The 57,671-nt window shown below is 57.3% G+C and carries 37 protein-coding genes (2 of these 37 cut by a window edge); 27 read left to right on the top strand and 10 right to left on the bottom strand.

The window, feature by feature from the left end; genetic code table 11:
• Positions 1–1,299 carry the 5' portion of an alpha-L-fucosidase gene (locus HDF15_RS00650; RefSeq protein WP_221314216.1) on the bottom strand. The gene continues 99 nt to the left of window position 1, outside the view, so 1,299 of the gene's 1,398 nt are visible here — the first part of the coding sequence; the start codon lies at positions 1,297–1,299; its stop codon lies beyond the left edge, outside the window.
• Positions 1,300–1,399: 100 nt separating this feature from the next.
• On the bottom strand, positions 1,400–3,283 hold the full coding sequence (locus HDF15_RS00645; protein ID WP_184252354.1) for a beta-galactosidase family protein: 1,884 nt from the start codon (positions 3,281–3,283) through the stop codon (positions 1,400–1,402).
• A 215-nt stretch (positions 3,284–3,498) separates the two neighbouring features.
• On the opposite strand from HDF15_RS00645, the gene HDF15_RS00640 reads away from it, so the two are divergent.
• On the top strand, positions 3,499–7,131 hold the full coding sequence (locus HDF15_RS00640) for a carboxypeptidase regulatory-like domain-containing protein (RefSeq protein WP_184252353.1): 3,633 nt from the start codon (positions 3,499–3,501) through the stop codon (positions 7,129–7,131).
• A gap of 65 nt (positions 7,132–7,196) precedes the next feature.
• Here HDF15_RS00640 and HDF15_RS00635 read toward each other — a convergent pair whose 3' ends face one another.
• The 3 genes from HDF15_RS00635 to HDF15_RS00625 form a co-directional block, all read right to left on the bottom strand.
• A complete protein-coding gene (locus HDF15_RS00635; protein WP_184252352.1) occupies positions 7,197–8,408 on the bottom strand; it encodes a hypothetical protein in 1,212 nt (403 codons plus the stop codon).
• Positions 8,405–9,574, bottom strand: a complete 1,170-nt coding sequence (locus HDF15_RS00630; RefSeq protein ID WP_184252351.1) for a hypothetical protein — start codon at positions 9,572–9,574, stop codon at positions 8,405–8,407. The genes HDF15_RS00635 and HDF15_RS00630 overlap by 4 nt, the downstream gene beginning before the upstream one ends.
• 65 nt (positions 9,575–9,639) lie before the next feature.
• Positions 9,640–10,602 (bottom strand): AraC family transcriptional regulator, encoded by a 963-nt coding sequence (locus tag HDF15_RS00625; protein ID WP_184252350.1) that lies wholly within the window; start codon positions 10,600–10,602, stop codon positions 9,640–9,642.
• A gap of 248 nt (positions 10,603–10,850) precedes the next feature.
• On the opposite strand from HDF15_RS00625, the gene HDF15_RS00620 reads away from it, so the two are divergent.
• The 4 genes from HDF15_RS00620 to HDF15_RS00605 all read left to right on the top strand — a co-directional run bounded on the left by HDF15_RS00620 (position 10,851) and on the right by HDF15_RS00605 (position 14,863).
• The gene (locus HDF15_RS00620) at positions 10,851–11,441 is read left to right on the top strand and encodes a TetR/AcrR family transcriptional regulator (protein ID WP_184252349.1); all 591 of its coding nucleotides are present in this window, start codon (positions 10,851–10,853) and stop codon (positions 11,439–11,441) included.
• Between the two features lie 418 nt (positions 11,442–11,859).
• A complete protein-coding gene (locus HDF15_RS00615; protein ID WP_184252348.1) occupies positions 11,860–12,600 on the top strand; it encodes an SDR family oxidoreductase in 741 nt (246 codons plus the stop codon).
• 196 nt (positions 12,601–12,796) lie between these two features.
• Positions 12,797–13,294, top strand: a complete 498-nt coding sequence (locus HDF15_RS00610; RefSeq protein WP_184252347.1) for a DUF302 domain-containing protein — start codon at positions 12,797–12,799, stop codon at positions 13,292–13,294.
• A gap of 264 nt (positions 13,295–13,558) precedes the next feature.
• Positions 13,559–14,863, top strand: coding sequence for a glycosyltransferase (locus HDF15_RS00605; protein ID WP_184252346.1), 1,305 nt, complete (start codon positions 13,559–13,561; stop codon positions 14,861–14,863).
• 215 nt (positions 14,864–15,078) lie between these two features.
• Here the strand turns inward: HDF15_RS00605 and HDF15_RS00600 are convergent, their stop codons facing one another.
• Positions 15,079–15,966, bottom strand: a complete 888-nt coding sequence (locus HDF15_RS00600) for a LysR family transcriptional regulator (protein ID WP_184252345.1) — start codon at positions 15,964–15,966, stop codon at positions 15,079–15,081.
• Positions 15,967–16,072: 106 nt separating this feature from the next.
• On the opposite strand from HDF15_RS00600, the gene mdcA reads away from it, so the two are divergent.
• Genes mdcA through mdcH form a run of 8 tightly spaced genes read left to right on the top strand, consistent with a single transcriptional unit; the run spans position 16,073 to position 23,155 of the window.
• Positions 16,073–17,728, top strand: coding sequence for a malonate decarboxylase subunit alpha (gene mdcA, locus HDF15_RS00595; RefSeq protein ID WP_184252344.1), 1,656 nt, complete (start codon positions 16,073–16,075; stop codon positions 17,726–17,728).
• Positions 17,728–18,636, top strand: a complete 909-nt coding sequence (locus tag HDF15_RS00590) for a triphosphoribosyl-dephospho-CoA synthase (protein ID WP_184252343.1) — start codon at positions 17,728–17,730, stop codon at positions 18,634–18,636. Before mdcA ends, HDF15_RS00590 begins: the two co-directional genes overlap by 1 nt.
• Complete coding sequence (locus HDF15_RS00585; RefSeq protein ID WP_184252342.1) at positions 18,623–18,919, top strand: malonate decarboxylase subunit delta; 297 nt, start codon at positions 18,623–18,625, stop codon at positions 18,917–18,919. The genes HDF15_RS00590 and HDF15_RS00585 overlap by 14 nt, the downstream gene beginning before the upstream one ends.
• On the top strand, positions 18,916–19,791 hold the full coding sequence (locus HDF15_RS00580) for a biotin-independent malonate decarboxylase subunit beta (RefSeq protein ID WP_184252341.1): 876 nt from the start codon (positions 18,916–18,918) through the stop codon (positions 19,789–19,791). The genes HDF15_RS00585 and HDF15_RS00580 overlap by 4 nt, the downstream gene beginning before the upstream one ends.
• Entirely contained in the window at positions 19,788–20,621 is an 834-nt protein-coding gene (mdcE, locus tag HDF15_RS00575) for a biotin-independent malonate decarboxylase subunit gamma (protein ID WP_184252340.1), read from the top strand. Before HDF15_RS00580 ends, mdcE begins: the two co-directional genes overlap by 4 nt.
• A gap of 9 nt (positions 20,622–20,630) precedes the next feature.
• Positions 20,631–21,578, top strand: coding sequence for an AEC family transporter (locus tag HDF15_RS00570; RefSeq protein WP_184252339.1), 948 nt, complete (start codon positions 20,631–20,633; stop codon positions 21,576–21,578).
• 6 nt (positions 21,579–21,584) lie between these two features.
• Entirely contained in the window at positions 21,585–22,220 is a 636-nt protein-coding gene (locus HDF15_RS00565; RefSeq protein ID WP_184252338.1) for a malonate decarboxylase holo-ACP synthase, read from the top strand.
• 17 nt (positions 22,221–22,237) lie between these two features.
• A complete protein-coding gene (gene mdcH, locus HDF15_RS00560; RefSeq protein WP_184252337.1) occupies positions 22,238–23,155 on the top strand; it encodes a malonate decarboxylase subunit epsilon in 918 nt (305 codons plus the stop codon).
• Positions 23,156–23,326: 171 nt separating this feature from the next.
• Here mdcH and katG read toward each other — a convergent pair whose 3' ends face one another.
• On the bottom strand, positions 23,327–25,594 hold the full coding sequence (gene katG / locus HDF15_RS00555) for a catalase/peroxidase HPI (RefSeq protein ID WP_184252336.1): 2,268 nt from the start codon (positions 25,592–25,594) through the stop codon (positions 23,327–23,329).
• Positions 25,595–25,900: 306 nt separating this feature from the next.
• Between katG and HDF15_RS00550 the strand changes: the two genes are divergently transcribed.
• The 4 genes from HDF15_RS00550 (at position 25,901) to HDF15_RS00535 (ending at position 33,539) form a co-directional block, all read left to right on the top strand.
• The gene (locus HDF15_RS00550; RefSeq protein ID WP_184252335.1) at positions 25,901–26,785 is read left to right on the top strand and encodes a LysR family transcriptional regulator; all 885 of its coding nucleotides are present in this window, start codon (positions 25,901–25,903) and stop codon (positions 26,783–26,785) included.
• Positions 26,786–27,115: 330 nt separating this feature from the next.
• Positions 27,116–28,513, top strand: coding sequence for a metallophosphoesterase (locus HDF15_RS00545; RefSeq protein WP_184252334.1), 1,398 nt, complete (start codon positions 27,116–27,118; stop codon positions 28,511–28,513).
• On the top strand, positions 28,482–29,912 hold the full coding sequence (locus HDF15_RS00540; RefSeq protein WP_311733003.1) for a multicopper oxidase domain-containing protein: 1,431 nt from the start codon (positions 28,482–28,484) through the stop codon (positions 29,910–29,912). The genes HDF15_RS00545 and HDF15_RS00540 overlap by 32 nt, the downstream gene beginning before the upstream one ends.
• Positions 29,913–29,969: 57 nt before the next feature.
• On the top strand, positions 29,970–33,539 hold the full coding sequence (locus HDF15_RS00535; protein WP_184252332.1) for a glycoside hydrolase family 38 C-terminal domain-containing protein: 3,570 nt from the start codon (positions 29,970–29,972) through the stop codon (positions 33,537–33,539).
• A gap of 92 nt (positions 33,540–33,631) precedes the next feature.
• Here the strand turns inward: HDF15_RS00535 and HDF15_RS00530 are convergent, their stop codons facing one another.
• Complete coding sequence (locus HDF15_RS00530) at positions 33,632–34,324, bottom strand: alpha/beta hydrolase (protein WP_184252331.1); 693 nt, start codon at positions 34,322–34,324, stop codon at positions 33,632–33,634.
• A 504-nt stretch (positions 34,325–34,828) separates the two neighbouring features.
• Between HDF15_RS00530 and HDF15_RS00525 the strand changes: the two genes are divergently transcribed.
• The 6 genes from HDF15_RS00525 (at position 34,829) to HDF15_RS00500 (ending at position 46,619) form a co-directional block, all read left to right on the top strand.
• Positions 34,829–36,037, top strand: a complete 1,209-nt coding sequence (locus HDF15_RS00525; protein ID WP_409254852.1) for a glycoside hydrolase family 105 protein — start codon at positions 34,829–34,831, stop codon at positions 36,035–36,037.
• Positions 36,038–36,141: 104 nt separating this feature from the next.
• The gene (locus tag HDF15_RS00520; protein ID WP_184252329.1) at positions 36,142–38,325 is read left to right on the top strand and encodes a DUF5703 domain-containing protein; all 2,184 of its coding nucleotides are present in this window, start codon (positions 36,142–36,144) and stop codon (positions 38,323–38,325) included.
• Between the two features lie 291 nt (positions 38,326–38,616).
• Entirely contained in the window at positions 38,617–38,835 is a 219-nt protein-coding gene (locus HDF15_RS00515; RefSeq protein ID WP_184252328.1) for a hypothetical protein, read from the top strand.
• 52 nt (positions 38,836–38,887) lie between these two features.
• Positions 38,888–42,154: a TonB-dependent receptor gene (locus HDF15_RS00510; protein ID WP_184252327.1), complete on the top strand. Its 3,267-nt coding sequence runs from the start codon at positions 38,888–38,890 to the stop codon at positions 42,152–42,154.
• A 365-nt stretch (positions 42,155–42,519) separates the two neighbouring features.
• The gene (locus tag HDF15_RS00505) at positions 42,520–45,708 is read left to right on the top strand and encodes a hypothetical protein (protein ID WP_184252326.1); all 3,189 of its coding nucleotides are present in this window, start codon (positions 42,520–42,522) and stop codon (positions 45,706–45,708) included.
• Between the two features lie 20 nt (positions 45,709–45,728).
• The gene (locus tag HDF15_RS00500) at positions 45,729–46,619 is read left to right on the top strand and encodes an SMP-30/gluconolactonase/LRE family protein (protein ID WP_184252325.1); all 891 of its coding nucleotides are present in this window, start codon (positions 45,729–45,731) and stop codon (positions 46,617–46,619) included.
• On the opposite strand, the gene HDF15_RS00495 is transcribed toward HDF15_RS00500, so the two are convergent.
• Both HDF15_RS00495 and uxuA read right to left on the bottom strand, forming a co-directional pair.
• Positions 46,614–47,369 (bottom strand): SDR family NAD(P)-dependent oxidoreductase, encoded by a 756-nt coding sequence (locus HDF15_RS00495; protein WP_184252324.1) that lies wholly within the window; start codon positions 47,367–47,369, stop codon positions 46,614–46,616. The two genes, HDF15_RS00500 and HDF15_RS00495, sit on opposite strands and share 6 nt — an antisense overlap.
• Entirely contained in the window at positions 47,350–48,576 is a 1,227-nt protein-coding gene (gene uxuA, locus HDF15_RS00490) for a mannonate dehydratase (RefSeq protein ID WP_184252323.1), read from the bottom strand. The genes HDF15_RS00495 and uxuA overlap by 20 nt, the downstream gene beginning before the upstream one ends.
• 230 nt (positions 48,577–48,806) lie before the next feature.
• On the opposite strand from uxuA, the gene HDF15_RS00485 reads away from it, so the two are divergent.
• From HDF15_RS00485 to HDF15_RS00470, 4 genes are all read left to right on the top strand, one after another.
• The gene (locus tag HDF15_RS00485) at positions 48,807–49,961 is read left to right on the top strand and encodes a substrate-binding domain-containing protein (RefSeq protein WP_184252322.1); all 1,155 of its coding nucleotides are present in this window, start codon (positions 48,807–48,809) and stop codon (positions 49,959–49,961) included.
• A 337-nt stretch (positions 49,962–50,298) separates the two neighbouring features.
• Entirely contained in the window at positions 50,299–54,144 is a 3,846-nt protein-coding gene (locus tag HDF15_RS00480; RefSeq protein WP_184252321.1) for a carboxypeptidase regulatory-like domain-containing protein, read from the top strand.
• A 160-nt stretch (positions 54,145–54,304) separates the two neighbouring features.
• Positions 54,305–56,578 (top strand): GH92 family glycosyl hydrolase, encoded by a 2,274-nt coding sequence (locus HDF15_RS00475; RefSeq protein ID WP_221314215.1) that lies wholly within the window; start codon positions 54,305–54,307, stop codon positions 56,576–56,578.
• Positions 56,575–57,671: the start of a glycoside hydrolase family 2 TIM barrel-domain containing protein gene (locus HDF15_RS00470; RefSeq protein ID WP_184252319.1), read on the top strand. 1,228 nt of this gene lie beyond the right edge of the window; the window shows 1,097 of its 2,325 coding nt (coding positions 1–1,097); it begins with the start codon at positions 56,575–56,577; the stop codon falls past the right edge of the window. Before HDF15_RS00475 ends, HDF15_RS00470 begins: the two co-directional genes overlap by 4 nt.

The raw sequence follows: 57,671 nt of genomic DNA, 5'->3' as shown, positions 1-57,671 counted from the left end.
CTGCGCCTTGACCGGGGCAAAGTGATCGATCTTCTTATGCCCAATCGCATAGCTAGAAACTACCGTCTTCCATGCGCCATCTACGAAGGCATCGATGCTGTACTGCTGCACCTGCTGGCCTTCCACGAGCCACTCCATGGTGAGTGCGTGGTCAAACGTCACAGCATGCGGCAACTGCACTTCAAGCGTTGCTGAATGCGAGTCAGCCGGTGCGCTCCAGAAGGTAGACGCGTCGTCGTCGAGGGCCTTGGCTGTGTTTGCATCCGTGGTCATCTGCGGGTGAAGCAGTCCATGGCCGTACCGCGAGGTGATGGCTTCGCCGAGTTCGTGGAGCCGGGCAACATCGACATCCGGCAGCAGACCGCGATTGTCAGGAGCAACGCCCAACATCCACTGGCCGCCGTGGCCAACCGAGTTTTCGTAACTGTCGATCAACTCGTCCACACTCTTCAGCGAGGCTTCATCATTCGGATGCCAGAACCAGTGGAACTTGCGCAGCGGTGTATCTACTTCCACGGGACGCCAGCGAAGATACCCATGGCGATCGATGACGTTCCAGTTCTGATACTCGATCTTGCCTGACTCATCGCCAGCCCAGCGTGCATCGCCGTACTCAAACAGTGAAGTATCTGCAAACACAATTGTGTTCGGCTGATACGTGCGCAGGGTCTCGATGATGCGTGGGAAGTTGTAGGTTCTGCCGGTGCTGCCTGCACCATCCAGCCAGAACTCGGCCAGGTCACCATAGTTCGTGACCAACTCTTCAAGCTCCGCGTTGTAATACTTGTCGTACGCTACCGGATCCTTGTACTTCGGCTCGTGGCGATCCCATGGCGAAAGGTAGATGCCGAACTTTAGACCGTTGGCCCGTGCAGCGTTTGCCACCTCGCGCACAACGTCTCCCTTTCCATCCTTCCAGGGGCTTTGCTTGATGCTGTAGTCGGTTTGTCCCGTGGGCCAAAGGGCGAAACCATCGTGATGCTTGGCTACCATCACTACATACTTCGCACCTGAAGCTTTGATGGCCTTCATCCACTGGTCGGGATTGAAGTTCGTCGGGTTGAAGACCTTCGGGCTCGCTGTTCCATCGCCCCACTCCTGGTTGAGGAAGGTGTTCGTGTCGAAGTGCAGGATGACGCCAATCTCCATATCCTGCCACTCGGTCTGCTGCGGGGTCGGCTTGAGGTCAACCGCGTTCTGCGCCAATAGCGCCGGGCACGGAATAGAGATCAACAGCAAGGCACTGGCAACCCTTACCAGGCTTCCACTAACAGCCTTCTTGGTCCACGAACGATTCATAATGCTCCTGTCAAAAAAAGAATATTGTCTTGCCGCGGTTGAGCACCAGCGCGAGCACACCAGCTCGCCTCGTAGCGTATGCCTTGGCCTGAAAGTCTAGCTAGGGTTTGGGAGCAGTGTTAACCGGGGTGACGGATTCAGGTTTTGGCTCAAAGTAGGTAGCGTGATCCTGGCCTTCGACCTGTAGACCGCTTCCTCCGTTGAGATCGAATACCGTAAGCTCGTTTTTCCCTTGATGGAGCCATACCCCCGGAACGTACAGAGCGCCGGCCGGCCCAATATCCCAGAACCTGCCGAGGAGATGTCCGTTCACCCACACCACGCCCTTAACAAGCTGCTCGGTATTGAGGAATGTGTCCCCCGGATTCGGGGTGGAGAACTCCGCATGGTAGAAGCAGGGGCCCGTACAAACATTCTTTTTGTAGCCCTTTTCCGGCGGTGGAGCAAAGGGCAGGGGATAGATGCTCCAGTGGTTGAGCGCTGCTCCCTGGAAAGAGATCTGGCCGAGAGCGCCGGCGCGCTCGGTGCGGATGATCGGTTTGAAGTTGATGCGCCCAGAGTTCTCCACCAGGATGTCGAGGCGATGGGATCCGGTTATCTGCAGCGGAAGGCTCTTCTGCCCGAGGCGGCGGTCTAGCACGCCTGCGAGCTTTCCATCCACGTAAATTCTTGCATAGCTGTGTAACTCGTTGAAGGTAAGCTGACCGGTACCCGAACCGTTGATCTTTGTGCGGTAGAGGATGTAGCCATAGTTCTGGTCTACATCCTCCATGGACAACGGAACCTCTGACTCAATCGCCTTCGGTAGCGTGCTCCACAGTGACTGAGCCTCGTCCAGATGGATCGCTGGAACGGTGATGAGTGGAGGAGAGTCGGGCACCGGAATCGGCGTCTGGTTCGTGATTTCGTTGATGATGTTGCGCAGTCGAAAGTACTTGGGCCGGGGCCGGCCGGACTCGTCGAGAGGCGCGTCGTAATCGTAGCTGGAGACATCGGGTTGATAGCCGTCGTGATCGTTGTTGGCGCCGTTCATCCAGCCGAAGCTTGTGCCGCCATGCACCATGTACAAGCTGATGGAGTCCCCTTGTTCCAGCATGGAACGGATCTCGGTCTCTTGCTTGGCAGCATCCGTGAGCTGGTGCTTTTCGCCCCAGTGGTCGAACCATCCGTCCCAGTATTCGGCGACATAAACAGGTGTGTTTGGCTGGAATGCCTGGTACAGCTTGATGGAGCGCGCGGCGTCCCCTGTACCGAAATCGATGCCTGCGAAGACTCCGGGCAATGTCCCCTGTTTGAGGACATCAGCTCCGTCGCCGGTATAGAGCAGTGAGCCGCCGAATCCTGCCTGGAGCACAAGCTCATGCACCCACTTCATGTATGCGTGATCGTCGCCGAAAGAACCGTACTCGTTCTCGACCTGCACGGCGAGGATCGGGCCGCCTCGGCTTGCCTGTAAGGGAGCCAGCTCCTGGCCCAGACGAAGCATCCAGCGCGTTGCCGCTGCCTTGAACTGCGGCTGCAGACTGCGGAGCTTCATCTCGTGATCCTTCAACAGCCATGCGGGGTAGCCGCCTAAATCCCACTCCGCGCAAACGTACGGCCCTGGTCGCAGGATGACGTACAGGCCCTCTTGCTGCGCTTCACGGACAAACTCCGCCACGTCGTTCTGCCCGGAGAAGTCGTAGACACCCGGGGTCGGCTCATGGATGTTCCAGAAAACATAGATGGTGATTGCATTCAGGCCCATGGCATGGGTCTTTCGCAGCCGGTCGCGCCAGTACGGTCGCGGGATTCGGGCGTACTCCAGCTCGCCCGAGACGATACGGAAGGGTTTGTCCTTGAGAAGAAACCCGCTTGTGCCCACGGTAAGGGGGGCTGTTGAGACTGTTGCGACCTGGCCTCTCACGGCACCTGAAAGAAGGGGGAGAAGCGTGATGGCGAGGAACTTATGAAAATATTTTTTTGCAGGGGAAAAATTTTTCATTACGGCTATTCTTGCACTAATACCCCAATAATTGAACAGAATAGAGAAAAATCAATTGCTTTTTGAACAATCAGATCGCCTGAAACACGATTGACTTTGTATGCGCAGTTGCCGTAGTTGTTTCTAATACGCAACAAAGTTGGGAATGGAAGACGAATTAGCCCGGCTTGGCCATACGTCTCTTCCAGCTAAATCTATTTGTGAGGTCCCAGGGAATGCGCTTTTGTAAATCAGCACTCCTCTTTATTTCGTCTCTCGTGGTAATTGGGGGCACGGCAACTGTTCAAGCGCAGGTCGATCAGGGGTCTGTCACCGGAATTGTCCGCGATGCGGACAAGGCGGTAATTCCTGGAGCGACCGTCACACTCATCAACAAGGACAACAACCTGACGCTGACTCGCGAGTCCGACAGGTCGGGTGCCTACAACTTCGTTCCGGTCAAGATCGGCAACTATAAGCTCACGGTCGCCGCTCCGGGTTTCAACTCCCAGGTGCAGGACAACATTCATGTCGATGTGAGCCAGACGGTCGGCCTGAACATTACGCTCAAACCGGGCGCAGTCAGCGATACCGTTACCGTGAACGCGGAGACCAACCTGCAGACAGAAGAAGCATCGACAGGCCAGGTGTTTTCCGCTGCCGTGCTCAACGACTTGCCGCTCGATGGCCGCAACTACGTATTCGCTGCGCAGCTCACCACCGGTGTTGCCGCTCCCAATCAAGGTTTCACGCAGGTTGCCGGTGCAGGCGATTTCACCTCCAACGGCAATCGCGTTTCGCAGAACAACTTCGTGCTGGATGGCGTGGACAACAACTCCAACATGCAGGACTTCCTGAACGGCGCTACTTACGCCGTACGTCCTCCGCCCGACGCCCTCGCCGAGTTCAAGGTCGAGAGCAGCGACTACAGCGCGGAACTGGGCCGCGGCACCGGAGCTGCCATCAACGCTTCCATCAAGAGCGGATCGAACACGATCCACGGCAGTCTCTGGGAGTACTACAGCAGCGATCGCATGAACGCGCAGGATTACTTTACGGCTCCCAATTCCAAGACGGCGTACCACCTGAACGAGTTTGGCGCGACCCTTGGCGGGCCGATCTGGAAGGACAAGATCTTCATCTTTGCTGATGCGGAAGGGACTCGCATCTCGAGCTTCAACCCTCCTCAGGCGAACTATACGGTGCCGACAGCCCTTGAACGCACTGGCGATTTCAGCGAACTGCTGGATCCCAATAACACCAATGGCGTTGGCGCGGTCGACCTGTTTCTTCCGGGCGGCAATGCTACGACGTCCATCGGTGGCACTATGCCGACTCCCGGCTCCACTCCGCGGTATCTGACCTGCAATGGAGCGCAGAACGTCATTTGCCCCGCGCAGTTGGATACTGCAGCGCTGAAGGTTCTCAGCCTGTATCCGTTGCCCAACCAAGGCGGAGCGCACCAGGCGTTCAAGAACTACACGGTACCAGCCACTGCGATCACCAGCAACACAACGCAATACGATGTTCGACTGGACTACAACTTCTCGTCCAAGGATCAGATGTTTGGGCGCTACAGTTATTCCAACAGCCCCAAGAATATTGCACCGCCTCTTGGCCAGCTTGATGGCGGCGGCTTCGGCAGCACCGGTCAGGAATCGAACTATTCCAAGAGTGGTGTGTTCTCCGAAACCCATTTCTTCAGCTCCACTTTGTCCAACGAATTTCGGGTAGGTTACAACTGGTTGTTTGCTGCCTACCTGGGACCGGATGCAGCCAATACCGACTTCGCCTCATCGCTTGGCCTCGGTGGTATTCCCACCGGGATCGCGAATCTGGGCGGTCTGCCGCAGACCAACTTCGGCGACTCGCACAGTGGTAACGACGCAGCCAGCCAGATCGGCACTGCCGGCTACCTCCCTTCCAGCGAACTCCAGAATGTCTTGCAGATCATCGATAACGTAAACAAGCAACTCGGAAGGCACACGCTGAAGGCCGGCATTAACTTCCAGCACATCCGTTTTTACGGCCTGCAGCCGCCCAATGGTCTCGGCTATCAGAACTTCACGGGAGCCTATACCGAAAACCCTGCTGATCTGAATGCGCACTACACCGGTTCGGGTCTTGCGGACTACCTGCTCGACGATATGAATAACTCGGGCCTGAGCACGGTAGCTCCCTTTACCGATCTGCGGTGGTACTACTCCGCCTTCGTGCAGGACGACTGGAAAGTAACTCCCAAATTCACGCTCAATCTTGGCATTCGATGGGAATACACCCAGCCGATTCGCGAGCTGCATAACGAGCAGGCGAACTTTGTCGGCAACTATGCGGGGATGAATCAGGGCACGGGTACGCTCTTGGTTCCGTCCTCGCAGCAAAGCTTTCCTTTCTCGCCGACGTTGATCAATACGCTGGCGGCGAACAACATTGCGATTCAGTACACCTCGAATGACTACCTTGTGAATCCTCGCAGGTATAACTTCGCTCCCCGTATCGGTCTTTCCTATCTGCTCGATCCGAAGACGGTGCTCCGCGCAGGCGGAGGTATCTTCTATGGAGGTCTCGAGAATATCGGTCTTGGAGTGAACCTCGCGTACAACGCTCCATTCTTCGTCAACGCCAGCTTCATTCCATCGCCTAACCAGTGCTACAACCTCAATGATGCCGTTACTTGCCCGACGAACGGACAGACCCTGGAAACTGGCTTCGGCAATGCCGCAAGCAGCCCTGCGGCTCTTGCCAACGCGTCAGGCATCGGAACGATCTACTCTCAGGATCAGAATGCCAAGAGCGCCTATACCACGGCCTATAACCTGACCCTGCAGCACTCTTTCACTGATACGCTGACGTTCACGATTGGCTATCAGGGGAATGAGAGCAAGCACCTTCGCGCCACCTTTGACGCCAACACCTATCCGGGGTATGTGCCAGTCGGCGCGAATAGCCAACTCTATCAACCGTTCCACGACTTCAGCATGGTAGACGTGACGTCCGAGGGCATCGGCCGGTATGACTCCATGCAGGCCAAGCTTGAAAAACATGCCGGTCACGGACTGTACTTCCTGGCGGGCTACACCTGGGCTCACTGTCTTGACGATGCCTTCGGTCCTATTGGACAGAGCGCCGCAGGCGGTTACCGTAACCCCAATCTTCTGGGCATCCGCTACGACTACGGCGATTGCACCCAGGACGTTCACAATCGCGTCACATTGAACGGTCAGTACGATCTGCCCTTCGGTCGCGGTAAGCAGTTCATGAATCAGAGCCGGGTGGCCGATGAAGTAATTGGCGGATGGAAGACCAGTCTTATCTTCCAGGCGCAGAGCGGTAACCCGGTCTTCCTGACCTCAAGCAACCAGGGTTCGAGCTATCCCTACAAGATTGCCGATCCATTCACTCCGGGCGCACCTTACGGCTACAGCCCAACGGCTGCCGGTTCTTCGGCCAGCCCGCAGCAGGCGCAGTTCCAATGCGCTACCAAGACGCGCACGTTGCAGCAGTGGTTCAACCCCTGCTCCTACGTCAATCCGCCTGAGGTTGTTTCCTCAGAAGCAACTTTGGCGACCAACACCATCAACGCAGCTCAGGCTGGTCTCATTCCCTCTGGCCCTCGCGGCCGTGTGGGACTCTTTGGACCCGGCTTCAACCGTGTGGATGTCTCACTCTTCAAGACGTTCGCTCTGCCTTTCCACAACGCAGCGTTCCAGCTTCGCGCGGATGGGTTCAACGTCCTGAACACTCCTTCGTTCGGCAACCCTGGAACCGGTCTTTCGGGTGGTTCCAGCCAGCAGATTACGAACACACGCTTCTCGGGAATCATCACGGATGCCCGTTCCATCCAGGTGGCAGGCCGTCTCACCTTCTAACCCTGTAACGGAAAGGCTCCCCCGCAGAACATCGTGGGGGAGCCTTTTTCTTTCCTCAAAGTTCTTTACCCAAAGTTTTGCAGGGCTTCGGCGATGCTCATCGGTGTGGCGCAGATCGTTCCTGCCGGTGCGCCGGCTCCTGCGATTACCGCAAAAGGTTTGTTCTCCACCCATGCCATGAACGTGAGCTTTCCAGGCGCAGCGATTCTGCTCATCTCGATCCAGTTGTAATAGGCTCCCATCTCAGCATCCCGGAAGGAGCCCTGTGGATCGAAGGACGAGGGTGTCGCGGAGGCGAACATCTCGCGCATGTCACGGTGGCTCTGGCGCGGCGTGTAGCGCAACAGCAGCGTTTGCGGCTGTGCTCTGCGAATGAGTTCCCGGCCGGTCCACTGCACAAAGCTTGTACTGAAGATCTGCGGCCCTGAGCTTTCTGTGAAGAGCTCCGTATAGAAGCGTTGCAGCACCGGGTCGCTGGTGATCTCAGAGGCGCCTACGTCACGCCATGATGTATTGGTGAGCCGGGTATGTATCTGTTCGGCTCCTCCGCTGCTGCTGGTAAGAGTTACAGCTCCCTGCATCCTCTCCAGCACGCGCTCGCGCAGCTTGGACAGGCCTGTATAACTGACTGCAGTTGTATTTGAGAGCTTGCCCGCTATTTCATCAGAGATCACTCCGCCATCCACGTACCAATTCGCATACGGAGCGCTGGCTTTGGAGGCATGCGACTCTATGGCCTGGCGGATATCCTGTAGAGCCGTAGCGGTCTTCAGAGAACTGAAGAAGACTCCTTGTTTACTTAGCTTCCGAAGAACCTTTCCACTCTCGACCTGGGCGCCCTGCCCAAGCATCACGAACACGAGCCGATGCGTTGTGTCTTCGCGGCTGGGGACGGATGCAAAGAGCGCGCTTGCCCCAAGCCGGAACTGGTTAATCTGTCCGCTGGACCATAGATAGGCGGTAAGTTCGGGAATAAAGCTTGCGGGCGACTGCACCCAGTCTAGAGACTGAAGCGAGGGGGAAACTGAAAGTGCCGCGAGAGGGCTGGCCAGCGCGGAGTATCTCTCCGGCGCAAGCTTTTGCAGGGCATCGCATTGCCACCGCAGCGATTCCTTCTCGGCTGGAAAGCTGGTATCCAGGTTCTGAATCTGCTGTAGAAACGAGGGACACACCACCAGCGGAAGCCGCTGCAGCAGCGAGAGATGCTCCACCGCGAACCGGCGTGCGGCGGCAGGGTATCCGTTAAACGATGAGGCGACCAGCTGATCCGGTGTCATAGAAGCTCCCGAATGACTTTGCCGGTGGAGGCTGTTTCAAAGCCGAGATAGCTGCCGATGGTAGGAACCAGGTCGATCGACTCGATCGGGTGGTCCACAATCGTGTTTTGACGCAGATGCGGTCCCAGCGCCAGCATCCACGTAGTACGTGCCATCGCGCCGCCTGTTCGATGATGCTGGAAGCCGTTACCCGCCGGGTCGTTATCGGCGTCGCGGCCAAAGTCGGGCATGATGTAGAGCGTGGTGCGGTCCTTGTACTCCGGGTCCGTCTGCACCATGTTCCACAGCTCCGCGCAGAGTCGGTCGGCCCGCTGAATCGCATCTACATACAGCGAGTAGGAGCCGGAGTGCGCGATGTCCATATCGTGCAGCGTCAGCATCATCAAAGAAGGAGCCTGCTGTTTCATGAGCTGCCGCGTGATGTAGATCGAGAGCTCATCGGCGCTGTCGAGGCTGCGAGCCTTCTGCACGAAGTCCTGCACGGAGAGCCGCAGCGACGACTCCAGCATGTCGAGGTGCAGCTCGCGGTCCATCCCCGATTGCAGTGGCTGGTACTCCGGCATCTCGTAGCTGTCCTGTAGCAGATGGGAGAGCGCCTCACCGTCCGTCGCCTTGTTATCGTGCAGTGCGGCTGCCAGCAGTCGCTTGGGAAGAATCACTCCGGCACCATACTCCGGTCCAAAGTTTTTGTGGCTGCTGCTGCCAATGCGCTGAAAGCCGTTGCTCGGAGCAATCACCCACGTATCGGTCGCTGGACGGCGCAGACCTTTTCTGTAGTACTCGAAGAGTGTCGGGTTGGGCGGAGCCTGCGCAATGAAGTTGTCGAATCGCTCGTAGCTTCCAGTCACGATGCTTGCCGTCGCAACGTAGTGGCCGAGAATGCCGGCGTTGATGACCTGGCTGAAGAAGGTCCCCTGTGGAAGCAGGGTATGCAGAAGGTTCGGGATATTTTCCTGGCCTTCCTCGGCGAAGGTCTCTTCGTCGCGCGCTCCGCCTCCAAAGGTCACCAGGATCGTCTTCTGTGCCGTCCGTAATAGGGATGTCTGAGCTGTCAAGCTGCGCGGCATCGAGGCCATCGAGAGGGCGCCAATGGTTCCGCGCAGAAAATCGCGGCGCGTTGCCGAGATCGCTCTTGGGGAACTTAGGTGGCCCAGGGAGTGAGGCATCGATTTACCTCCGGAGAAAGTCTTGGAACGACTGTAAATGAACGATTGGGTGGCAAGCCAGTTCCTTACATATAGAAGTGATCGCCATTGTTTGAATTGTATGACTCTCTGCTATTGCCAGTGGTTCTCCGTCGCCATATCCCCGGACTTATCCCTTGTATTCGTTTGAAGGAGCGGGTGAGTGCAGATTGATCCGCAAATCCACACAGAGGCGCGATGTCGGCTAGTGGCAGGTGCGAGTTGATCATAAAATGCTTTGCCCTCTCTACACGCCGTTCGATCAACCACCTGTAAGGCGGCTTGCGAAAGCTCTTTGCGAAGGCTCGCGCGAAATGGCCTAAGGATAAGCCGCAGGCCTCCGCAACCTCTCGAAGGGCAATATTTCCATCGATATGAGTGTCCAGCAACTCGGTGGCTCTTCGCATCTGCCAGGGCGCGAGTCCACCACGAAGGGGTGGGATCGATTTTGCAGCAGCGTTGTAAGAACATACAAAATGGCAGTTCAAGGCGTGCAGGACGTGGTCTAAAAAGAGCTTCGACGTGTGAGTGGGGTGATCCAGCGAAGAGAGGAGAGATTGCCCGAGATGATGAACAACGGGATCAACTGTTCCGTGGGGCCAGGTCAACTGCTCCACCCAGGGGAGCTGATGGTCATAGGCAATCTCATCCAGAGCCGTTTGCATGACATACAGCACTAACGCGTCGAAGGGATTGGGGAGGAAACATGCAGGTTCATTTTGCAGGTCGATGGCACTGACCGCTCCAACGGGGTAAGAGCCACTCGACACTCTCTTTCCGCCCAGGAATTGTTCGATGAAAGGTATCGTCTTGAGTTGCAGCACAACAATGTAGCCGCGCTCCCCAACGAGCGGTTGTGCGATTTCCACGAGACCTTCGCTGCTTTGCAATCTGCCAAACGAGAATGAAGCAAGTTCGGATAGCCTGACGTTTGCCGTCGGCGAATCCTTCAAATACATGGCTTCGGCAAGTCCATTCCAGACGGTTGGGATGTTAGTGGAGAGATCCATATTTGTGGCTGCCTTTTAGGGTTGTCCGGCCTTAACTGGAGCGGGCAGACAAGACTCTTTGCGCTTCTTTTCAGTACGCTCTAAAAGCTCAGGTATAGGAGGCCGTGCTGGCATGGGTAATTCGAACCCATGGATGGATGAGGCGCTGCCACGAGCGAGAGCGGTTGCTACGTCGCAGTTTGGGGTCAATTCACCGTCTACTATTAGTGTTGCATGCAAAACGATGAGGTGGGCACAGTAGATCACATATGAGCAAAGGAACGGAAACGCGGAACCGGATTATCGTGAAAGCGGCACCCCTTTTTAATCGAAAAGGCTTCGATGGCTGTTCCATGCAGGATATCGTCGAGGCGGTCGGTCTGGAAAAAGGCAGCCTGTATGGCCACTTTCCCAATAAAGAGGCCCTCTCCATTGCCGCCTTCGAATATGCCTGGAAGGAGACAAGCAGCGCCCGGCTCGCCAGGATGGATACCGTCGCAAATGCGATTGAAAAGCTGAAGCTACACGTCGACCATCTGGTATCGCTCCCCCAGTTTTCGGGCGGCTGTCCTCTGATTAACACCATTGTCGACAGCGATGACGGCAACCCGGCGCTCAAGAAGCTGGCGCGGAATGCTCTCAAACAATGGCGTCTCTACCTTCAGAACACTGTGGCGGAAGGACAGGCCCGTAAGGAGATCCGGGCAGGCGTCGAACCGGAAGACGTGGCAGCCCTCTTGATATCGCTCTTTGAAGGAGCCATGGTCCTGGATCGGCTCGATAAGAAGTCAGGTTTCCTCGAAAGAGCTGGAAAGCATATGAACGCGTATCTAGATACCCTGACCGACAGAAAAACTTAGTCTCTCGCCAGCGCCTTGACAGCGGGAACGCTGATCGCGGTTGTCACTACATTTCGAACAAACTTGAATGCTGGCATGATCTTTCTCTTGGATGCGACCAGATTCGAGAGCCGTCTGTGCGCTCCTGTGCCCATACGGACTGAGCAATCGTGCTCCATCCCGCGCCACATCGACACTCGCGGTCCTGTTCCATTCTGAAGCTAGTCTCGGATGAGGCGACAATCTTGGCGAAAAACAACATGATTTGGCTATTCCTGATGCTTTTTCGAGAGCGATCATGGTGAGGAGATCGCTTAGCGCAACGGGAAAGTTACTATGAAGAATCTGGATGGTATTCTCTTGTAAATACTTCCGACTGGTCGATTTTAAGAATCACCTTCAGAAGATCTCCATCCAATTCACTCAGGAGGGCAGATAGATGCCTAGCGATAAGAAAGTAGCACTCGTTACTGGAGCAACTCGTGGAATTGGCCTTGAAACGGCACGTCAGTTAGGGCATAAGGGAATTGCGGTCATTGTCGGCGGCAGGACGGCGCAGGCTGCGCAAGAGGCCGCGGATAAACTGGTGGCGGAGAACATCGAAGCCTATCCCGTAGGCCTGGATATCACCAAGGATGCGGACCGAAAGGCGGCTGCCAGCTTTGTGGCCGAGAAGTTCGGCAAACTCGACATCCTTGTTAACAACGCCGGTGTCGGGGGTGAGGGGGGACTGTTGAATGCCCATACCATCGAGACGACAGAAGAAGAGCTGCAGTCGGTCTTCAATGCAAACCTCTTCTCCGTTGTTGCCATCACGCGCGAGTTTCTTCCTCTGCTGAAGAAGAGCCCTGCAGGCCGAATCGTAAATCTAGGGAGCATCGTGGGTTCACTTACGCTGCAATCAATGCCTGGAAGCCCCATCTTGCCATTCAAGGCCTTCGCCTATAACGCGTCGAAGACTGCGCTGAATCAATTCACGGTTCACCTGGCTGCCGAACTGCAGTCCACCAACATCAAGGTGAATTCGGCTCATCCGGGATGGGTGAAGACCGAATTGGGCACGCAGCACGCCCAGATGGAGATCGTCGACGGAGCCAAGACCAGCGTCGAACTTGCCTTGATCGGTGAGGACGGCCCCAACGGAAAGTTCATTCATCTTGGCAAAGAACTGCCCTGGTAAATGCTCTTGAGTCCTCCGCAACGGGTTTGGGATAACGCAGTCCCAAGCCCGTTGTGAACGGTGACCCTAGAGAATGTGCCCGTTTCTGATGAATGCTGACAGGAGGCGATAGTGCTATCGTTGGCCGAGCGGAGTTAGCCTTTATGCCGTGCCATTAGCTGCGTGATGCAACGCTTCTGTACGTTCAGGAGAAAAAATGACTATCACTGTAGTGCCGGTAGATCGGGTCTCAATGGAATCGTCGAGAAGCTTCGAAGAGGTCCTTGCGAGGCTCAATGAAGGGATTGGCCGTCCAGAGATGGGCGATCTGAGACGCAGAATGGATGACTCGCCTTCGTTCGCGGAGTTTCAGACTCTGATTAATGAAGTCGTTGGATCAGCAGGGTTAATGGAGTTTCTTAGGCTGGATCTGGGCGCTGCCATGCAGCGCGATCCGTCAGTGCAGCAGTCGCACCGCATGGTGCGGATCATCGCGGGAAATCCTCTAATCATGAATGATATGGCTCGCCATATTCTTGAAGCTGGTTCGTACGCCCCTATAACGATCCTTGTCTTTGAACGGAATGGGCTCGTACACCTTCGCTATGACACCATGCGAAGTCATCTTGCGCCTTATTGCAATGCAGAAGCTCTTGCGGTCGCGGAGGCATTGGACTCCAAGGTAATCAAGCTTATGGTCGATGCTACCGGCTAATTCCGCATGGCATGATTGGCTTTCCCTGTGAAGTGATGACTTGATTCTTTCCCGCAATAGCACACCCATTTAAAGGCTGGATGGCTGTTTCTAAAATTTATCAATATACCGACTGGTCGGAAATAACTCTAAGATCAGGAATAAACTTCCTTTCTCCGTGTTTTTCTTAGTACGCGGAAACGCGTTCGCGGCGCCTTTTGAGCCGCACCGCAGTTGCTTCTGACGGACGCGAGACACCACAAGAAAGATAGAGAGAGTCTTCAAATGAAAATTGGCTTTATTAGTATGCCGCTCACCGGCCACCTCAATCCAATGATCGCGCTGGCCCGCAAATTGCAGTCTCGGGGGCACGAGATCGTCTTCATTGGAATTCCTGATGTCGGGCCCTACGCCCACGCCGCTGGACTGAACTTCGTCTCCTACTGCGAAGAGGAACTTCCTGCAGGATCATCCGCGAGCATCCTCGCCCCGGCTGCAAAGCTCCACGGCATGGAGACAACCCGCTGGACCATTCAGGGGGCAGGCAGGGCCATGTTTCAGTTGGCGTCGCAGCACCTGCCGCGTGTAATCGCTGAAACCGGTGTTCAGGCGTTGGTGTTCGACACGATCCACATGTATCTCGAAGTCGTTCCTGTGAGTCTGGGTATCCCGTATGCGCATGTATGGGCCATCTTGAACATCGATTTTTCAGGTGCCACGCTTCCTTCTGTTGTGTCGGGGCGGTACGAGGACACCCCCGAGGCGCGTGCGCGTAATACCGAGGATCTCAAAAAGAGCGACAACGCATTTTTCGGTATCGTGCAACCTCTCGCGGAAGAATACGCGGAGCGGGCCGGCTTGAAGCTGGACTGGAGTGATCCCGCTGCAACGGTCTCCAGGCACGCGGTAGCCGTCGTGTCGCAAACGCCCCAAGAGTTCGACTTGCCCGGCATTCCCTGGCCTCCACAGTTCCACTACGCCGGACCCTTCTTCGACGATGCAGGCCGCGAGCCCATCCCGTTTCCCTGGGAGAAGCTGGATGGCAGGCCCCTCGTCTATGCCTCTCTGGGAACCCTCGTCAACGGCCTCGACAGCATCTATAAAACCATTCTGCCCGCAGTAGGACGGATGCCCGAAATCCAGGTCGTTCTCGCGAAGGGGACCAATATTGATCTCACCGATCTTGGCCCCATCCCGTCCAACGTGATCGTCGTCGACAAAGCGCCTCAGCTCGAACTTCTCAAGCGTTCAGTGCTTTGTATTACGCATGCTGGTCTCAATACGGCGCTTGAATCGCTCGCACTGGGCGTGCCGATGGTGGCGATCCCCATCGGCTATGACCAGTTCGGTGTAGCTATCCGCCTTGCCCACCACGGAGTCGGCGAGGCTCTTCAGGTCGACGACCTCACCATCGACGGCCTTCACGAGTTGATTCAGAAAGTTCTGCACACTCCCGCTTATAGCGAGAAGGCGCAGTACTTCAGAGACGTGATTGCGAAGCGCCGTGGACTTGACGTCGCTGCCGAAGCTATCGAGCGTGCTTTCGAGCAGGCCCTCGAAAATCGTCCTCTGGAGCTCTCGCGCGCGTAAGACCGCTGTCAGAGTACGACACACATAAACGACGGCTGGGAGTAATCCCAGCCGTCGTTTTTACAGCCACTTAATTTTCATTTTGGCAAAAACCGCCATGACTTGGCTATTCCTGCTGAATTTTCGAATGCGATGGCGCTGGGAAGATCGGTTGCGACAACGGGCAAGCTAGTATGAGAAATCTAGCTTCTCCTTAACTCCGCTGGACACTGTTCTTAGATGTGGAAGAGAGTTCTAGCAAGATCACAGAAGTTTTCGATGGCCGGAACGTTAGCTTGTTTCGCAAAGATCATTCCGATTTCAGACTGGGGAATTTTGTCGACGATCGAGCAGATGGCAATCTTCGCAATGCGTTGCTTCACAGCAGAAGCAGGTAGAACTGCAATACCCAGTCCGGAGTCCACTAGCGAGACAAGTGTCGACATTTCGCTCGCCGTTTGGGAGACATCCGGAACCACTCCGGCACGGTTGAGTATGCCGGCCAGAAAGTCATGGAATCCTGGAGCGAAATTCCGTTCGTACATGACGAACTTCTCTCCTCGAAGCTCGCGCAGGCGTATCTCTTTTCCGGAGGCAAGCCGATGATTCGACGGCAGGACAGCAACGAGGGATTCCCGATGCACGGTAGCCACCTCGATTCCTTTTGCTTCTTCGATAGGCAAACGCAGAAACCCTACATCCAGGGTGCGATTTTGAATCATACCGACTTGATCGCTGGTGAGGATATTCCGAAGAGAGAATTCGACGTCGGGGTAGAGTGTGCGAAATCGTCGTATAAGAGTCGGCACGATCTCTTGTCCGGCCGTGGAGATGAACCCGATGCGGATACGACCGAGCCTGCCCGAAGCGGTCCATTGAGCCCTTTGGCTCGCGGTTTCCAACTGTTCCAGGGCAATGGCAGCGTTCTCTCGGAAGATTCGTCCAGCCTCGGTGAGGGAAGTGCCCTGACGGTTCCGATTCAGGAGCGTTACTTTGAGTTCATCCTCCAGAGCCTTGATCTGCAGGCTGAGTGCGGGCTGGCTCAGGTAAAGGAGCTTTGCGCTACGGCCGAAATGGAGCGTGTCTGCAACGGACAAAAACGCGCGAATCTGACGGATTTCCATGACCACTCCTGATTAGCAAAATTCATCACACTCATAGAAACATACAACTATCCTAATCACGAAAACAAGACTCTAATTGTAAGTGAAAGGCAGAAGGAGTAGCCGAATGAGCGAACATATACTGCAGCAACGAAAGTCCTGGACGACCCGGCGTGACGAGAAGGCGCGGCGTATGCGAGCCGTACAAGCCTGGATGAGCGGCCCCGTCCTGCATCGAGAGAAGACAATCGAGGCCTTGGAGTCAGTCATCGTGAGTGGCGACCGCATCGTGATGGAGGGAGACAATCAGAAGCAGGCGGACTTCCTCTCCCGCTCCCTGGTACAGGTCGATGCGAAGAAGATTCACGATCTCCATCTCATCATCTCCAGCATCAGCCGTCCCGAGCACCTCACACTCTTTGAACTAGGCATCGCAAAGAAGGTGGACTTTGCCTTCGCGGGGCCCCAGAGTCTTCGTGTGGCGCAGCTTCTCGAAGATGGAGTACTCGAGATTGGAGCGATTCATACCTATGTCGAGCTGTATGCGCGGCTGCTGGTCGACCTCGTTCCGAATGTGGTTCTTGTATGTGCCGAGCAGGCCGACCAGGAAGGCAATCTCTTTACGGGTCCGAACACTGAAGATACTCCGGTCATCGTTGAAGCCGCGGCTTTTCATGACGCTATCGTGATCGTGCAGGTCAACAAGATCGTCGATAAACTTCCCCGGGTAGATATCCCGGCGTCCTGGATCGACATCGTGATTGAGGCGGATAAGCCGTTCGCCGTGGAGCCGCTGTTCACGCGTGATCCGCGACACATCAACGATCTCCAGATCCTGACAGGCATGATGGTCATTCGTGGCGTCTACGAGAGGCATCAGGTTCAGTCGTTGAACCATGGCATCGGCTTTGATACAGCGGCCATCGAGCTTCTGCTCCCAACCTACGCCGAGTCATTGGGGCTGCGCGGGAAGATCTGCAAACACTGGGCCCTCAACCCGCATCCAACGTTGATTCCGGCCATCGAGAGCGGTTGGGTCGAGAGCGTGCACTCCTTCGGCAGCGAAGTGGGAATGGATGAGTACATCCGCGCTCGTCCTGACATCTTCTTCACTGGCCGTGACGGCAGCCTCCGCTCCAACCGTGTTCTCTGCCAACTGGCAGGACAGTACGCCGTAGATGCCTTTGTCGGAGCTACTCTTCAGATGGATGGCGATGCCAACTCTTCCACCGTAACGACGGGACGTTTAGCTGGTTTCGGCGGTGCGCCGAATATGGGAAGCGATCCCCACGGACGCAGGCACTCAAGTCCCGCGTGGCTCGACCTCAAAACAGATCCTGCTCCGACCGCACGAGGACGGAAGCTCGTGGTTCAGACGCTTGAAACCTTTGCCAAAGGCGGTGTTCCTGCTTTCGTTGAAACGCTGGATGCGGTCGAGGTCGGCAAGCAGGCAGGGATGCCCATCGCGCCGATCATGATCTATGGAGACGACGTAAGCCACGTGGTGACGGAAGAGGGCATTGCCTATCTGTATAAGACAGAGGGTATCGAAGAGCGCCGCCGTGCACTGGCAGCAGTCGCAGGTGTAAGCCCGGTCGGCCTGAAGGCAAAGCCTGAGGAGACCGCTGAGCTGCGGCGCAAGGGAATCGTAGCGTATCCCGAAGACATCGGTGTCCATCGTCTTCAGGCCAACCGTTCTCTGCTTGCAGCACGAAGCATGGAAGACCTGGTCGCGTGGTCCGGCGGCCTCTACCAAGCACCCGCGAAGTTCAGGAACTGGTAATGGCAAACATGATTCTCATGACGAAGACGATTCCGGCGTTGCTCAAGGCGGATCAGTTGGCGGAGTTGGCCCAGCAGGCGCTGGTTGCCGAAGCCGAACTCACTCCCAAGCCTGGCCTGGTTGACCGGCGAGGATCCGGGGCGCATTCGGATCTGTCGCTGGATATCATGCGACGATCCGCGGGGGCTATTGCTCCGTACTTCGCGGCCATGGCTGCCGCATCGTGCACCGCCCCGATGGACCGGTCCTTACGAGCAGAGGTTGCCGCCATCGGCCGTGAAGCAGAAGCTGCAATGCTGCGCAAAACCGGCGGAAGCAATGCTCACAAAGGAGCTATCTGGGTGTTGGGGCTCCTGGTCACGGCGACGGCACACAGTGACAGTCTCTGCCCTGAAGCCATCGCGGAAGACGCAGGTCTCCTCGCTCGACTTCCTGACTCTGCCAGGCCGCAACTCGTCTCTCATGGTGACCTGGTTCGGAGCCGTTATGGAGCAACAGGGGCGCGGGGAGAGGCTTATGCCGGCTTTCCTCACGTTGTGGCGGTTGGTCTTCCTGCTCTGCGCGCTGCTCGTGAGCGTGGAGTGTCGGAGACAAACAGCAGGCTCTCCGCTCTCCTTGCCATTATGGCGAGTCTGGAAGACACCTGTGTCCTCTATCGCGGCGGAGACGAGGGGCTACAGACGGTCAAACGGGGTGCGAGAGCGGTGCTCTCCTCAGGAGGCCCTGGCTCTGCTGCCGGAGACGCGGCGTTGCGTCGCCTTGATCGTGAACTTTTTGCCAGAAACATCTCTCCGGGAGGAAGCGCGGATCTGCTTGCGGCCACGCTCTTTCTGGACGCAGTAGAACGAGGTTTGTACGACGTGGAAAGGGACAACAGTCTTTTGGAGGAATCACATGGAACAGATTGAGTTCGATTATCCGGCGGCGAAACGTCGCATTACGAAGAAGGCTTATGTCGGCGTAGTGGGGTCTGGAGATATGGAAGTCCTCATGGAGCCGGCTGGCGGCGACGGGGCACACGTCTCGATTACCACCAGCGTGAATGGCTTTCAGGACTCGTGGAAGGCGGTCTTTGACCGGTTCTTCTCGAAGTTCGATGGAGCCGTAAAGATCCAGATCAACGATGCAGGCGCAACTCCAGGGAGCGTGCTGCTGCGGTTGGAACAGGCAGTGGAGGTGATTGAGCAATGAGCACATCAGAGATCTTTCCCGCATTCGTAAACCGCAAGAGCTTCATCGAACTGGATGGCCGGGCACGCGCCCAGAGCCTGTTCGATGAGGGGACTGCGAAAGAGTTGGTCGGTCCGTTTGATCGAGTCGAATCCCCCTGGTTGGCCATTCAGGGAGTCACGCCACAAGCCGACGACGGTTGCATTGTGATCAAAGGTAAGATTGGCGGCCTGTCGGCGGTTGTCGTCTCTCTCGAAGGAGCATTTCAGGGAGGCAGCATCGGGGAAGTGTCCGGCGCCAAGATGACAGCGGCTCTGGATCTTGCAACGAAAGACTCAGAAGCCGGAAAGAAGACGGCTGCTGTGCTCCTTCTTGAGACCGGTGGTGTGCGGTTGCAGGAAGCGAACCTTGGACTCGCTGCGATTGCCGAGGTGATCTCATCAATCCTCGCCTTGCGTCAGCACGCCCCGGTGATCACTGTGGTTGCCGGTACCGTGGGCTGTTTCGGCGGCATGTCACTGGCGGCTGGAGTATCAAGCTATGTCGTCATGACCAAAGAGGCTCGCCTTGGACTCAACGGCCCTGAGGTCATCGAACAAGAGTCCGGCATTGACGAGTTCGATGCGTCAGACCGGGCTCTGATCTGGGCGATTCATGGTGGCGAACAGCGAGTCGGCATGGGAGAGGCAGATGCGCTCGTCGAAGACGATGCCGACAAGATCGCTTCTGCGATTCGCGGATATGTTCAGGCCGGTCCGCCGTCCGAGCATAGAAGCGAACAGGTCAAGCTCTATCGCGATCGTATTGCTGCACTGGATACGTCCAAACAGATCGATCCGATAAGCCTGCGACAGAAATGGAATGGCAACGACACCACGGGAGGTGCGCGATGAGCGAACGCGTAGGATTGCGCGGAAGAGCCTGGTTTCAGACTCTGACCGGAAAGAATAAACCGCTGACAGGGGATCCAGGTTCTGTGCTCGTCTCGAACAATCTATTGGGTAACGAGACCAGCTTATTTCTTTGTGTTGTGCCGAACCCGGAGAGCCGGTTCCCCTGTGTGCGGGACGGGCAGGTAGGTCTGGAAGAGGCTTATACGCTGGCCACGCGAGTGCGTGAAGCGATCGCCGAAGACCGCGACAAGCCGAAGGCAGAAAAGCGTCCGATCATTGCGATCGTCGACGTTAAAAGCCAGGCCTACGGTCGTCGTGAAGAGACAGCAGGAATCTTCCTGGCAGCCGCAACCGCGGCAGATGCCTATGCCTCCGCGAGGATGGCGGGTCATCCAGTCATCAGCCTGGTTGCGGGACATGCCTTCTCTGGCGGCTTTCTCACTCATGGCTATCAAGCGAACCGTATCCTCGCCTTCGACGATGCAGGCATCGTCATTCACGCCATGCACAAAGAGGCAGCAGCGAGAATCACACGACGGTCCGTAGCGGAGCTCGAGCGGCTCGGACATGAGATTGCTCCCATGTCGTATGACGTCAAGGACTACGCCAAGCTTGGCCTGCTCTACAAGCTGCTCCACGTAGAGAATCCTCTGCAGCCCACAGCGTCCGAAGTCGAAACCGTGAAGCAGTCACTGATGGAAGCGATTCAAGACGCACGTGCTGGATCGACCGACCTCGGTAATCGTCTCGAATCCGACGCCGCAAAGCAGACGCGCAAGGCCAGTATTGCGGTCCGCGCCCTGCTCGAAGCACAGTGGCAGAACGCCTAAGGGATAGCCATGACCACCGTTCTTCTCGACGCACTGGTTCCAATCTTCGTCGGCCTGCTGTTGGGGTACCTGGCAGGCCGGCGAGGCCTCATGGATAACGTGAATGTCCGCAACCTGATCGTGCTGGTCATGAACTTCGCGATCCCCTGTGCCTTGTTTTCAATCATCCTCCGAACATCGAGAGCAGATCTGGAGCAACACATTCCAACGGCTCTGATGATCACGCTTGTATTCACTGCGCTTTATGCGGCGAGTTATCTATGGGCGCGGCGATCGCTTAAGTTGTCGGTCTCCGATTCTTCGGTGTTGGCTCTTACGGTCGGATTTCCGAACTCGGCCGCTGTCGCGCTGCCTCTGTTTGCCGCATCGTACGGTCCAGCATCCTCTGTCACGGCAGCGCTGTCCATTGCTGTTGGCGCCATTACGATCTCCCCACTGACAGTGGCGCTTCTTGAAGCGGATAAGCAGTCGCAGGGAACCGGGATCAGCCTTGGAAATGTGCTGCGGAGTTTTGTCCGAGCTCTCGCCCGCCCGGTCGTCTGGGCTCCAGCCCTGGCGCTGGTGGGCGCCTACTTCGGTGTGCATCTGCCGAGCTACGCGAACCGTACCCTCATGACTCTCGGAAGTGCGGCAACGGGTTCCGCGCTCATTCTTACGGGTGTGGTCGTTTCAGCGCAACGGTTTCGTTTCAACAGGGCCGTGCTTTGGACAACCGTAGCCATTCTCTTGGCCCAACCGCTCTTTGCTCTCGGTATGACTCTTCTCTTCCATATGAGCCGCGATCATGTTCGAGACATCACGATTATCAGCGCCATTCCAGGTGGCTTCTTTGGTTTGGTCTTCGGGAAAAGTTTTGATGCGACACCTGAGACCGCCAGTTCCGGATTGATTGCCTCCTATGGCGCGGGATGGCTTACGCTAGCGGTATGGATGCTGGTCATGGCGAAGTACTTTTGAGGTTTTATGGCAGGCGCAATCGATGATGCACCGCAAGTACACGACCTTCTGCTGCTGAGCTTAGGAAGGGTTCATCCCGCGTGTATAGCTGAACCCGCGTGGGTACAGACGGCAATGAAGCGCAGCCCGTGGGTTGTTGTGCGGAGGGTAAACGCACCGGTTGGCAAGGTGGCTGTCGGAGTTCGAGGGACTGACAGGAGTCAACGATGGGGCGGTTTCATGGACATGGCAGATGTGGCCTTGATCAAGCGTCCCGCCCAACTGCGCGTCTCTCTTGCCCATGACTCTCGCAAGTCGGTTCCGGCACTCAAGACTCTTGCTCTTGTTGAGAGGGAACTGACGGACCTTGATTTAAGTTGGGGACCGGTCGGTAGTGTTGGTTTTGAGCTAGCCACCGGCGATCGTGTGATTAGCGAAGCCAGTGACCTCGACCTTGCGCTCTTCGCTCCGCAGAGGATAGATCATGCCATCGCTCGCGATCTATGGGGCACCTTGAGTTCCTTACCGGCGAAGGTTGATGTACGTATCGAAACACCATATTGCGGATTTTCGCTTGAGGAGTATGCCCTTCGGCGATCGGCAAAGATTCTGATTCGCACTCCTGACGGGCAGCAGCTCGTTGAAGACCCTTGGGATATATAGGATGAAGGTCGTTTGAGATGAATACAGGATTGCTCTTCCCAGGCCAGGGATCGCAAAGGCCGCAGATGCTTCACGATCTCGTTCAGCATCCAGTTGTCGACGAAACCCTGGCCGAGATAAGCGAGGTCCTGGGGCGTGACATTCGGACTTTGGATTCCACGGAGGCTCTGCGCTCTCCTGTTTCAGTCCAACTGGCTATCTTTGCAGCAGGCGTGTCTACTGCGCGAGCCCTGCAGCGGAGCGGTGTGCGGCCACTCGCCGTGGCGGGGCTCTCCATCGGTGCTTTCTCAGCCGCCGTCGTGTCTGAGGCGATTGAACTCTCGGATGCAGTACTCCTGGTGCGCTCGCGAGCTGAACAAATGGAACACCTGTATCCGACCGGATATGGATTGGCGGCCATTGTTGGGCTCAACGAGGCGCAGGTGATCAAGCTGGTTGCCGCAGAGAGTACAACGGCGCATCCCGTATTCGTGGGAAACATCAATGCTCCTAGACAGGTTGTGATTGCCGGTTCCATTGAAGGGATGAAAGCTGTGTTGGAGAAAGCCCTATCACAAGGGGCTAGGAAGGCAGAACTGCTGGATGTGCCGGTACCATCCCACTGCCCGCTCTTGCAGCCCATCGCCGACTCACTCCACGCACAACTGGAGGCGATCCCGGTCCAGGATCCGAAGGTGATCTATATCGCAAATGTGAGTGCACGGGCTGTGCGCACCGCAAAGGGCATAGCCAAAGATCTGGCCGACAATATCGCCCATGGAGTGCGCTGGCATGACGCTACTAGCGTCGCGCAGGAACTCGGCTGTGAACTGTTTCTCCAGTTGCCGCCCGGTCACACCTTGAGGGATCTGGCCCAGGAGAACCTTCCTAATATCAAAGCGAATGCGATCACACCGGATAACTTCGACAAGTTGTTGCATCTTGCCCTGAGTTGATGGCTCAGGAGATAACGCCGCCGGCAGAAAGACCCTGGCGCTATCGCTTCAAGGGCACAGAGAATTGCCATTCCATAAACAGAAAAAGCTCGACCCTCGACCTGGTCCGGACGAATCCGGTGTCAGGTTGAGGGTCGAGTGTTGTAAGAGCCTAAGGGCTACCTTGCAGGCTTACGCAAGGTTGAAACGATCAAGGTTCATCACCTTGTTCCAGGCTGCTACGAAGTCGTGGACAAACTTCTCCTGCGCGTCCGAACTTCCGTAGACCTCGGACAGAGCCCGAAGCTGGGCGTTCGAACCGAAGGTAAGATCGACACGAGTGCCGGTCCACTTGACTTCCCCTGTCTTACGATCGCGTCCTTCAAACACATCCTGTGCGGCTGAGATTGCCTTCCACTCCGTCCCCATATCGAGCAGGTTGAGGAAGAAATCGTTGGTCAGTGTCTCCGGACGCTTGGTGAAGACGCCATGCTTTGTCTGTCCGAAGTTGGCGTTCAGAACACGCAGGCCACCAATCAGCACTGTCAGTTCAGGAGCGGTCAACGTCAGTAGCTGAGCCTTGTCGATCAGCAGCTTCTCTGCCGGCACGGTGTACTTGCCTTTGAGATAGTTGCGGAAGCCGTCGGCGATCGGTTCGAGCACGGCGAAAGACTCCACATCGGTCTGCTCCTGCGAGGCATCCGCGCGTCCCGGTGTAAAGGGAACCGTGACACTGTGGCCGGCATTCTTCGCTGCCTGCTCCACACCCACGACACCGGCCAGGACGATCAGGTCGGCGAGCGAGATTTTCTTGCCGCCGGTCTGCTTGCCGTTGAAGTCGCTCTGGATACCTTCGAGCGTCTTCAGCGTCTTCTCCAGTTGGTCCGGCTCGTTCACTGCCCAATCCTTCTGCGGAGTCAGACGGAGACGCGCGCCGTTCGCACCGCCACGCTTGTCGGAGCCACGGAAGGTGGATGCCGACGCCCACGCGGTCGAAACCAGTTGTGAGACCGGCAGACCCGAAGCCAGGATCGTGCTCTTGAGAGCGGCGATGTCCTGCGCATCCACCAGTGTGTGGTCGACTGCGGGGATGGGGTCTTGCCAGATGAGCTCTTCGGCAGGAACCTCCGGACCGAGATAGCGTTCACGCGGACCCATATCACGGTGCGTTAGCTTGAACCACGCACGAGCGAATGCGTCGGCGAACTGGTCAGGATTCTCAAGGAAGCGCCGCGAGATCTTCTCATAAGCTGGATCGAAGCGCAGGGCCAGATCGGTGGTCAGCATGGACGGCGTACGGCGCTTGGTGGAGTCATGCGGATCCGGCACAGTGCCGGCGCCTGAGTCACCCTTCGGCTTCCACTGGTTCGCACCAGCCGGGCTCTTCGTCAGCTCCCATTCGTAGGCGAACAGGTGTTCAAAGAACTCGTTGCTCCATGTCGTCGGCTTGGTCGTCCAGATGACTTCCAGGCCGCTGGTGATCGCATCGCCGCCCTTGCCGGTGCCGAAGCTGCTCTTCCAACCCAGGCCCTGCTCCTCAAGCCCTGCGGCTTCGGGCTCAGGTCCCACATGGGACGAAGGGCCTGCGCCGTGAGTCTTGCCGAAGGTGTGGCCGCCAGCGATCAGCGCGACGGTCTCCTCATCGTTCATGGCCATGCGCGCAAAGGTCTCGCGGATATCGTGGGCCGAAGCGACAGGATCCGGGTTGCCATCCGGGCCTTCCGGGTTCACATAGATCAGGCCCATCTGCACCGCAGCGAGCGGGTTCTCGAGATTGCGCTCATTGGAGCCAGCGCCGGTACGATCCTTCTCGGTGCCATGCAGTGCCGCATCGGCCACGAGCACGCCCTCGTCAGCGGGCTTTCCCTTGCCGTAGCGATGATCGCCGCCCAGCCAGGTGGTCTCGGTCCCCCAATAGATGTCTTCGTCCGGCTCCCAGACGTCCGCGCGCCCACCTGCGAAACCGAAGGTCTTGAAGCCCATCGACTCCAGCGCGACGTTGCCGGTGAGAACGATCAGGTCAGCCCAGGAGATTTTGTTGCCGTACTTTTGCTTGACCGGCCAGATCAGGCGGCGTGCCTTGTCGAGGCTGACGTTATCGGGCCAGCTGTTGAGAGGAGCGAAGCGCTGCTGGCCCGATCCTGCGCCGCCGCGACCGTCGCCGGTACGGTAGGTGCCGGCGCTGTGCCAGGCCATGCGAATGAAAAAAGGTCCGTAGTGACCGAAGTCTGCCGGCCACCATTCCTGCGAGGTCGTCATCACCGCGAGGAGGTCCTTCTTTACGGCTGCCAGATCGAGGCTCTTGAACGCCTCGGCATAGTTGAAGTCCTTGTCCAGGGGGTCGGACTGGGAGGTGTGCTGGTGCAGAATTCTCAGATTTAACTGGCTCGGCCACCAATCACGGTTCGTTGTGCCTCCACCGGCAGTGTGATTGAACGGGCATTTCGCTTCAGTTGACATATATTTTCTCCCTCTAACTGTTGGGCCCAACTACTGGGCCTGGAACCCAGGTAATAGATCAGGGCGTGTTCGCACTGATGGCATCTTTAATGGATTGTCGGTTGTATACATGCAGCGGCCCACCTCCGCCGCCAGTAGCTACACTCCTCATCCACTGTCATTCTCACCAGCTCCCCGGCAAAACATGTGCCATGCCGGTGCCGTGCGTCGTGACCACGTTTCCGTTTGTCTCGACCCAACGAATGTAGCATTATGGAGATCGATAGCTCCAATACATAATGAGCATCCGGAGTATAGGTACAAACTATGGAGATTCATCAGCTGCGTTACGTCTGTGCCATCGCGGAAACGGGCAGTTTCAGCCGTGCTGCCGAGCGCTGTCAGGTCGCGCAGCCCTCGCTCTCGCAACAGGTTCTCAAGCTTGAGGAAGACCTGGGCTCAAAGCTCTTCGACCGCCTGGGCCGCAGCATCCGCCTCACCGAGGCCGGTCGCGCCTTTCTGCCCCATGCCCGCTCGATTCTGACCCAGATGGAGACGGCGCGATCCAGTGTGACCGACAAGTGCGCGGACGTTCGCGGCAGCGTCTCCGTAGGAGTGATTCCGACCATTGCACCCTACCTGATGCCGCATTACACCAAGGCCTTTACGAGAAAGCATCCTGAAGCCAAACTGCGCATCGTGGAAGAGACAACGCCGATCCTGCTGGAAAGTCTGCGAAACCTGTCGATCGATCTTGCGATTCTTGCCCTTCCTCTGCGCTACAAGGACCTGGAGCTGTTTCCTCTTTGCACCGAACCGCTCTTCGCGGTGCTGCCGAAGGAGCACCCGCTCGCCGGCAGCGAATCGCTTGCTCTCAAAGATCTCCGTGGAGAGCCCTTTGTGATGCTGCGAGACGGCCATTGCTTCCGCGACCTCAGCATCGCCGCCTGTACCCGCGCCCGTGTCGCACCGCGGATTGCATTTGAGAGCGGCCAGTTCAGCAGCCTCTTTGGAATGGTCGCCGCTGGCGTCGGCATCTCGCTCGTCCCTGAAATGGCCATAGACCGGAACGCTGGCTGCCGCTATGTGCGCCTCAGCGACACGCGCGCAACGCGCACCATCGTCGCCGCCACTCTGCGCGGGCGCAGCTTCAACCGTGTCCAGCAAGCCTTTTTGTCGGGAATCCAAAAAGCGGAACAGCGGATCAGTTAGCGCTGGCTCATTTGCCGGTTGCTCAATCAATCTCACTTCAGACGGTTTTGTTTATTTTTAACATAAAATGGCAGCCTCTCGCCTTCTTCTGTCTGAGAGTCCTCGTGACCGTAGTGTTCAGCTTAGCTGGGGTTAGTGCGAATGGCGGCTATTTGTATGAATTTGTAGGAATATTTCGTTCCCTGCGGATCTTGAGGTCCCTGAGGGAACATCGCCAAGTGTTGATCATTCAGGACATTATTCGCGGTAATGTTGTGAAAATTTATCATTAAGTAACAACCGTTCACTATGTTCGAGGTGTTCACGCCGTTGTCTGGAGGAGCGCCAATCTTGCTGCAATTGCCGTCACATCGTCCTGTTCTCCTATTGATCTTTGCGGCTTCTCTGATGCCACTGCAGCTAGCTGCTCAGGTGCAGTCCAAGCCTCCAGCTGTGCCCTTGTCTGAATCGATCCTGGCGCGTATCCCGGCTGACTACCGCGCTGAGGTAGCGGCGAAGGTCAAGCAGCCGGAAGAAAATCAGCAGCAGGCTGAGAAGATGCCAGATGCCGAACTTGTCGCGACGGTACTTCACGTTCTCGGCGATATGCCCTCGGAGTCCGCGTTCCTGCTCGACCGGCTTGCAAAAGAATCCTCCGCGACGCTTCGCATCGACCTCATCCAGGCGCTCGAAAGGCATTGGCACGAGGGCCAGGATCTGTCGGCTCTGGAGAGCCATGCGTCCTCGGACCCTGATGTGTCGGTCTCCCTCGCCGCTGTAGAGATGCTGAAGACGGTCCGTATCGACTCCCTGAGCCGCCTGCTGAACACCAGGCTAGGAACGGCGGTGGCCGCCGGTGATATCCACAGCGCAGGCCTGGTGCTGGACGAGCAAAAGCTTCTGCAGCAGACCCGCTACGGTATCGCCTTTCCCGCGTTCATGCGCGTTCCGCCGCCGCTCTTCGCCGTGGCCCCGGCAGGCAAGCCGATTCGCGTGCTGGCATTCGGCGACTTTGGAACCGGTTCAGCGGCGCAGAAGCAGACTGCGGCGGCGATGGTCGCGTATCACAAGATCCATCCCTTCGATTTCGGTTTGACCCTCGGCGACAACTTCTACCCGCGCGGCATGACGAGCCCCGATGATCCTCGCTGGCAGACGCAGTGGGAGCAGCTCTACGGCCCGATGCACCTTCCGTTCTACGCCGTGCTCGGCAATCATGACTGGAGCGGGGCCGACAGCCCGGCGGCGGAGATCATGTATTCCGCCAAGAGCCAGAACTGGCATATGCCTGCGCCGTATTACACGTTCACTGCGGGCTCCGTACAGTTCTTCGCTTTCGATACTCCGGCGGTCGATGAAGCGGAGTTGAAGTGGCTCGATGAGGAGCTTACCAAGAGCACGGCGCAGTGGAAGGTAGTTTTTGGCCACTATCACATCTATTCGGCGACGCGCGGCGACAACAAAGAGCTCATCGCGCGGCTTCTGCCCATCCTCAAGAAGGACCATGTCGATGTGTATCTGAACGGCCACGACCACAACCTGCAGGAGCTGAAGCCGGAGGGAACGGTTCACTTCTTCGTCAGTGGCGGAGGCGGCGCCGGTCTCTACGAGATGAATCCGTATGACCGCTCCATCTTTCGGCAAAAGGTCAACGGCTTCACAGTTCTTGAGGCCGACAGCAAGACCCTGGCCATCTCTTTTATAGGTACGGATGGAAGTGAACTGTATCGTCGAAGCCTCACCAAATAATGGACAGCTGACACGTCGCGGCTTTCTCTCGGGAGCCGCGGCGACTGTCGCCGGACTGGCTGCAGTACCCGCATGGGCAACTCACAACATACCGGCCGATGTCACTCTGCGCATCGGCTCGGTGAAGGCCGATGTCGCTCCCGGAAAGACGATCCTCACCACGGGATACAACGGCAGTGTGCCGGGGCCGCTGATCCGTCTGCGCGAAGGCGTCCCTGTCACTGTGGATCTCTTCAACGACACCGCAATTTCGGAGTACGTGCACTGGCATGGCTTTCCTTTGAGCGCGGCCCTCGATGGCACGATGGAGGAGAACAGCCTGTCTGTGCCGCCGCATGGACATCTTCGTTATCGCATGACGCCGCGTGCGGCCGGTTCGCGATGGGTGCACTCGCACGTGATGACGATGGACGATCTCACCGTAGGCACCTACAGCGGCCAGTTCGGATTCGTCTACGTTGAGCCGAAGGAGAATCCCGGCCGCTACGACCAGGAGATCTTTCTCTCCACGCATGAGTGGGAGCCTTTCTTCATGGATATGGACGATGATGACAACCCCGCCGCCGTGGAGGAGTTCGGTGAAACCGACTGGGGTCCCAGCATGGTCGAGGTCGGCTATCGTATCGGCTCTATCAACGGCAAGGCGCTTGGTCATGGAGAACCGATTCGCGTGAAAAAAGGACAGCGCGTTCTGTTCCACATCCTCAACGCCAGCGCTACTGAAAATATTCAGATCGCTCTTCCCGGCCACGAATTTCTTGTCACCGCCCTGGATGGAAACCCGGTGCCGCGGCCTCGTAAAGTTTCTTCACTCGATCTGGGCGCTGCCGAACGCGTCGACGCCATCGTGGAGATGAGCCGTCCCGGCGTGTGGATTCTGGGCTCGACCGACGACGACGTACGTGGCTCAGGCCTGGGTATTTTGGTGGAGTACGCAGGCTACAGTAACGTCGCGACGAATGCGCGTGCCACCGTTGCTCTGTGGGATTACACGCAGTTCGGTCTGCAGCGGCCGCCGCAGCCTGCCGATGTAACGCTGCCGATGGTCATCGCACGCATCTCTCCCGGCGAAAATGGCATGGAGCGATGGACGATCAACGGCAAGAGCTATCGCTCGTCGGATCCCCCTGTGGCCTTGCACAAAAACGTGCGCTACCGATTCGCATTTCACAACACCAGCTCTGATGCGCATCCGCTGCACCTGCATCGCAGCTCCTTTGAACTGACACGCATTGACGGAAGGGCTACCAGCGGCCTGCTGAAGGATGTCGTTCTCATCGGCGCTCGCCAGCGGATCGAAGTTGATTGGACCCCCGAGCAGGAGGGGTTGATGTTCTTTCATTGCCACAACCAGTTCCACATGGACTGCGGCTTTCAGATGTTATTCGACGTGCGATAAGACGCCAGCCGTATCCGGCATTGCAGTTTTACATAAGTTGTTCGGGAGAGATTCAGAATGGGCATTACTTTCCATACCGCCTGCGCCATTGTCCGGCGCCCTTTGCTGTCTGTTGCCGCAATGCTTGTCCTGATAACCGCCGTTGATGGTCAGACGATGACCCCGCCGGACATCACAAAGACTCCCACACTCTTCGTCGTCCCTTACGCTCATCTGGACACGCAATGGAGATGGGAGTTTCCGCAGACGATCAGCCAGTTCCTGCCCAAGACGATGCAGATGAACTTCGATGACATGGATAAGTATCCGCACTATGTCTTCAACTGGACCGGTGCGAATCGCTATCGCCTGATGAAGGAATATTTCCCTAGCGACTATGCCCGCATCAAGGGATACGTCGCGCGCGGACAGTGGTTTCCCGCAGGCTCTTCGGTGGAAGAGGGTGATGTGAACCTGCCCAGTGCCGAAGGAGTCTTCCGCCAGATCCTGTATGGCAATACGTACTTTCGTCATGAGTTCGGCAAGTCCAGCAACGAGTTCATGTTGCCGGACAGCTTCGGATTTCCTGCCTCGCTGCCGACGATTCTTGCTCACGCCGGACTCGCAGGATTCTCAACGCAGAAGATCGGTGGACGCTGGCCCGCGGGGCCGAAAGCAGGTGGACTCGATTCGCCTGAGCAGACACCGGACGGCGTACCCTTCAACGTCGGTGTGTGGGTAGGACCGGATGGCAAGAGCGTGATTGCGGCGTTGCATCCCGGCGCTTATGGCAGCAGTATCTATACCGACCTGAGCGAAGCTCCCGGTACGTCTATGGAGCAGACGCTTCTGAGCAGTGCGCAAAAACCGGCGCTCACCACGGAACAGGCCAACGCGCTTCACCGTCTTGTCGCTGCCGATACGGACTGGGAAAAGCGCATCGATCTCGATGGCAAAGCGTCGAGCGTATTTGCCGACTACCGCTACGTAGGCACGGGAGACACTGGCGGAGCGCCACAGGAATCCACCATCAAGCTCCTTGAAGCTATCGTGACGAAGAGCGACACGATCCTGCCATCCCTGCCGAAGCTGAACGGCGCGCCGGCTTTCCCCGCGCATTCGGTGACGGTGCGCGTAGGAGAAGGCCCGGTGCATGTGGTTGAGTCCTCCGCCGATCAGATATTCCGTGCCATCACGCCGGAGATGGCTGCGCATATGCCGCACTACGAGGGCGACCTGGAACTGACTGACCACTCCGCCGGTTCACTCACCTCGCAGGCTTATCACAAGCGCTGGATCATCAAGGATGAGAATCTTGCCGACGCCGCGGAGAAGGCTTCGATCGCGGCGCAATGGCTTGGTGCTCGCGACTATCCGCAGCAGCGGCTGAATGATGCATGGATGCTTGCACTCGCCGGACACTTTCACGATACGGGCGCGGGAACCTCGACGCCGCGAGCCTATCAGTATGCCTGGAACGATGATGTGATCGCAGCCAATCAGTTTGCCGCTGTGCTCACCAGTGCAAGTGCTGCTGTTGCCTCCGGTCTCGATACGCGCACCCAGGGTGTGCCTGTGGTGGTCTACAACCCGCTCAACATTGCTCGGCAGGATCTCGTCGAGGCGGCGGTTGTCTTTCCCAGTGGGGCACCAAAAGCAGTACGCGTCTATGGCCCGGACGGGCAGGAGACGCCTGCGCAGTGGGGGGACGGCAAAGTCGTCTTCCTGGCGTCCATGCCCTCCGTCGGTTATGCGGTCTTCGCTGTGCGCCCGGCCGCACAGCCAGCAGAGAACAAAGCATTACATGTATCCGACCGGTCGCTCGAAAACCAGCGCTATCGAGTGCTGCTCAACGAGGATGGCGATGTGTCGAGCCTCTATGACAAGAAACTCGGCAGGGAACTACTCTCCGCGCCTCTCAAACTGGCGATCTCCACCGATATTCCTCGCAACTATCCAGCGTGGAACATGGACTTCGCGCAGGAGCAGGCTGCTCCACGCACTTTTGTCAGCGGACCTGCGGAGATTCGCATCAGCGAGAATGGCCCGGCGCGTGTCTCGCTTGAGGTGACGCGGCAGACCGAAGGCTCCCGGTTTGTGCAAACTGTCAGTCTCGCTGTGGGCGATGCCGGCAACCGTGTAGATCTTCACGATGCCATCGATTGGAAGACCGCGGGCTCCAACCTCAAGGCTGCTTTTTCGCTCAGTGCTTCCAATCCCAAAGCCACCTATAGCTGGGACATCGGCACGGTCGAGCGGTCCAATTCGCAGCCGAAACAGTACGAACTGGCCTCGCATCGCTGGATCGATCTGATGGATAAAAGTGGAAGCTTTGGCGTGACTCTGCTGACCGATGTGAAGAACGGCTCCGACAAGCCCGGCGATCAGACGATTCGCGTGACGCTGCTGCGTTCTCCCGGAGCAAAGCCCACGGCTGATGGCCATCCCGGCAACTTCAGCGACCAGACGAATCAGGACTGGGGGCATCACGAGATCGTACTCGGTGTCGCTGGGCACTCCGGCGACTTCCGCCAGGAAGAGACGGCGTGGCAGGCCTACCGTGTAAACGATCCGTTGATCTCGTTTACAACGGAAAAGCATCCGGGCACGCTCGGCAAGAGTTTCTCGCTCGTGCGTGTCAGCGATCCTGCTATCCGTGTGCTGGCCTTCAAGAAGGCTGAGGACAGCGACGAGCTGATTCTCCGCATGGTGGAGTTGAACGGCAGGCCGGCGCCGAGCACGCATGTGTCCTTCGCTGTGCCGGTTGCGTCGGCGCGCGAAGTTAATGCGCAGGAAGAACCGGTCGGGCCCGCTGAAGTAAGCCACGGCGACCTGATTGCATCTTTCACGGCGTATCAGCCGCGCACCTTTGCCCTGAAGCTCGCACCGCCGCAGGCTCGACTTACTCAGCCGCAAGAACAGGCCGTCGCGCTGCACTACGATCATGCCGTCGCCAGCAACGACGATACGAAGATCGAAGACGGCGGCATCGACGGCAAGGGAGATGCGCTGCCCGCCGAGATGCTTCCGGCTGAGATCGACTACGGTCCGGTCAGGTTCAAGCTTGCCGCAGCCAAAACCGGCGTGCCGAACGCCGTCACGGCCAAGGGGCAAACGCTTGCACTGCCCGCCGGTCGATTCAACCGTGTCTATCTGCTGGCTGCAGCCTCCTCTGAGGACGATCAGAAGGCGCGCTTCCGTGTTGGCAATCATGCTGCTGAGCTGAACATTCAATCGTGGACCGGTTGGGTTGGACAGTGGGATACGCGCCTCTGGAAAGACACTCCAGAGCATGATTGGGCCGTCTCCGCGAATCTCGCGTCATGGCATCCCCTCGATGCGACGAATACGCCCAAGCCTCCCACGTGGCGCTATCCCGATGACTACGTCGGATTAAAGCCCGGTTATATCAAGCAGGCTCCACTGGGCTGGTACGCGTCGCACCATCACACAGCGGAGGGGCTCAATGAGCCGTACCAGTACTCCTATCTCTTCGTGTACTCGCTGGCTCTGCCCGCAGGCGCTCGCACGCTTACGCTGCCGAACAACGACAAGATCCAGATTCTGTCGATCTCAGTCGTCAACGACAATCCATCCTTGATCCCGGCAGCACCGCTGTTCGACACGCTGAACCGATCGGAACCCTAAGGCAATTCTCTAGAAATGGTAGGCAGGGCGTGGATACTTAGCCGGAAACATCTTCGGTAGTTCTTTTCGCGCGCTCAGTCAGGGCAGCCAACCTACCATTTACCACGAGGTAGCAGCAATACAGAACCCGGCTTTGGGGCGGCGCTTGCGGCTTTCTTGGCTGTTCTTCCTTCGGCGCTATGCGCCAGGATGAAGTTCACGATGGGGGCCGGGTCCTTCAGTCCATGCGGGTGATGGTCGCAGCCTTGCTTTACGATCAGGGCGAAGTCGCCGCCCAGAGCCATGTAACGCTTTCGGACGATATCGGTGTTCTCTTCCATGGGAACGCCTCGGTCCGCATCTCCGCAGACGTGAAGGATTGGAATATGGGCTGCGGCAATGGGGGCGAGGATATCGATAGGATTGCCGGTGAAGTCGAGCATCTCCTGCTCGTTGGCGAAGTGATAGGCCTCAATCGCTTGCTTCCAGTCGCCGGGGCTGCCTGTCCCTTTTCCTTTGCCACCCGGCCAGCTCTTCATATCGCACACAGGAGCGTCTCCGTAGATACAACCGACCTTATCTGTATTTACATAGACCCAGCGATACGCGTAGAGACCTCCTCGACTGAGTCCTTCCAAGGCAGGTTTGGGGGCGAGGTTGAACTGCCTGGTGATGGTTGCGTAGAAAACATCAAAATGCTTCATCGGTTCCGGGGCACCAAAAGTGTTCCCAACATCGATAAAAGCGACATGAAAGCCCGCTTCGAGAAGTGCGAGATCTACCGCGGGGAAGGCGTCCCAGAACATCGTTCTCCACACCCATGGACGGCCCTTCAATGGTTTTCGGGGTATGACCACCAGACCTTTACAGCCGTCAACAGTAAGGGGTTGAAGCAAGAAGCCGTGATAGTCCTTGGTGGCCGTTGAATCTGCGCCTGCTGGATGGACAGCCTGAGGCGCTGGTTGTGTCTGTGAGCCGCCAACTTCGGCCGCCCTTAACCAGGCCGGTATGCAGCATGACGCTGCGGCGGTCGTGCATGCGTGGAGAAAAGTCCTTCGCCTCATTGGTTCGTCTCGCTGAACGTAAAGATGGTAGCGACAATCATGCTCGATGGCTATGCGTTCTCTCGCCAGTTCGGTAGATCTCTATTGCGAAATGATAGACCTTAAGCTGCTCTGAATAGGGACAGTAATCGAAGAAATTCCAGTTTCCCTGAAATGAAGATTGAATTGCGTCACTTACGAAGTAGACACGCTGTCGAACTTCCTGCGATGCGCAGCTCGCGCAAATTATGGTAGCGTTGTCGTACTATGAAGCCAACCCGATTCAAAATGCGAATAACGGAGGAGCGACTGTCAATACTGCGGCGAGTTCTTCTCGGATGCCTCCTCTGCGCTACAAGTGGGCATTGCGCCCTTGCGCAGCAACGTACGCCCACGGGAGAGCTTGTAGGTGACGCCCCAGTTGATCCCGGACCGCTGGCGTCGATATCAGCGAAGGTAAGTCCGAAGAGTGTCGCGGCCGCGATGAGGAAAGTGGCCGATTGGCAGAACGCGCGAATCTCTACCTCGCCGAGCCAGGACTGGACCTATGCGACGCTGTACCTTGGTTTGTTGAGCACTTCGCGAACGCTGAAGAATCCGCGATACGAAGCGACGGTGCAGGATGTTGCCGAGCACTTCGAATGGAAGCTTGGCCCACGCAAAACACATGCAGACGATCAGGCGATAGGACAATCGTATCTCTGGCTCTATGCCGAGAAGCCAGATGAAAAGCGAATCGCGGCAATCCGCTCCGAATTCGACGAGGACCTGCAAATACCGGATGATCCGAAGCATCCCGTCTGGTGGTGGTGCGATGCGCTTTTTATGGCGCCTCCCGTGTGGGCTCGGCTTGCGGAAGAGACACACGAGAGCAAGTATCTGGATTACATAGATCGAGAATGGCACATCAGCTCAGGCCTGCTTTGGGATTCTCACGAGCATCTTTTCTCGAGGGACGCGACGTTCTTAAACTCACACGAAAAGAACGGCCGCAAGGTCTTCTGGTCGCGAGGGAATGGATGGGTTATGGGAGGCCTGGTGCAGGTACTGGAACACCTGCCTGCTTCCGATCCAAGACGCCCATTTTATGTGAACAAGCTGCGAGAGATGGCCTCCGCGGTGAAGCAGCTGCAAGGGGAGGACGGGCTTTGGAGGCCTGGACTTGCCGATGCCGCTTCCTATCCCTACCCGGAGACGTCGGGCTCAGCCTTTTTTGTTTACGCTCTCGCATGGGGCGTTCGGCATGGTGTGCTGAATGAGAAGGAGTATGGGCCGGTAGTGCAACGAGGCTGGGCAGGACTGGTGTCGCACATCTATGCCGATGGCCGGCTGGGAGATTGCCAGCCCGTCGGTGCCGCACCTGGGGTATACACGCCAGGCGCGAGTTCCGTATTCGGCGTAGGCGCGTTCCTGCTCGCTGGTTCGGAAGTATATGGGTGGTCAGAATCGCATCCGCACCTTGCTTCACTCCGATAACCAGGAATGCACCTTGATGTACTGTTTGTCTGCACTGTACAACCTGGCGCGGCCGCTGGGCCGATTGCGCTCAAAGCTTCAATTCTGGAAAAGAGGAATAGAGGATGGGATTCTTAAAGAATTCGTATTTGCCAACTCTCTGTCTTCTGGCGATCAATCTCGTCTCTGGTGCTGTGGTTTATGCGCAGAGTGACCCCCACGGCCTCACTCAAGCGAGCCCGGACCTCTCGGCCTATAACGTGATCTGGAACGAGCCGGGCTCAGGCTCGGCAGACTCCATGCCGATTGGAAATGGAGACGTCGGCCTGAATGTTTGGACTGAAAAGAACGGTGATCTTGTCTTCTACATTGGCAAGACGGATGCCTGGAGTGAGAACCCGCTCGGCAGCAACGGTTTGATGAAGATCGGGCGTGTCCGCGTTTCGATGTCGCCTCCATGGGATGCAAACAGCCTTCCGTTTCAACAGGTATTGCGCTTGCAGGATGCGTCGATCGCGATACGCGAAGGGGATACGACTCTCAAGATCTGGGTGGATGCGAACCGTCCTGTGATTCATGTAGAAGAACAGGGAGCGCATCCTATTGCTCTCAGAGCAAGCCTCGAACCTTGGTACGGCGAGACAGATCACGTTAGTGCGATGCATCTTGCGCCACATACGACCTCCACGATCGCCTGGTATCACCGCAATGAAGCGGGTGCCGTTGATGCTGTACGGAACCTGACTACCGGCGCTCTGATGGAAGGTTCCGGAATGAAGGCCGTGAGCGATACCCAGTTGGTTTCGACGGAGCCCTCGCTGCATCAGTCCCTATCGATTCACACGTTAACGGAGACCACCGAAAAGGCTGAAGGGTGGCTGGCTGCCATGGACAGTCTCAAACGAGAAGATGACAGGACTGCGGTTGCCGATGCTTTCCTCGCTCATTCGCAATGGTGGTCTGCGTTCTGGAACCGGAGCTGGATCGTGCTCGGAGGCGCACAGGATGCTGACACGGTAACTCGCGGCTATATTCTGCAGCGCTTTGTCACAGCGGCCGCAGGGCGGGGAGCCTATCCGATCAAATTCAACGGATCGCTCTTCGTGGTGGATCACGCATCCGAAACGGATAACCCCAAGACACATCCTTCCCACGAAGTCAGCGCAAATTACCGTGCCTGGGGAGGGCAGTACTGGTTCCAGAACACTCGCCCGATGTATTGGCCACGTCTGGCTGCGGGTGATTTCGACGAGATGCTCCCGTTGTTTCGCATGTATCAGCGCGAGATGGAGCAGAATGCGCCCTTGATCGAGAGCTACTATGGCCACCCCGGGTCTTATCTTGCGGAGACGGCAGCTTTCTACGCGCCGATCCCAGACCTCCGGACCAAACCGAGCGGACGACATACGGATTACTACTTCACCCCAATCCTCGAACTGTCCATGATGATGCTGGACTATTTTGAATACACCGGAGATGAGCAGTTCGCCAAAAAAACACTCATCCCCATGGCATCCGAGGGCCTGCTCTTCTTCGATCAACATTTTCCCCGCGACGCTGCGGGTAAGCTGGAGCTGAACAACGACAACTCAATTGAGACGTTCTGGCAGGTGTCCGATCCGCTTCCGGATATCGCCGGACTCCATGCTGTATTGGCCCGCTTGCTTGCGCTTCCCAATGGCCTTGGTTCAGTTGAGCAACGTGCGCAATGGGAAAGGCTCTATGCAGCGTTACCGGATCTGCCCACCGGACAGATAGACGGGAAGAAGGTTCTCTTGCCTTACACGGGCAAACAAGACGCTCCGCGGAAAAATATCGAGAACCCAGAGCTGTATGCCGTATTTCCGTTTCGCCTCTATGGTGTTGGGCGACCCGATCTGCGAATCGCAGAAGATACGTTTGAAGCACGGAAGATGCGATTTCGCGGGTGTTGGTCTCAGGACCCTGTTGAGGCCGCAATGCTGGGCCGGAGCGATGACGCTCGCAAGTCGGTGAGCTTCAACCTTCAGAATGTCGATCCGCGGATGAAGTTCCCCGGATTCTGGGATCGGGGGCATGATTACGATCCGGATGAGGATAACGGGGGAAATGGTGAGCTGGGATTACAGGCCATGCTGCTGCAAAACAACGGACGAGAGATTCTGTTGTTGCCCGCATGGCCGAAAGACTGGGATGCGCGGTTTAAACTCGCTGCTCCGTTTCGCACAACAGTGGAAGGTGAGGTGCACCACGGCAAGCTGGTGCACCTGACTGTTACGCCTGCCTCCCGGCGAAAAGACGTCTTGGTTAACGGCGACAAGTTTAAGTAATACGTCGTTCCTGATGCAAGACCGGGACACTGCGAGCGCATGTTTGATCGGTGATGGCTTGTATGAAATATCCGGATGCTTGTTTTTTGATGGTAACGATGTCGTTTAACTGCTGAATTCTTTGCGTCATAGAAGGTGGGGAGGCACGATGAAAGCGACCCTTTGGATACTTCTTTCTGAAATGAATAGGCTTTATTAGTGAGAAAATTTCAAATCCTGGCGAACTCGTAGATTCGTAGTATAGAATTCTCCCGCTAGTGGTATCGCAACCATAAAGGAATGTATAGAGCGATGAAGATCATCAGACGCTTCGCCGAAGCCGCGCCTGTATTCTCACAAACGCTCTATCTCCTGCTGCGCACCCTTATGGGGATCCTATCTCTTGGCATCGCCAGGGGGCGTCACCCTTCCTGGTGGGACGTACCTCGTAGCCGACCGTTCGTCTGGAAAATATTTGGAGGAAGTGAAAATGGGCAAGCCTGCAAAAATGATGTATCCAATGTTGCGTAGATGGAGAATGGCAGCTCTCTGTGCTTTGGCCGTCGTTTTAGAAATCGGTACGTTGAACGCCCAAACAACCAGCGGCAGTTTTGTCGGGCGAGTGCAAGATTCTGCCGGAAGCGTTATCCCGGATGCGATGGTTGTTCTACGGAGTGAAGCGACCGGTATCACCTTGGCAGGGCACACAAACGACACCGGTGATTATGTTTTCAACTCTGTGCAGCCAGGTGTATACAGCCTCACCGTTATGGCCAAGACCTTTCAGCCGAAGGCGATTAATCATCTCAACCTCGACATCCAGCAGACCCTGCGCGAAGACTTCTCTCTGAACGCCGGTGAAACAACGGAGGTCGTCCAGGTGACTGCCGAGACGCCTTTGATCGAGACCGACACTACTTACGTGGGCAGTGTCGTAGACGGGAAGCAGATCAACCAGACTCCGCTGAATGGGCGTGAGAACGCCTACTCACTGCTGGGGCTTGCACCTGGCGTGCAAAGGCCCAACTCTAACGCGTTGATATCCGGCAGCAGCTTCAAAGGCGGCGCTAATCAGACCATTGACGGTATTTCAAATGACGATATCGCGGGTGCCCGCATGTCAGACCAGGTCCCTTCACTGGATGATATTGCTCAGTTCAATACAATCGGTATCGACTCGCCGGCCCAGTATGGCAACGGCGCGGCACAGGTAATCATCGTTACCAAGTCCGGCGGTAACGCCTTTCATGGAAGCGCCTTCTACTTCAACCGGAATCGATTTTTCCAAGCGCGTAACTACTTCACCGCGCCGGGCTCTCGTATCCCTGCGTTCAACAGGCACGAATATGGGGGCACAATCGGCGGTCCCATCCTGCACGATAGGCTGTTCTTTTTCTCGAGCTTTGAGGGGATTCACAGTCTCACTACGGTTGTTCGAGGATATGCAATGCCCCCGTTGGCCTGGTATTGCCAGGCACTTCCTACCGTTCCAGCGGGATGCACCGGGGCTACAGGCTTCGCTGATTTTTCCGCAAATGGGACTGCCACCGGTACAAGCTCGACCGGGATCATTTATGACCCGGCGACCGGCCAACCATTCCCCAATAACCAGATCCCACTCTCTCGCATTAGCACAGTGGCGAAGCGCTTTCTTCCCTTTTTCTCAACGCCAAATGTTCCGACGCCGGCCGGGATCGGTAACAACTTCAGCTACGCAAGTCCAACGCTGGAGATCGATCCCCGGTTCTCCATCCGCCTGGACTATCAGGCGACAAAAAAAGACCATCTAATGTTCCGTTTCTATAATAATCGACGCCAGCCGGCGCCGTACGATGTGGGCGGTACCGATAAGTTTGGAAACTATGCGGTCCTGGGCAACATCATCAATCAGTTTGCCGGAAACTATACGCGGGCTATCTCCAACTCACTCGTAAATGAGTTCGTGCTCGGGCTGAACAAACGTGCCGATCCTCGTATCGACCAGAATTACACCCTGGATCCGACAACACTCGTCAGCGGGCTGCCGGCCACCGATCCTGGATACGGTCTTCTTCCGACTGTAAATATTTCTAACTTACAGAAGATATTTTCCACCGGGAGCAGTTTCAGCCATCAACACACCACCCAGGTGAATGACAACCTAAGCTATGTGCATGGTAATCATGCGCTCCAGTTCGGCGGTCAATTTCTTGCGGAGGCAGAGTCGGGAACCACGTACAACACTGGAAGCTTTACGTTTAGTGGCCAATACACAGGACGCTATCACAGCGGTTCGGGGCAGAATTCAAATCCTGTAAATGCGTTTGCAGATTTTCTGCTTGGAGATATAAACAGCGACAATACGTCCAGTAATGATTTTACGTACTATGCGCTATTCAAGAGTTATGCGCTCTATGCCCGCGATACCTGGAATATCACTCCAAAGCTCACGCTCGAGCTTGGAGTTCGGTATGACAAACTATTTCCTTTCCAAGAGCGCAGAGGCGGCATTGCCACCTTCAATCCTGACTTCGGGAAGCTGGTTCTGGTTCATGGAACGCCAAATCCTTCGATCGTCGCGAGATATCCGGGAATTCTGGTAGATGGAGCTGTAAATGATTACACGATGGCCAATTGGCTTCATTTACAAAATACCAATTTCCAACCCAGGCTTGGTTTCGCGTATCGTCCAATCTCCGGCCGAGAGGTGGTGATTCACGCTGGCTTTGGGGTCTATTATGACAATCTCCCCCTTTCCGATCTGGTAAATAATATGGGCAACCAGGTTCCCTTTGTCCTTACAACCAACTATGCTCCAGCATCGGCCACCTCAGATGCTCCATTCCTAACCTTTGATTCACCCTTTCCAGCGGCCAGTAGCAGAGTGACTGCGAACCCCACCGGGTATGGAGTTTCGCGGACGATAAAGACGCCCTTCAACACAGAGTGGAATCTTTCTATCGAAGGAGAGGGCTGGAAGAAGGTTGCTCTACGCGCTACCTATGTCGGGAATGATGCGCGTCATTTGCATACTCCCTTTCCAATCAATCAGACGACTCCGCAACCATTAGGCGGCCCCGGGGAGCCGGCCAATGGCCAGGCCGCCGTGCCTTTTCAGCCATTTTCGGCAATCACCTATTACCTCTATGGAGAGAGTTCAAATTTCAACCAACTACAGCTGGCCGCCCGTCGCCGCTTCGCGGACCTGACCTTCGATGCTGAATATCAGTGGAGCAAAGCGCTAGGTATCGATGGCGCAAACGAGGAGACGGTCACGGACCGGAGGAACATTCGTTATGACTATGGCAATTTGGATTACTATGCGCGAAACGCATTCACCTTCAACTACAGCTACGATTTGCCGGTAGGTCGCGGAAAATGGCTTGCTTCCGACTCTCCCAAGTGGCTTGATGCGGCTATCGGCGGCTGGCAGCTCACTGGTGTGTGGAAGGCCACCAGCGGATCGCCGTTTTCAGTAACCTATACCGCGCCTGCGAATTCACCCGGTCAGCCGAGCGGGCGGGCAGACTACACTGGCGGTGTTCTATATCCTGGACATAAGACGCCGAAGCAGTGGTTCAACCCTGGGGCATTCGCCGCAGTACCGAGCTTCACCTATCGATATGGGAACTCGCAACGCAACATGGTCTTCGGTCCTAGTTTTTCAGAATGGGATGCTGGCGTATTCAAGAACTTTGCACTGCCTCATGCGATGACTTTCCAGTTCCGTGCTGAAGCCTTCGATGTCCTGAATCGAGCGAACTTTGGCGGGCCGGCGGCAAACATCAGCAATACGGCGACCATCGGTCAGATCACTAGTACCTCTGCGGATAACCGCGAACTCCAGTTCGGAGGACGCATTAACTTCTAGCCGCAGGAGATGTGATGAAGGAATCAACGAGGTGGCGCGGCCACCTCGTTCCCGTTTTATCCTTCACCCAAAGAGGGGAGCTCACGCTCGTAGATCTGGAGGCCGCTTTGCACAGTCCTGCGTCTCGCAGCACGAGACGACTACACCAGGCGCAAGCTTCATTCCCACGCTCTATCAAAGCGAATCGATGAGCGTTCAAGCGCTCATAGCGCATGTGCCGGCGATCTCCGCCGCGGCAGGAGTGAAACGGAATCGAAATGCCGCGATGCGAATTTCGCCATCGCCTCTCCACCGGCTATAGTGTCTCTTCGGCTGTTGTGACGTGTGCTGTCAACAGCAAATCGTCTTAAACCCGTTGGAGATGTATGCACCGTCCCCTGGCAATTCTTGCAAGCATCAGCCTTCTGTCTTTCACGCCTGCTCTCCGAGCTCAGATGCAGCCGTCGGCTCCCTCTGCTATCGCCATTTCCTACGAGGCCAGCCAGGATGGTCTGCTCACTCTGGTAGTTGAGGATGAGCACGGCAATCGCATCAAAAATCTTGTCGCCGACTATCCCGTTCACCAGGGCCACAACACAATCCCCTGGGACGGAAGCTCACTCGATGGCGTAGCCCATCCCGGTCGATATCATGTTCGCGGCCTCTTCCATCAGCGCATCGTTCCGCATCTCCAGTACTCCGTCTATTCACCCGGCAATCCTCCCTGGCCCACCGCGGACGGCACCGGCGCGTGGCTCGCCGATCACACGCCTCCGGCCTCCGCGCTCTTTCTTCCCGAGGGCAGCCCCTGGCCTACCCATTCCACCGAGCCCGAGATCCTGTTTGGAGCGGAGGCTGCCGAGGCCGGTCATGCTCTGATGTGGACCGATCTGAACGGCCGCAAGCTCGACGGTATCAAGATTCGTGGTTGGAACGGGGGAATCGCTCTTGCTCGTGATATCGGCGGTGACCGCAACCCCGACCACATCGCCTACACGGTCTACGTCGTCAACCCCAGCCGCGACTTCGGCAAGACTGACCCTGGAGCACTCCAGGTCTTCATCATTACCAAAGCGGGCCTCACACCGATCGAGAAGGTCGTCGGAGGAGTTCAGACCCACGACGCCTTCCGCGAACTCGTCGGTCTCGCCGCCTGCAACGGCCTGCTGCTGCTCTCGAACCCCGCCGCAGACGAGATCGTCGCCTTCGATGTCCGTCACAAGGCACAAGCCTCCTTCGCAAAGATCAAGCTCCCTCACCTCGGAGCCCTCGCCTTTGAACCCGATGGCCACCTGCTGGTCGCAACCGAAGGCGCCATCACGCGATTCACTCTCCACAAGGACTGGCACTCCCTCTCCCTTGCCGACCCGCAGGTCGTCGTTCCCGCTTCGCAGTTGGAATCACCTAAACAGATCATCGAGGCTGACGGCGAGATCTACGTCACGGACTGGGGCTCGAGCCACCAGGTCAAGGTCTTCTCGGCTACCACCGGCAAGCCGCTGCGTATCATCGGTCATCCCGGCGGCCCACAACTCGGGACCTATGACGAGCAGCGCATGGCGCATCCCCTGGGCATGACCATCGACTCCAAAGGTTCACTCTGGGTTGCTGAAGAAGACTACCTTCCCAAGCGCATCAGCCGCTGGGACGCCAAGACCGGCCGCTTCCTCAATGCCTGGTATGGCCCCACGCAGTACGGTGGCGGAGGGTTCGCGGATCCACACGATCTCTATCGCGCCTACTATCCTTCTATCGGCAATCCCGGCAGCATGGGCCTGCTCGAATTCCGCGTCGATCCCTCGACCGGCAGTTCGCGCCTCACTGCTGTGCGCTACCGTTTCCCCGATCCGCTAAACGATGTGATCAGCTACGGCGGCTATCCGACCAAGCCCATCTTCTTCCCGCACGATATGATCCCGGTCGGTTCGCACGGCGGCATCACTCCTGCCCAGACCTTCTATCGCGACGGCCACCAGTACTTCACCGACTCCTACAACACCTACTGGTACAACCAGAGTCCCGTCACTACGCTCTGGATTCTCGAAGACGGTATCTGCCGCCCCATCGCCAGCGCAGGTTGGGTCGGCTCCGGCGCTCATCACTGGGAGACGCTCGACCAGCCTGAGATCCGCCGCAGGATTCCGCCTGGGGATCCCAACGGTGTCTTCTTCGTCTGGACCGACCGCAATCACGATCATGTCGTTCAACCCGATGAGGTCCAGTTCTTTCGCCCGACCGTTCCTGGTTCCTCTGGCGTTGTTTTTCAGCCCGATCTTTCCGTCATCAGCGGTGGTCCTTACCATCTGCCTGTAGCCTCGGTCGACGCCGCAGGTGTCCCTTCCTACAACCTCAGCAGGCTGGCGCTCCTCTCGCACACATCTGCTACCGGGGACGTCGCACTCAGCCCCGACGGCTGGTTCCTCGCCGGCATGAGCGGCTACAAGGACGGTCAACTGCGCTGGACGCTGCCCACCCGTTCCTCTTCGGTTCCACCCGCCGGGCCCGGTGATCTCGAGGATCCCAAGCGGATGCTTGGCTATCCTGTGCGACCTGCTGCAGGGCAGGCAGGCTACATGGTTGCGCGTTACTCCTACATGGGCGAGATCTATATCTACACCGTCGACGGACTGCTGGTCACTACGCTCGGTGGTGACACGCGCCTCTCTCCCTTCTGGCCCTACCCGAAGCAAAAGTCCGGCATGGAGATCACCGACCTCAGCTTTGACGCCGAGCAGTTCTGGCCCTTCATGTTTGGCGAGGATGATGGCAACGTGTACCTCTCCATCGGCAAGTGGCACACCTCGACCGTGCGCCTCGACGGCCTCGACTCCATCAAGCGTGTCGACCTCGGATACATCACTGCAAATCGAGAAGACCTCTCTCGCACCGAGCCGCTTCGCTCCGAGTCGCGCTCTCGCGAAACCCTGAAAGCTGCGGTTGAGGTCCATCACATCGATCCGGCAAGTACAGCCTCGCCCGATCGCTGGCCTGCCAAAGACTGGGCCGTCATCGATAAGAACTCCTCCTTCCAACTCGGCACCGATAGTAAGAACCTGATCGTCGCCTACCGCACCAATCAGCCCGATCTCCTTCGCGACTCCGCAACGGAGTTTCCCTTTGCCTTCACGCAGGGAGGTGGCCTCGACCTGATGGTGCGTGCCCAGGGGCCAAGCGACAATCGCCAGGTTGTCGACGGCGACGCCCGCCTCTTCGTCACGCGGCGCAACGGCAAGCTGCTCGCCGTCCTCTATAGGCAGAAGACCGACAAGCCTGGTAATCGCGTCTCCTTCGCTTCGCCCATCGGGGAAGTCGTCTTCGATGATGTCGAGGACGTCAGCGATCGCGTCGCGCTCACTGCAAGCGGTGGTTTATACCAAATCACCGTGCCGTTGTCTCTGCTCGGCTTCGATTCCTCTCATGGCAAGCAGTATCGGGGCGACGTGGGTCTTGTACTCAGCGATGGTACGCGCGCCGAAGCCCGTGTCTACTGGCACAATAAGACCGATGCCATGACCGCCGACGTTCCCAGCGAAGCCCGCCTGAACCCAAGCCAGTGGGGCCTATTTCACTTTTGATCTTTGATGGAGGGTCCCCGATGACCGCTGCAGACATTCGCTGTCTCGCCTCTACCCAGGACGTCTGCGGCGAGGGCTGCGTCTGGCATCCAGAACAGAACGCTGTCTTCTGGACCGACATTAATCGCTGCATGCTTCACTGTTACTCGCTCGACGCTGGCGACGTTGAAACCTGGCACTTCGACCAGCCTGTCACAGCCGTCGTGCTCACCACCTACGACGCTGTCCTCGTCCTAATTCTCGGCGGCGGCATCGTCGTATGGCACACCCGCACGCACCGGATCATCGACGTCCTCTTTCGTCTGCCTGAATGGCCCGCCGTGCGGTGCAACGACGCTCGCGTCGATCCTGCCGGTGTGCTCTGGTTCGGCACGATGCAGAACAACGTGCAAGACGACGGCAAGACCTCCGACGTAACCGAGTGGCGTGGTGCGCTCTACTCCCTGGTCCCCGGTGCCGAGCCAAAGCAATGGCACTCAGGCTTTGGCATCACCAACACGCTGGCCTGGTCGCCGAACGGTGAGACGATGTATTTCGGCGATACCCTAGCGAACTGCCTCTATCGCGGCTCCTTTGATCCTGTGAGCAGTCATCTGGAGGGCCGCGAAGTCTTCTTCGCCGGCTTTTCGCGCGGACTTCCCGACGGCTCCACGATGGACGCCGAAGGTCATCTCTGGAACTGCCGTTATGGTGGTTCCTGCATCGTCCGCATCGCCCCCGACGGCTCGATCGCTGACATCTTCGAAACGCCGGTGAACAACCCCACCACCTGCGCCTTCGCTTCGACCGATGTCAGCACGCTGCTGTTCACCTCCGCCGCAGACGCAATACAACTGGGCCAGCCAGAAGGCTCTCTGTACGCACTGCAGACATCGGTGCGCGGCTTGCTCAGCACACCGCTGCGCTTATAGCCGTACAGCCAACTGCGCCAGCAATCCGCCATCGACCCGATACGACGCCCCTGTAATAAACGAGGCCTTATCGCTCAGAAGAAATGCAATCAGATTCGCAATCTCTTCCGCATGAGCCACACGCCCCAGTGGATGATTGTCTCCCCACTGCTGCAGCGTCTGTTCCAGGCCATTCGTTCCGCCGAATCTCTCTGCCGACGAGCGCACCATCGGTGTATCGACCGTTCCCGGCAGCACAGAGTTCACGCGAATATTGTCCTTCGCATGATCGACCGCCATGGCCCGCATCAGCGCCTCCAGCGTCCCTTTGCTCGCCGCATACGCTGCAACCCCCTTCTGAGTTGCCAGCGCCTGCACCGACGACACCAGCACGATCGCTCCGCCGTTGCGCATCTCCGGAATCGCCGCTCGGCAAGCCAGAAAAGCCCCGCGCGAATTGATCGCCTGCACCAGGTCGTACTCCTCGACCGGTGTACTCACGACCGACCCATAGTGCTGAATCCCCGTGCTGTAGACCAGCCAATCCAGCGGTGTCTGTGCGGCAGCACACCTCACCGCGTTGCTCACCTGTTCCGGGTCGCGCACATCGCAGTCGATATACTGCGCCGCTTCATCGGCCCAGCCGGAGGGTCTCCGCACATCCGCAATGGTGACCCTTGCCCCTTGTTCGATCATGATCCGGGCCGTAGCCCCTCCGATGCCCGAGGCTCCGCCGAAGATCAGCGCATTTTTATTGGGGGAATTCTGCATGCTGCTCAACTTTCGTCATCCATCGTTCGGCCATCGTAAAAGCCCCGCGCAACTCCGCCAGGCCACGCAAACGTCCCACCGCCGGATACCCCGGCGCCGCGCCACGCTCAGAGTCGTTCAGCAACTCCTGCCCATGATCGGCACGAAACGGCAGACTGCGAGCATCGCCTGACAATTCGCGCCGCCGCTTCTCGGCGATCACCTCAATCATGATGCCGATCAGGTCGGCGTCACCCTCAAGATGTGCCGCCTCAAAGAACGACTCCATCTCCACTCCCGTGTTCTGCTCCCGCTCGGTTGAGCGAAGATGCAGAAACCCGACCCTCGATGCAAACTCCCTCACCATTGCACGCAGGTTGTTGTCGGCCCGAATGCCGAGCGCTCCCGTGCAAAAGGTAAGTGCGTTCGCATCTCCGGAATACTGGTTCAGAATCCAGCGCAGATCCTCCGCGGTGCTTACAATTCTCGGCAACCCCAGCAACGGCCGCGGAGGATCGTCCGGATGAATGCACAGCTTCACACCGCATTCTTCCGCCACCGGGCACACTCTCAGAAGAAACTCCCTTAGAGAACCGCGAAGCTCCTCTCCGGAGATACCCGCATAGGCCTTCAGCATCTCCGCCGTCTCCTCGATCGTTAGCCGCGGATGTCCGCCCGGTAATCCATGCAGAATTGTCTCGCATAACGTGTCCGCCTCCGCCGGGGAGAGCCGCTTGAAATAGCCGTGGGCCGCGCGGCTAGCAACCTTGCCCCACTCTGCCTCCGCTCCTTCGCGCTTCAACAGGTAGAGATCGAAGGCCGCAAAGGCCACCGCATCGAACCGTGTCGTGTAGCCCCCCTTCGGTGCCGGTTCATGCAGGTGCGTTCTCATCCAGCTGAAGATGGGCATCCAGTTGTAAGCGATCGTCCGAATGCCGCAGGTGGCAAGATTGCGAATCGACTGGGCAAAGTTCTCCACGTCCCTCCCCCACCCCGGCGCACGCATCTTGATCCGTTCGGTCACTTCGAGGCTCTCGACGACCGTCCACTCGAGTCCTGCCGCACGAACCACATTTTGACGCTTCTGGATCGCCTCGACCGGCCATGTCTCGCCTGCAGGTAGCTCATGCAAAGCCGTGACGATGCCGACTGCGCCGGCCTCGCGCGCGTCTCGCAATGTGACACGATCCTCTGGGCCGAACCAACGCCAGGTCTGCTCCAGTAACATTCTTGCCTTTCCGAAAGAGCGCTTGTCATCATGTGCGATGAGGTGCCTGCTCTTTGCCTATCATGCATACTTTGCGGTAACTTTCCTGTGCGCGCATCGAGAGCCCGAACAGACCGTCCCACCAGCTTCACGATGCTAAAGCGCAAAAAGCATCGCAAGAAACAGCAGTTGAATCAGCAGGGAACTGTCTTGCATTGTGAAACGCAGATGTCACTGCTATGGAGGATCTATTGAAGACCGCTCGCAAAGTTACCGGCGTCAAACGCGGATACACGATTCAGGCCGTGGTGCGCGCCGTCAGCATCATCAACGCCTTTCAATCCACCTCTGAGGTATTGGATCTGCGTGTCGTGGCCGCAAGGGTCGGACTCCATAAGGCGACCACCTTCCGACTGCTCGAAACGCTGGTGGAAACGCATCTGCTCGAGAGAGCAGGGAAGCAGGGCTATCGGTGCTGTGTCCAGCCTGCCCGCACCAAGCGCTATCGCATCGGTTACGGCTCGCAGAGCAGCCTGCTCCCCTTCACTGCGACGGTCAGCGACAGTCTGGTTGTGGCTGCCAATGCCGCAAACATCGATCTCCTGGTACTGAGCAATGGCCTCAGTCCTCGCGTCGCGCTACAGAACGCGGACACCTTCGTAACCGAAAAGGTCGATCTTGTGATCGACTCCCAGATCAACATCGGCGTCGCGGCACAGATCGCCGTAAAGTTCTCCGAGGCGCGCATTCCCTTTATCGCATTGGATATTCCGCATCCGGGGGCAATCTACTTCGGTGCAGATAACTACAAGGCCGGCCGTATGGCTGGCCGACATCTTGCACGATGGGCAACGAAGAACTGGAAGAGCGGCCCAGAGCAGATCATCCTCCTTGGTGTCGACGCCGCCGGCCCTCTGCTCAACGCGCGATTGACTGGTGTCATCGATGGAATCAATGAGGTCAGCAGCTTCGGACACAACACCCCCACGCACCACTACGACACAAAGGGTGGTCAGTTCGAGGCCACGCTCGATATCGTGCGCCGTCACATCCGCCGCAAAAAACCGGAGCGCGCTCTTATCGGAGCAGTCAATGACTCCACAGCGCTGGCGGCGCTTCAGGCCTTCCGCGAGGCTGGCATCGAGCGCTCCTGTGCGATCGCAGGGCAGGACGGCAGCCTCGCGGCGCGCGATGAGATGAGACGATCCTCAAGCCGTCTGATCTGTTCGGTCGCTTATTTCCCGGAAACCTACGGGGAGAGGATCGTTCGGTTGGCGCTCGACGTGCTCAAGCACAAGCCTGTTGCGCCTGCCATCTTCGTTCAGCACGAGCTTCTTACTCCGCAGAACGTCGATAAGGTGTATCCCAACGATACGTGGATGAAATCCTCTCCGGAACGTATTTGAGTGCACGGCTCAGCCCCTCGTGCAGGCGATATTTGTCTCGCTTCGTGAGATGTATTGAGCAGTTGTGCGATGGCCTTTTGTGGCGTCATCCAAAACCAATAATGCCTGTTTATAGGAGAGAAATGCAGAATACACGCATAAAATGGACAACCCGTTTTGCAGAAATTCGTATCGCATGTTGATACGCAAAGACGATTCGGCTTTACCTCGTCAATGTCGTTGACATGCCTTTCTGCAAAGAAATAAAAAGCTCTTCGATTCAGTCAGCCAGCGATCATAGAGTTTTTCCCTTCAGCTTGGCGGCTGTAGTACCTGAGTTTATTTCCGGGGAGGCTTCATGCAATTCAGTAAACAATACGAGAGCGGACAACGGAATTCATTGCGGAGACTTTGTGTCCGTTCCGCCGCACAGCTGGCATTCTCTTGCCCTTGGGCTTTTCGCATTACAGCAATCGCTGTTCTGGCATCCGCGATTGGCGCCGTCGCACAGACTGGACAGGGAGCAATCGGCGGCTCAGTACACGACAAGTCCGGAGCTGTAGTTGCCGGAGCCGAAGTCGATGTCGTCAGTGAGGCGACAGGCGTCAAGCAGACGACAACCAGTAACCACGACGGTCTGTTTCAGATTCAGTCCCTGAATCCCGGACTCTATACCGTTGCCGTCCAGAAGGACGGCTTCGAGCGCGTGACCACACAATCGGTGAGCGTATCCGGTGTTGGCACGACACCGCTCGACATCAAACTGCCCAACGGCACCGTCAGTCAGACTGTCACCGTAAACGCCGATGCCGACCTCCTCAACAAGACCGAATCGAACGTCACTACGACGGTCGATCACGCGATCGTCCAAAACCTCCCCTATCCCGAACGCAGCTCGCTCGAGGCCTCGCTGCTGGTTCCCGGTGTCGTTGGCGATCCTTTGCAGCCCGGCGGCATCTCGAGCGAAAACCCAGGCGCCTACACCAGCTATGTCACCCCAGGAGCAGGCATCACAATCGGCGCAGCTCCTCCGGGGACCAGTTCCATCGTCGTCGACGGTTCCGATGTCACGCAGCCCAGTCTTGCGCGTACCGGCGTGAACCTCTCTGGCCGCGAGGTCCAGGAGACCACGGTGATCGTCACCGGACTCTCGGCCAAGTACGGCAGAACGGGCGGCGGCGTTATCGTGCAGAGCAGCACGCCCGGAACAAACGAATATCATGGCGGGATCACGTACAGTCATACTGATCCTTATTTCAACGCCTTCCCCGACGGCAACACGGTTCCGAGCGCGCTACACGAAAACTTCTATGGCTTCTATGTAGGCGGTCCTGTCTGGATTCCCAAGATCTATCCGCACAAAGACAGAACCTTCTTCTACGTTGGTGTTGAGCCCGCCCGGCTGCAGAACGCATTCGGCTTCCGCGGAATCTTTCCCACGTCCGATGAGCTTGCAGGCCATCTTCATAACTCCCTGACGCTTCTCAATCAGAGCATTCTGAAGAGCTCTGGCTACAACGCTGCGCTTGCGGCTCCTCGCATCGGCTCTATCAACTATCAGTCCACGGTAAACGCGAACGGCTTCCCGAACGGACCGTCCGAGCCCTCGCAGATCCGCGCCGTCGCCAACGATGACGTCTCGGCGCAGCTGGCGCAAAACCCATTCGCGCAGTTCGTACTCTCCCAGTTCCCGACGCCCAACAGTCCCGGACCCTACGTTAAGTTCGATAACTCCCAGGCGACGCCCCAGAACGATGGGACCAACGCAACCTACCAGCGCGGCGTTCTGAACAAGGACAATCGCTATTCGATTCGCATCGACCAGCATTTCAATAACTCGGATCAACTCTTTGTTCGCTACACGGTTATCCCGGTCAGCGCAGCCCGGTATTTCGCCGTCGATCCTTCCAATCCGCTGACCATCGTGCCTACAGACTCGGCCGCCACGCACGACATCGCCCTGGGTTACACACACACCTTGTCGAGCAATATCGTCAACAGCTTCCACTACTCCTTCATGCGAGTCAATCAACAGCGGCTCTCGCCCCCCAGTACGCGTTCCAAGGACTACGCCGCGGCTTACGGTCTGACTCCTGCATCCTTCGGCTACGGCTTTCCGAGCCTCGGCAATCTCAACGCCAACGGCGTGTCCTACACGATGCAGATGGGCCTCTCGAATGCAGCCATTCAGGTCGACCAGAACTTTATCGCTGGGAACGACGTGACCTGGACGCATGGACTCCATCTGTTCCAGTTCGGAGGAGAGGTTCGCTGGATGCAGTCAGATCAGTATGATCTCGGTGGCGCCACCGGCGGTCGCTATGCCTTCTCGGCGGCCCAGACCAACAACGGTTCCACGGGGGGAGCTCCGCTTGCTACATTCATTCTGGGAACGATCTCCGGTTTCACCAACACACCCGTTGAGGTTCCCGGCTACTACCGCTGGCGCTACTACGCAGGTTACTTCCAGGACGACTGGAGAGTCCTCCCCAACCTCACGATCAACGCTGGACTGCGCTACGAACTCGAGACACCGCGAATGGAGAAGTACAACAACCAGGCCTATGTTGGGCTAAACATTCCCGGCAACCTGAACGGATTGGTGACAACAAGCGCGTTCTGCTTCTCTGGGGCCTGCGGCAATCCAAAGACGTTATGGCCGATCAACTACACGGGCTTCGAACCCCGCATCGGCCTGGCCTACTCTCCCACCGCCAAGACCTCTGTCCGTGCGGCGTATACACTCCAGCGTCTGCCGTTGACCGGCTACGAGAACATCCCTGATCCTGACTTCAACGTTGCGTCGCAGTCCGTTGGCAATCAGAGCGGCGGTGTCACGGCTAACTCGACTGTCAACTACATCACCAATCCCGTCGGGCCGCTCACCTCGGCCTACACGGCACTCGGTGGCAATCGCGGACCTATTCTCTACTCCAACGGTTTGGCTCCGGTCTACGTCGACCAGAGCAACAAGGTTCCCTACACGCAGTCCTGGAACCTTACGGTGCAGTACCAACCCGCTTCCCGCACTGTTCTTCAGGCTTCTTATAACGGAGGCAAAGGAACTCACCTGATCGGCCCGTTCGGCAGTGCCGGCGCTGCAAACGCGTTGAACGTTCCTGATCTCTCCACCGTTGTGAATGCCATCCAGACCCATCAGAACCTGGGCGCAACGTTTCCCAATCCCTGGGGAATTACTCAGAACGGGGCAGCGGTCTCCGAGTCGGGTCTGCAGTTGCTCAACCCTTATCAGAACTTCTTCAACCAGTCGCTCACGGAGATCTATCCGAGGGGCGGAACCATGGAGTATAACGGCCTCTACCTGAGTGTGAATCAGCGCTTTGGTGCGGGACTCTCGCTGCTCGCCAACTACACCTGGTCCAAGACGCTCGACAACATTCCCGATACCAATACTGGTGCTGATGGCGGCGGCTTTGGTTACGTCCTCCCGCAGAACCCGCGCAACCCCTATGCCGAGTGGTCCGTTGCAAGCTTCGATCAGGCAAGCCGTCTCAAGGCCGGTTATACCTACGATCTACCGATCGGTGCAGGACACACGCTTAGTCTGCATAATCATCTACTGGATAACCTCATCGGCAATATCTCCACTGCGGGCATCGCAACCTACGCAGATGGTCTGCCGAACGCGATCGCTCTTGGCACAGCAGGCTACTTCGTCTCCGTGACGCCCTCCGGCGTCAACGGTTGCACGGCAAGCGGCACAAACAAGTACTGCACCGCGAATGCGTTGCCCACCGGATACACACTGCGGCCCAACATCGTACCCGGGGTTCCGCTTCTCAATAAAAACTGGAAGAAGAACGCCCTCAACTCCAACTTCACCCCGTACCTCAATCCCGCTGCGTTTTCGGTGCCGGGGTCGGTCAACAATCCTCAACTGGGTAACGCGCCGCGCCTGCTCTCCAACGCACGTTCCCCTCGTGAGGCATTGTTTGACATGCGTTTCACCAAGGGATTCAAAATTGGATCACGCTACGATCTCAAGATCAACGGTACCTTCACGAACGTATTCAACCATCCGGTGTACTACGGCGTGAATCACTCGTTGCTGAGTTCAAATACAGTCTCAAATGTGACCGGCACGGTTACACCTGTGACTACGGCGAGCTTCGGTCAGTTCAACCAGTCACAGACCGCTGGCATGTCTCGTGTTATTCAGGTGGGGGCCGAGTTCAACTTCTAAGCCGGTGATGGATGCGTGTGGATCGATTCCATGCGCATCCGTTACATGCTTTGATAGGAAGGCTCCGCACAGCGGTAGCAATATCTCTGCAAGGGTCGACCCTCTATCGTAAGAGTTGGAGTGGAGGCCATAGCGCACAGTGAGGATAGAGTACCGGTTGATGAAGCAGGTTAAGAGAAGATTCCACGGCATAGCCGGTAGATGGCTCAGAGTCATCGCCGGTGTCGCCTGCCTGATTGCGGGCACGGCTGTTTCCTGTGCGGCGTCAGAGCATGTATCCGATCCGTTCAAGATGGTCGATCCCCGCATTGGGACGAGCCATGACGGACAGACCTACCCGGTCGTCGGCGTACCTTTTGGCATGACCGGCTGGACTCCCGAGACGCGCAGTGACGAGGCGAAGTGCGTCGCCCCTTACTACTACAACGACACGAAGATCACCGGCTTCCGTGGCAGCCATTGGCTGAGTGGAAGCTGCACCCAGGACTACGGCAGCGTAACCGTGATGCCTACGGTGGGCGAACTGAAGGTCAGCCCCGAGCTGCGCGCCTCACGCTTCCAACATGCGTCCGAAGTGATGTCGCCCTCCTACTACTCCGTACATCTGGATGACTATAACCTGCAGATAGAGCTTGCCGGCACCACGCGCGCCGGCATGATGCGCATTACCTTCCCCCGCACAGGCCGCCGCAATCTTCTCATCGAGCCAAACGTTCGTCCCGGACAGGGCTTTGTCGAAGTACGTCCTAAAACCGGCGAGATCGTTGGATACAATCCTGTCGTTCGCATCTACCAGGGGGCCGGAAAGCCTGCGGGCTTCAGCGGCTACTTCGTTATCAAGCTTCGGGAACCGATCCAGGATTTCGGCACCTGGTGCGGTGAGGCAACGACAAAGCATGCGCAACAGCAAGGCTCCGGCTGCAATCGTCTCGGGGCCTATGTCACCCTCGCGAATAACACGCCCCAGCGTGTTATTGTTCGCATCGGCACGTCGTTTACAAGCATTGCCGAGGCCGAGCGAAATCTCTCCGCTGAGGAGCCCGACTCGAACTTCGATGCAGTCCGCAACCGCGCAGAAGCAACCTGGCGTCAGTATCTCAGCCGCATCGAGGTCGAGGGCGGAACAGAAGCGCAACGAACGATCTTCTATACCGCGCTGTTCCACGCCTCTCTGGCCCCCCGCATCGTCAGTGACGCTGATGGAACCTACAATGGCTTCGCCGGTGAAGGCCGCCTGCATCACGCGCCTGCGGGCACCGATTATTACGACGACTTTTCATTGTGGGACACTTTCCGCGCGCTCCATCCCTTGCTCACGATTCTCGATCCCCAGCGTGACGGGCAGATGGTCCAGAGCCTCATCGACAAAGGGAAGCAAGGCGGTTTCCTGCCCATCTTCCCCACCTGGAACAGCTACACCTCCGAGATGATCGGCGATCACACGGTCGCGGTAATCTACGACGCCTACGTGAAGGGAATTCGCAACTTCGATGTTCCTGAAGCTTACCGACTCATCCGCCAGAACGCATTCATCACTCCACCTCGAGAGCAATTCGTCGAAGGGATGGGCCGTCGCGCACTGACTTCGTATCAGCGGTACGGTTATATCCCGCTCGAAGACGAGGTCCTCGACGCATTCCATCAGCGCGAGCAGGTATCCCGCACCCTTGAATATGCCTACGACGATTACGTCGCTGGTCAGTTCGCCACCGCTCTCGGACACACCGACGATGCCGCACTCCTGTTGAAGCGTTCAAGCAATTGGAAGAATGTCTTCGATCCTGAGACCAAATTCGTTCGAGGACGCTACGCAAACGGCTCCTGGATCACCCCGTTCGATCCCAGCAAGCCCGCAACGTACGTCACTGAAGCGAACCCCTGGCAATACACCTTCTTTGTGCCTCAGGATGTTGATGGCTTGATTCAGGCAACAGGCGGCCGCGAGGCCTTTATCACCAAGCTCGATGGTCTCTTCACCGCAAAGCTGTACGACCAGGGAAATGAACCAGGCCATGCCATCGCCTATCTCTACAACTTCGCCGGCGCGCCCGCGAAGACCCAGCAGCGCGTTCGCGAGCTTCTGAATACGCAGTTCGGCTCCGGCCCGGACGGTCTCCCGGGCAATGATGACGCCGGCCAGATGTCAGCCTGGTATGTCCTCAGCGCAATGGGCTTTTATCCGGTGTGCCCCGGGACGCCGAGCTACAGCATCGGCTCGCCTCTCTTTTCGCGAGTCGTGATCCATCTAGAAAATGGAAAGCGCTTTACGATCGCAGCCCATAACAACTCAGCTGATCGCATCTACATCAAGTCGGTCGAGCTTGATGGACGTGCACAATCGGGCTGGAGCTTTAGCCATCGCGATATCCTTCGCGGTGCCACGCTGACGTTGGAGATGGGCTTGCTGGATAGCACGGTGCAGGAGCAAAGATGAATCGCAGGAACTTCCTCAAATCTTCCAGCCTCGCCGCTGGAGCAGCACTGATCGGTCCCGCAACACACGCACAGATCAGCCTCCACGCCGCACCGCGCCGCCACATCTCCATGAACCGCGGCTGGCTCTTCCATCCTGCGATAGCCCCAGGCGATACCGAGATTGGCTTCAACGACAAAGATTTCACCCCTGTCGTTCTGCCCCACACCAACAAGATGCTCCCCTGGCATAGCTTCGACGATGCCGAGTACGAGTTCATCTCAACCTACAGGCGCCACTTCCGTCTGCCCGCTAACACGCGCGGTTATCGCGTCTTCGTAGACTTCGAGGGCGCGATGACCGCCAGTACGGTGTGGATCAACGGCCACCCGCTCGGAGAATATAAGGGAGGCTACACACCCTTCTCCTTTGAGCTCACGCCTCATCTGCGCTGGGACGCGGGCAATGTTCTCGCCGTGCATCTTGATTCCACCGAGCGAAAGGACATCCCTCCCTTTGGCTACGAGGTCGATTACATGACCTTTGGCGGCATCTATCGCGAGGTCAATCTACGCATCGTCCCCGATGTCTTTCTCGAAAACATCGTCGTCCGTGCAATCGATCCACTCTCAGCCTCACCGAGTCTCGAGGTCGAGTGCTTCTTTGAGAGATCCAGGACCGAGTCATCCGGCCTTCTCATCGAGGCAGAGCTTCACGACGGAGAGAAGATCCTTGCCAAACAGTCCGCGCCTCTGTCCACACACGTCGGCGAATCTAAAATACCATCGCAAATTCTGCGCCTCGAACACCTCACAGGAATCGAGCTATGGGATCTAGGCAAACCGAAGCTCTACGAGGTGCACGTGCGTCTGCTTCACGACGGCACTGTCCTCGACGAGGACACGAGGCGAATCGGATTCCGCGAGGCGCGATTCACGCCCGACGGCTTTTCTCTGAACGGTCGTATTGTGAAGCTGCGCGGTCTCGATCGACACCAGACGTTTCCCTTTGTCGGACAGGCGATGCCGGCGCGCGTGCAGCGGCGCGATGCTTACATCCTCCGCCATGAGCTGAAGTGCAACATCGTGCGCACCTCGCACTACCCGCAATCTCG

The organism is Granulicella mallensis (assembly GCF_014203225.1).
GTDB lineage: Bacteria > Acidobacteriota > Terriglobia > Terriglobales > Acidobacteriaceae > Granulicella > Granulicella mallensis_A.
The sequence above is the reverse complement of the archived record's forward strand: the minus strand, read 5'-3'. Positions and strand labels throughout refer to the sequence as shown.

What these genes read in the sequence shown, in the direction of transcription:
- HDF15_RS00645 (WP_184252354.1), bottom strand. Translation starts at nt 3,283, where the DNA reads ATGAAAAATTTTTCCCCTGCAAAAAAATATTTTCATAAGTTCCTCGCC.
- HDF15_RS00640 (WP_184252353.1), top strand. Translation starts at nt 3,499, where the DNA reads ATGCGCTTTTGTAAATCAGCACTCCTCTTTATTTCGTCTCTCGTGGTA.
- HDF15_RS00635 (WP_184252352.1), bottom strand. Translation starts at nt 8,408, where the DNA reads ATGACACCGGATCAGCTGGTCGCCTCATCGTTTAACGGATACCCTGCC.
- HDF15_RS00630 (WP_184252351.1), bottom strand. Translation starts at nt 9,574, where the DNA reads ATGCCTCACTCCCTGGGCCACCTAAGTTCCCCAAGAGCGATCTCGGCA.
- HDF15_RS00625 (WP_184252350.1), bottom strand. Translation starts at nt 10,602, where the DNA reads ATGGATCTCTCCACTAACATCCCAACCGTCTGGAATGGACTTGCCGAA.
- HDF15_RS00620 (WP_184252349.1), top strand. Translation starts at nt 10,851, where the DNA reads ATGAGCAAAGGAACGGAAACGCGGAACCGGATTATCGTGAAAGCGGCA.
- HDF15_RS00615 (WP_184252348.1), top strand. Translation starts at nt 11,860, where the DNA reads ATGCCTAGCGATAAGAAAGTAGCACTCGTTACTGGAGCAACTCGTGGA.
- HDF15_RS00610 (WP_184252347.1), top strand. Translation starts at nt 12,797, where the DNA reads ATGACTATCACTGTAGTGCCGGTAGATCGGGTCTCAATGGAATCGTCG.
- HDF15_RS00605 (WP_184252346.1), top strand. Translation starts at nt 13,559, where the DNA reads ATGAAAATTGGCTTTATTAGTATGCCGCTCACCGGCCACCTCAATCCA.
- HDF15_RS00600 (WP_184252345.1), bottom strand. Translation starts at nt 15,966, where the DNA reads ATGGAAATCCGTCAGATTCGCGCGTTTTTGTCCGTTGCAGACACGCTC.
- mdcA (WP_184252344.1), top strand. Translation starts at nt 16,073, where the DNA reads ATGAGCGAACATATACTGCAGCAACGAAAGTCCTGGACGACCCGGCGT.
- HDF15_RS00590 (WP_184252343.1), top strand. Translation starts at nt 17,728, where the DNA reads ATGGCAAACATGATTCTCATGACGAAGACGATTCCGGCGTTGCTCAAG.
- HDF15_RS00585 (WP_184252342.1), top strand. Translation starts at nt 18,623, where the DNA reads ATGGAACAGATTGAGTTCGATTATCCGGCGGCGAAACGTCGCATTACG.
- HDF15_RS00580 (WP_184252341.1), top strand. Translation starts at nt 18,916, where the DNA reads ATGAGCACATCAGAGATCTTTCCCGCATTCGTAAACCGCAAGAGCTTC.
- mdcE (WP_184252340.1), top strand. Translation starts at nt 19,788, where the DNA reads ATGAGCGAACGCGTAGGATTGCGCGGAAGAGCCTGGTTTCAGACTCTG.
- HDF15_RS00570 (WP_184252339.1), top strand. Translation starts at nt 20,631, where the DNA reads ATGACCACCGTTCTTCTCGACGCACTGGTTCCAATCTTCGTCGGCCTG.
- HDF15_RS00565 (WP_184252338.1), top strand. Translation starts at nt 21,585, where the DNA reads ATGGCAGGCGCAATCGATGATGCACCGCAAGTACACGACCTTCTGCTG.
- mdcH (WP_184252337.1), top strand. Translation starts at nt 22,238, where the DNA reads ATGAATACAGGATTGCTCTTCCCAGGCCAGGGATCGCAAAGGCCGCAG.
- katG (WP_184252336.1), bottom strand. Translation starts at nt 25,594, where the DNA reads ATGTCAACTGAAGCGAAATGCCCGTTCAATCACACTGCCGGTGGAGGC.
- HDF15_RS00550 (WP_184252335.1), top strand. Translation starts at nt 25,901, where the DNA reads ATGGAGATTCATCAGCTGCGTTACGTCTGTGCCATCGCGGAAACGGGC.
- HDF15_RS00535 (WP_184252332.1), top strand. Translation starts at nt 29,970, where the DNA reads ATGGGCATTACTTTCCATACCGCCTGCGCCATTGTCCGGCGCCCTTTG.
- HDF15_RS00530 (WP_184252331.1), bottom strand. Translation starts at nt 34,324, where the DNA reads ATGTTCTGGGACGCCTTCCCCGCGGTAGATCTCGCACTTCTCGAAGCG.
- HDF15_RS00525 (WP_409254852.1), top strand. Translation starts at nt 34,829, where the DNA reads ATGAAGCCAACCCGATTCAAAATGCGAATAACGGAGGAGCGACTGTCA.
- HDF15_RS00520 (WP_184252329.1), top strand. Translation starts at nt 36,142, where the DNA reads ATGGGATTCTTAAAGAATTCGTATTTGCCAACTCTCTGTCTTCTGGCG.
- HDF15_RS00515 (WP_184252328.1), top strand. Translation starts at nt 38,617, where the DNA reads ATGAAGATCATCAGACGCTTCGCCGAAGCCGCGCCTGTATTCTCACAA.
- HDF15_RS00505 (WP_184252326.1), top strand. Translation starts at nt 42,520, where the DNA reads ATGCACCGTCCCCTGGCAATTCTTGCAAGCATCAGCCTTCTGTCTTTC.
- HDF15_RS00500 (WP_184252325.1), top strand. Translation starts at nt 45,729, where the DNA reads ATGACCGCTGCAGACATTCGCTGTCTCGCCTCTACCCAGGACGTCTGC.
- HDF15_RS00495 (WP_184252324.1), bottom strand. Translation starts at nt 47,369, where the DNA reads ATGCAGAATTCCCCCAATAAAAATGCGCTGATCTTCGGCGGAGCCTCG.
- uxuA (WP_184252323.1), bottom strand. Translation starts at nt 48,576, where the DNA reads ATGTTACTGGAGCAGACCTGGCGTTGGTTCGGCCCAGAGGATCGTGTC.
- HDF15_RS00480 (WP_184252321.1), top strand. Translation starts at nt 50,299, where the DNA reads ATGCAATTCAGTAAACAATACGAGAGCGGACAACGGAATTCATTGCGG.
- HDF15_RS00475 (WP_221314215.1), top strand. Translation starts at nt 54,305, where the DNA reads ATGAAGCAGGTTAAGAGAAGATTCCACGGCATAGCCGGTAGATGGCTC.